This window comes from bacterium, assembly GCA_017744355.1.
GTDB lineage: Bacteria > Cyanobacteriota > Sericytochromatia > S15B-MN24 > UBA4093 > JAGIBK01.
Map to the genome: position 1 here is coordinate 1 of JAGIBK010000006.1, position 57,293 is coordinate 57,293.

Sequence of the window (57,293 nt, forward strand, 5' to 3'; positions counted from 1 at the left end):
CAACTACCGCGAGGCCTACGGCATCCACGCCAGCAACGGCATCCTCTTCAACCACGAGTCGCCCAACCGCGGCGAGACCTTCGTCACCCGCAAGATCACCCGGGCGGTGGCCCGCATCTCCTTGGGCCTCGAGAAGAAGCTGTACCTGGGCAACATGGACGCCCTGCGCGACTGGGGCCACGCCCGGGACTACGTCGAAGCCATGTACCTCATGCTCCAGCAGGACGAGGCCGACGACTACGTCATCGCCACCGGCGTCCAGTACTCGGTGCGCGAGTTCGTGGAGAAGGCCTTCGCCGAGGTCGGGATCGAGATCGCCTGGCAGGGCGAGGGCATCGACGAGAAGGGCTTCAACCGTGAGACCGGCGAGGTGCTGGTCGAGGTCGACCCCCGCTACTTCCGCCCCACCGAGGTCGAGACCCTCTTGGGGGATCCGACCAAGGCCAAGGAGAAGCTCGGCTGGAGCCCGAAGACCTCGCTTGCGGCCATGGTCGCCGAGATGGTCGCCGAGGACCTGAAGGCCGCCCAGCGCGAGGACCTGTGCGCCCGTGAGGGCTTCGAGGTGTTCGCCTCCCATGAATAAGGACGCCCGCATCTACGTGGCCGGCCACCGGGGGCTGGTCGGCTCGGCCCTGGTCCGCCGGCTCGAAGCCGAGGGGTACGACAACCTGCTCCTTCGCACCAGTCGCGAGCTGGACCTGCGGGATCCTGCCGCCACTCTGGCCTTCTTCGAACAAGAGCGGCCGGAGTACGTCTTCTTGGCCGCGGCCAAGGTCGGGGGGATCCACGCCAACGACACCTACCCCGCGGACTTTTTGGCGGATAACCTGGCCATCCAGTCGAGCGTCATCCAGGCGGCCCACGCCACGGGCGTGACCAAGCTGCTCTTCTTGGGCTCGAGCTGCATCTACCCCAAGCTAGCCCCACAGCCCATCAAGGAGGAGTACCTCCTGACCGGGCCGCTGGAGCCGACCAACGAGTGGTATGCGATCGCCAAGATCGCGGGCATCAAGCTGTGCCAGGCCATGAACAAGCAGCACGGCACCCGCTTCATCTCGGCCATGCCCACCAACCTCTACGGGCCCAACGACAACTTCGACCTTTTGACCTCGCACGTCCTGCCCGCGATGATCCGCAAGTTCCACGAGGCCAAGCAGAACGGGACGAACGTGACCCTCTGGGGCTCGGGCACGCCCATGCGCGAGTTCTTGCACGTGGATGACCTGGCGGATGCCTGCGTCTTCCTGATGAAGCACTACGAGGGGGACGCCCCCGTCAACGTGGGCACGGGCACCGACGTGACCATCAAGGAGCTGGCCGAGCTCATCGCCAAGGTGGTGGGCTTCGAGGGCGAGCTCGTCTGGGATAGCACCAAGCCCGACGGCACACCCCGCAAGCTCCTGGATGTGAGTTATCTGCGCTCCTTGGGATGGCAAGCCACCATCTCGCTGGAGGCCGGTTTGCAACTCACCTATGAGTGGTTCAAGGGAACCTACGCTCAAGGGGCTCTCAACCCTGCATGCGCTTCGGGAGGTCAGTCTTGAAAGTCGTCATTCTCGCGGGTGGCCTCGGCACGCGGCTGAGTGAAGAAACGGACGTGAAGCCGAAGCCGATGGTCACCATCGGCGGCAAGCCCATTATCTGGCACATCATGAAGCTCTATTCGAGCTTCGGCTTCAACGATTTCGTGATCTGCCTCGGGTACAAAGGCTACGTCATCAAAGAGTACTTCGCCAATTACTTCCTACACATGAGCGACGTGACGCTGGACCTGGTCAACAATCGCATGGAGATCCACCAGAACTCCGCCGAGCCGTGGCGCGTCACCCTGGTCGATACCGGCATCGACACGATGACCGGTGGGCGCGTCAAGCGAATTCAGCCTTATATTGGTGACGAGCCCTTCATGCTGACCTACGGCGACGGCGTCGCGAACGTGGACCTCCACGCGCTCGTCGCCTTCCATCAAGCCCAGGGCAAGCATTGCACCATCACGGCAGTCCAGCCCCCGGGCCGCTTTGGGGCGCTGGACCTGGACCCAACCGGCTGCGTGCAATCGTTCCAGGAAAAACCAGCGGGTGATGGCAGCTGGATCAACGGCGGCTTCTTCGTCATGCAACCGGAAGTGTTCGACTACATCGAGGACGACACGACGATCTTGGAGCGAGCCCCCCTCGAGGGCCTGACCCAGGCTGGGCAACTCGCCGCCTTCCGTCACCACGGCTTCTGGCAACCGATGGACACCCTCCGGGATAAGCAGCATCTCGAAAGTCTCTGGAACGAGGGCGGGGCCCCTTGGAAGCGCTGGGATGAGCGGCCGAGGGTCGCACAATGACGGGATTCGCCGATTCCTACCGCGGAAAGACCGTCTTCATCACCGGCCATACGGGCTTCAAGGGGAGCTGGCTCGCCCTCTGGTTGACCCGTCTGGGGGCCAAGGTGGTGGGCTACGCGCTCCCCCCCTCGGGCGAGCAAACCCTGTTCGAGGACCTGCGTCTGGCCGAACTCGTCACGCACATCGTGGGCGACGTGCGCGATCGCAACGTCCTGGCGCAGGCCATGCAGACCCATCGGCCGGACGTGGTCTTCCACCTCGCTGCCCAGTCGCTGGTCCGTCCTTCCTACGCCGAGCCAGTCGAAACCTTCGAGACCAACGTCATGGGCACGGTGAACCTCCTGGAGGCCGTGCGGCAGACCTCCTCGGTCCGCGCCTGTGTCGTCGTCACCAGCGACAAGTGCTACGAGAACCGCGAGTGGATCTACGCCTACCGCGAAAACGACGCCATGGGGGGCTTCGACCCCTACAGCGCCTCCAAGGGCTGCGCCGAGCTGGTCACGTCGTCCTATCGGCGCTCCTACTTCCCGCCGGAAAGCCACGCCGTCCATGGCGTCGGCCTGGCCTCGGTCCGGGCCGGCAACGTGATCGGCGGGGGCGACTGGGCCGTGGATCGCATCGTCCCCGACTGCATGCGGGCCCTGATGAACGAGCAGGCGATCCAGGTTCGAAACCCGTCGGCCATCCGCCCCTGGCAGCACGTCCTGGAGCCGCTCGCCGGCTACCTCTGGCTTGGAAGCCGCCTGCTTCAGAACGCCCCTACCTACTCGGAAGGCTGGAACTTCGGGCCCCATGGGACGAGCAACATCACCGTCCAGGCGATCGTCGAGGCCATCCTTCAGCGCTGGGGGAGCGGCTCCTGGGTTCGCCCGGTCGAATCCGAAGCGCCGCATGAGGCTCACTTCCTGAAGCTGGACATCACCAAGGCGGTCAACGCGCTTGGTTGGCAGCCAGTCTTCGACATCAACGCCACGATCGACGCCGTGGTCGATTGGTATGCCGCCTACCACCACGACGCGCATCTGGACGTGCGAGCCTTCACCCTCCGTCAAATCGAAGCCTATGAGCGCACCGCAGCCCAGCAAGGCCTAGCCTGGGCTCCAGCCCCCTGCGAGGTACCATGACCACTCCCGAACAACTCAAGCAAGAAATACTGGCCAAGACGGCGGAGTACTATCGCCTGGTCCATGGCTCGAAGCCCGACTTCGAGCCGGGGAAAAGCCCCGTCTCTTACGCCGGGCGCGTCTTCGACGAGCGCGAGATGACGAACTTGGTCGACTCCGCCCTCGAGTTCTGGCTGACCTACGGGCGCTACTCGCGCCTGTTCGAGCGAGGGCTGGCCAGGTACCTGGGCCTCAAGCACTGTCTACTGGTCAACTCGGGCTCCTCGGCGAACTTGCTGGCCTTCTCCACCCTGACCTCTCCGAAGCTCGGAGATCGGCGGATCCGGCCGGGCGACGAGGTCATTACGGTCGCGGCAGGCTTCCCCACCACCGTCTCCCCCGTCGTGCAGTACGGGGCGGTGCCGGTGTTCGTGGACGTCGAGCTGACCACGGCCAACATCGACGTAAGCATGCTCGAGGCGGCCGTGAGCCCCAAGACCAAGGCCGTCATGCTCGCTCACACGCTCGGCAATCCCTTCGACCTGGATGCGGTCGCCGCGTTCTGCGAGAAGCACGGGCTTTGGCTGATCGAGGACAATTGCGACGCCCTGGGCTCCACCTACACCTCGCACCGCGCCCCCGGCTCGCCGGTGACCAAGCTGACGGGCACCTTTGGCCACATCGCCACCAGCAGCTTCTATCCGCCCCACCACATGACCATGGGGGAAGGCGGGGCCGTCTACACCAACAACGACGAGCTGGCAGCCATCGCCGAGTCCATCCGCGACTGGGGCCGGGATTGCTACTGCCAATCGGGCAAGGACAACACCTGCGGCAAGCGCTTCGACCAAAGCTTCGGCGCTCTGCCCCACGGCTATGATCACAAGTACGTCTACTCTCACTTCGGCTACAACCTGAAGGTGAGCGACATGCAGGCCGCGGTGGGCTATGCCCAGCTCGACAAGCTCCCTGATTTCGGCGAGGCGCGGCGCCGCAACTTCAAGGCGCTCCATGCCGCCCTCTCGAAGTTCGAGGACGTGCTGCAACTGCCCCAAGCCACACCTCACAGCGACCCGAGCTGGTTCGGCTTCCTCATGCTCGTGAAGCCCGGCGCTCCCTTCACCCGGCGTGAGATCGTCTCCCACCTGGAGTCCAAGCGGATCCAGACGCGGATGCTCTTCGCCGGCAACCTCATCAAGCAGCCCTGCTTCGACGAGATGCGCCGCACGCAAACCGGCTACCGGGTGGTCGGAGAGCTTACGAACACGGATCTCATCATGGAGAACGCCTTCCTGGTCGGGGTCTATCCCGGCATGACCGACGACCACCTCGCCTACATCGCCCAGAGCATCGAGGACTTCATCCGGGTGGGGATCAAGGCATGACCCGTGTGCTCGTGACGGGCGCCACGGGCTACGTCGGCAGCCGCCTCGTCCAGCGCCTGGTCGCGTCGGAGGCGTATCAGGTCTCCGTCCTGGTACGCCCGACGTCCGACCTGACGCGCCTGGGCAAGGCGCGAGAAGCGGTGCAGATCCTGCCGACCGAAGGGGACGTTTCAAGCCTCACCCAGGCGATGAAAGAGGCTCGGCCCGAGGCGGTCGTGCATCTCGCGTCCCTGTATCTGAGCCAGCATACGCCCGCTGACGTGGGTCCCCTCGTGGATTCGAACGTGCGTTTCGGCGCTTGCTTGCTGGAGGCGATGGTCCAGGCGGGGGTGACCCGCCTCCTCAATACCGGCACGGCCTGGGAGACCATGGACGGCCCCCCGGACTATCGGCCCGCCTGCTTGTACGCCGCGACCAAACGCGCCTTCGACGCCCTCTTGTGCTTCTACGAAGACGCCTACGACCTGCGCAGCCTGACGCTCAAGCTCTACGACACCTACGGCCCTGACGACTGGCGCCCGAAGCTGTTTTCCCTGTTGAAGCGAAGCGTCGCCTCCGGCGAGTCGATCCCCTTTTCGCCGGGTGAGCAGCTCCTCGACCTCACGCACGTCGACGACCTGACGGACGCCTTCGAGCGCGGCATCCGCTCCCTTTGCTCGGCAGATGCCCCTCGCCATCGCGAGCTCCACGTCGGCTCCGGAAAAGGGCGATCGCTCAAGGAGATCGTGAGCCTGTTCGAATCGGTCGGCGGCGTCAAAGCCAACCTCCAGTGGGGGGCTCGCCCTTACCGCGACCGGGAAGTCATGCGCGCGGTCGCGGACCCGAGCGAGGCGCGGACCGTGCTTGGATGGGAAGCTCGAATCGACCTGCGCGAAGGGATTCGCGCCGCATTTTTTCAGGAGACGGACCGATGATTGAAGGCGTCAAGATCACCCCGCTGCGTCAGATCGTCGACGAGCGCGGCAAAATCATGCACATGCTGCGCGCGGACGCGGCGCACTTCGAGCAGTTCGGCGAGATCTACTTCTCCATGGTGCACCAAGGGGCCATCAAGGCCTGGCACATCCATCAGGAGATGACCCTCAACTACGCGGTACCGGTCGGCAAGATCAAGATGGTGCTCTACGACGATCGCGAAGACTCCCCCACCAGGGGCAAACTGATGGAGCTCTTCCTGGGCCCCGATCAGTACCAGCTGGTGACCGTCCCGCCGATGGTGTGGAACGGCTTCAAGGGGATCGCCCCGGACAGCCTCGTGGCGAACTGCGCCACGCATCCCCATCGGCCGGACGAGATCGATCGCCTGGATCCTTTCAGCCCGAAGATTCCCTACGACTGGGCCATCAAGCATGGATGACGCAGGCCGGGGAGAGGCCCGATGAGCCGCCGACGCATCGCCCAGGGCATTTCCGCCTCCTGGGTCCGGTTCGGGGTCTCGATCGCCGTCGGCCTCTTCCAGCTTCCGATCCTGTACGCGAACCTGAGCAAGCCGGCCCTCGGGCTGTACCTGCTCTTCTTCACCGTCTCGGCCTTCCTGTCCCTCGTGGACCTCGGCCTCGGGAGCGTCCTCGGGCGCGCCGTTTCGTACGTGAAAGGGAAAGCCGACGCCGCAGCCGGCGAGGACGGGCTCGCCGGATACCGATCCGCCAGCATCAGCGACATGGTCTGGTCGGGCTTCGCCGCGTACGGGATCAGCAGCCTGGTGATGTTCGGAGTGGGCCTGGGGATCGGCCCCGCCCTCATCGCGTCCGCGGGGCTGCCCGCCGGGCTTCAGGCCGAAGCTTGGCTCGCCTGGGTCCTCTTCTTGGCGGGTGTCTCCTGCAACCTCCTGAGCGCGGTCCCCTTCTCGTGCCTGAACGGCTTCGGGGACGTCGGCTGGGAGCAGGCCTCGCGCACGGTCCTCCAGGTCGTCAGGCTCGCGGGGATCGCCGCGATCGCGCCCCAGACCCACAGCATCGCAGCGCTCTGCGCGCTCGATCTCGCGCTCAACGTCGCCTCGATCGCGGGCAGCCTGCTGCTTCTCAAGCTGCGCCACCGACAGGCGCTCTCCGAGCCGGGCCGGGCGCGCGGATGGTTGATGAAGCGCATGGTCACCGAAGCCACCCCCGTCTTCGTCACCCGGCTCGGGGCGCTGATGATCCTCGAGACGACGCCGCTCGTGGTCGCGGCGACCAGAGGGGTCGCGAGCGTGCCGGACTTCATGGCCCTCAAGCAGCTCTCCTCTTTCGGGCTCGCGCTCCCCAACGCCATTCCCGTCGCGGTCGCCCCCTTTGCCACCGCCGCCTTCTCCGCCGGGGACCACCAGAAAGTCCGGGAGTACCACGGGTTCGCCACGCGGCTCTCGCTCGTCCTGGCGATGCTCTGGCTTGTCGGTTTCCTGGTCTGGGCGCCGAGCCTGACCGACTTCTGGCTGGGGAAAGGCCACTTCCTGGGCTACGCGGTGGCCGCCCCGCTGGCCATCGCGGCCCTGCTCGAGGCGCACCACAGCGCCCATGGCTACTTCGCCTGGAGCACCGGCAAATGGCCGTTCGCACCCTGGGCGATCGCCGGCGGGGTCCTCACCCTCGGCTTCTCCATAGCGGGCGGCCACGTCCTGGGCCTGGGCGGCATTGCGCTGGGCGGGCTGCTCGCGCAGCTCTTTACCAACAACTGGTACACGATCTACTACACCTTGCGCCGCCTGGATCTCCGCGTGAGCGACTACCTGCGCCACTCGCTGGCACCGGTCCTGCTGCAGGGGATCCTGCTCGCCTGTGTCGCCGCCGGCTCGGCCCACTGGCTCGGCGGAGCGTGGGCGTCCGGGTGGAGCCTGCGGGGTGTCGAGGGCGGCAAGCTCGTCTCGATGCTGCTCGGCGGGTTTACGACCACGCTGGTGTGCGGGCTCACCAGCTGGCACCTGATCCTGACGGCGAACGAGCGCCAGCTTCTACGCACCGCCTTGCTCCGAGGCCGTCCCACGGAGGCGCGCTCCTGATGCCCCCCACGCGGATCACGGTGGGCATCCCCACCTTCAACCGAGCAAACTATCTCTCCCAGGCGGTCGAGAGCGTCTTGGCCCAGGACTTCGAAGACTTCGAGCTGCTGGTCGTGGACAACGCCTCCACCGACCACACCCCCGAGGTGATGGAGGCCTTCGTGCGACGCGACGCCCGGGTGCGCTACGTCCGCAACGCGGCGAACCTTGGCATGGGTGGCAACTGGTGGCGCCTCGTAGATCTGGCGCACCATGCCTACCTCAAGATGCTGATGGACGACGACCTGCTGAAGCCCGGGTGCCTGTCGGCCTTCGACCGCGCCATCGATCAGGCCCCCACGGCAAGCCTGATCGCGAGCCTCTCGGATCTGGTCGACGACCGCGGGACCGTGATCAGCCGCCACTCGGCGCGCTACGCGCCGGACGCCCTGGTGCCCGGGGCCGTCATGCTGCGCTTCCTCTTGCGCTGGACCAACCAGATCGGCTGCCCGACCAACGTCATGTTCAAGCGCGACGCGCTCTTGCCCTACGCCGAGGCGGTCTGGCGCGACGCGCCAAACAGCTGGTCTCCCGATTTCGAGATGATGGGGCGGGTGCTGCGTCACGGCGACTTCCTGTGCATCAACCAGGTGCTCGCCTCCATCCGGCATCACCCGGGTAGCCTCACCGCCTCGATGGCAGAAGTGCAGATGCAGGAGGCCGAGTGGCGCGTCCTGCGGCAGCTGGCGCAGGACACGGGGGACGGCCCCGAAGCCGACGCCTGGGCCGAGCTGCATGCGGCCCGCACTGCCTTCGTCCGTGGTCTCGCCGTCTTCTACCGGGGGGATCTGCGCCTGGCGCGCACCTTCCTCGGACGCTGGGCCGGGTCCCCCATGGCGCTGCGGGCCAGCAAGATGGCGCTCGCCCACTCCAGGGGACGGGTGCTGATCCCGCCCGGCTTGCTGAAGCTCGCGCTTCGGGCCCGCAGGGCTCCTCGCGCCTCGAGCCCTCTCGCTCTGCCTCTCACCCTGCCGTTTCGCTACCAGGAGATGGAAAGGGACTGGCATCGCCTGATGCCGCTTCAGGGAGACGCCCATGGTTGATATCTCCGTCTGCATCCCCACCTATAACCGCTTCTCTCTTGTTCAGCGGGCTGCCGAAAGCGTGCTCCTGCAAGAAGGCGTGAGCTTCGACCTGCTGATCTCGGACAACTGCTCCAGCGACGGCAGCTGGGAGCAGCTCGAGCGCTGGGCCGCGGCGCGCCCGATGGTGCGCCTGCGCCGCAACCCCGAGAACCTGGGATGGGCCGGCAACCTCAACGCCTGCCTGAAAGAAGCGACCGGTCGATACGTCCTGATGCTGTGCGATGACGACGAGCTGCTGCCCGGCATGCTGCAGGCGGCCGTCGGTTTCCTCGACCGCCATCCCTCGGCCGGCCTGGTCCATACCGCCGGCTGGACCGTTGGGCTGGACGGGTCGGCCACGCTGACGCAGACAGGGGATCCCCCCCTGCTGACGGGTGGCGATCAGGCCTTGCGCAAGATCGCCTTGCAGAACAACCTGCTCTTCTCCTCGGTCGTCGTCCGGCGAGACGTCTACGAGGCCGTGGGCGACTTCACGGACACCTGCTCAGCCGATTGGGAGATGTGGGCCCGCATCGCGCGCAGCCACGATCTCGGCTACATCTCCGAGCCCCTGATGCGCTATTATCAACACCGCCTGTCCAAGGCTCCGCTCGATCGTTACGAGACGGATTGGACCCTGCTGGCAGAGAGGATCCTCTCGTATTTTCCGCCGACTCACGTGCCGGCGATGCGCCGGGCGATCTTCGACGAGGTGGGCAACGGGCTCTGGTCGCTGGGGCGCCAAGCCTTGCGTCAGAAGGAATTCAAGCGCGGGGGGGCCTTCATCGCCGCGGCCCTTCGCCACCAGCGCCCCACCGCCTGGTGCCGGCAGCTCGCCAAGACGGTGAGCGCAGGCTTCCGGTCGCGCGGCGCGTTGTCCGCGACGGATCCCCATGAAACCTTTGTCTGATTCGGGTGAGCAACCATGATCACGGTCGTCATCAACACGCTGAACGAAGCGCACAACATCGCAGCCTGCATTGAAAGCGTGCGGGGCTTCGCCGACGAGGTCGTCGTCTGCGACATGCACAGCGACGATCGCACGGTGGCGATCGCCGAGTCCCTCGGCGCTCGCGTGGTTTATCACGAGCGCACGGGCTTCGTCGAGCCCGCCAGGTACTTCGCCATCTCCCAGGCCAGCCACGAATGGGTCCTGGTCCTCGATGCGGATGAGCGCTTGACTCCCCCGCTCGCCAAGAAGCTGCGCGAGCTGGCCGAAGACCCGAAGGTCGACGTGGTGTCCTTCTGGTCCTTGTTCTGGTACTTCGGCGACTGGGTGCGACACGGGGTCTTCTTCAGCGGCAAGTGGTACAAGTTCTTCCGCAAGGCGGTGTACCTGGAGACTTACAACGAGGACGAGAACTTCGTCCACCACAATTTCCGCGCCGTCCAGCAATCACCCAACCAGGTCGCCCTGCCTTCGGCTTACCATATCGAGCACCTGGCCTACCCGACCATTGAGAAATACGTCACCAAGACCCTCGGACGGTATGCCTGCATCGAAGCCGAACTCATGCACGAGGCCGGTCAGCGCTTTCGGCTGAGCAAGATGCTGAGCAAACCACTGCTCACCTTCATCCGAAGCTATTTCCTCTCCAAGGGGTACCGCGACGGCGTTCGCGGCCTGATCCTATCGGTGCTGTACGCAGGCTTCCAGTTCCTGATCCAAGCGAACCTGTGGTTCCTGGAAGAGGCCCACCCCACGCGTTCCTCGGCGAGTCCGACCCACGAGCCCAGCCAATTGGGCTAGCCGCCTGCACGAAGAAAGGCAGAACACCGCACGTGCTCAGTTCAGAACTCAAAGGAAAGCTATCCCGGGCGCCGGGCGTCCTCTTCGTCATGGCTATCAAGCGGCTTTTCCGATTTTGGCAACGCCTGGGGATCCACGTCGTCCCGAATCACTTCTACGAGCCGGTTCCCGACACCCGGCAACTTGCCGAGCGCCTTTGGGAGGTCCCATCGGCTTGCGTCGGCCTGAACTGGAACGAAGCACAGCAGGTCGACCTCTTGCAGCGCCTCAGCGCAGCCTACCGCGCCGAGTACGCGCACTTTCCCTTCGACAAACCGAGCATCCCTCACGAGTACTACCTCAACAACCCTTCGTTCAAGACCGTGGACGGCGAGATGCTCTACAGCATGGTGCGCCACTTCAAACCCCGCCGCATCTTCGAAATCGGCTCGGGGAACAGCACCTACCTCTCCGCGAAGGCGCTGCTCAAGAACCAGCAAGAGACCGGCCAGTCCTGCGAGCTCACCGCCTTCGAGCCCTACCCGAACGAGGTGCTCAGGGCCGGATTCCCCGGTTTGAGCGCCTTGGTCCGCAAGCCGGTGCAAGAGATCCCCTGGCAGGAATTCTCGAAGCTGGGGGAGAACGACATCCTCTTCATCGACTCATCGCACGTCCTCAAGATCGGCAGCGACGTTCAGTACGAGGTGCTGGAGTTGCTGCCGCGCCTGAACCCGGGGGTCATCATCCACCTGCACGACATCTTCCTGCCCGCGGAGTACCCCCGCGAATGGGTCAAGCAGCGCCAGATTTTCTGGACCGAGCAGTACCTGCTCCAGGCGTTCCTGGCCTTCAACGATAGCTTCGAGGTGCTCTGGGGGGGCAGCTACATGCACTTGAACCACCGCGACAAGCTGCAAGCAGCCTTCCCGGCCTACGATCCCGCTCGGAACTGGCCCGGGAGCATCTGGCTCCGAAAGGTCAAGTAGCGTCGCAGCGTTGAACCGCCCCTTCATTGCTGAGGGGCAACCCCACCTGATAAAATCACCCCATCCCGCAAGTGAAAGGATTACCCCGTGAAGCACACCATCGAAGTCTCGAACGAGCAACTCATCATCATCCGCGACCTCCTCGGCGAGCGCCTCGAGGACATCGAGGAGGAGATCGCCTACTACACCGAGAACCCCGCGGCCCTCAAGGAGGACGCCGAGGGTGAGGAGCTGACCATCGAGGACTACGAAGAGTACCGCGACGAGGTCCAGACCCTGCTCGATTGCCTCCCCGAGACCGAGGCCTAAGATGCAGTCACCGCTCCTCCAGGAAAAGTCGAGCTTTCTCGGCGCCTTCGGGGCCATCCTCAAGGTGCTCGAGGTCAGCATCCAGACCCTCTGGGACGCCCGACGCGGCCGCCTCACCCCGGCGGTCGTCGATGCGCGCGCCCGGCACCTGGGGGAGCACGTGCTCGGCCTCGCTCGCGCCCGGATCACCGTCGAGGGGGCCGAGCGGCTCGATCCCGAGCAGGCCTACCTCTACATGTCCAATCACGAGAGCCTGATGGACATCCCGCTCATCTTCGCGACCGCCCCGCGCCCGCCGCGCATGGTCGCCAAGGCCGAGCTGTTCAAGGTCCCCATCTGGGGGCCCGCGCTCAAGGTCGCGGGCTTCATCCCCGTCGACCGCAAGAACCGCACCCAGGCGTTCGCGAGCCTCAAGGAGGGCGGCGCCCAGATGGGTGAGGGCACCAGCGTCTGGATCGCCCCCGAGGGTACCCGCAGCCGGGACGGCTCACTCCTGCCCTTCAAGAAGGGCGGCTTCATGCTCGCCTTCCAGACCAACGCCAAGATCGTCCCGGTCGGCATCGTCGGCGCCCGGAACATCGTCCGGCCCAAGAGCTTCAAGGCCTACCTCGATCAGGAGGTCGTCGTCCGATACGGCGAACCGATCGACGTCGCCAGCTACGGCGTCGATCGGCGCGACGAGTTGATGAGGGACGTACGCCAGGCGATCGAGGCGCTGCGCGCCCCGATGCCGGCCAAGGTCTAATTCCGCTTTACTTCTGGATCAGCGTGTTGGCGTCCAGCTCCGCCTTCTGGTAGCCCGCAGGCACCCCGAACAGGGTCGCGGGCTGCTGGCCCTTGCTCACGCTGCTGATCGCGATCCGGAAGCGCGGCTTGCCGTCCACCGCCCCTTCGATCTGCATGGGCAACTCGAGCGCATCCGAGAGCCAGACGGTGTAGTCGGTACCGCTGATGGTCTTCTGGTAGCGGGTGCAGCGCTCGTTCCCCTTGACCTCGGTGCCGGGCAGGCGCTTGGCGCCCTTGAGCTGGGCCTTCCAGGCGGCCATGTCGAGGAACTGCTCGACCGACGGCACCCCGGCCTGCCCGCCGATGGCGTCGGCGGCCATGACGAAGGCCATCTTCTGGGTGGGATCCAGCAGGGTGATCTGCGAAGAGCCTCGCTTCGCCAGCAGGATCGACTCGCCCATGGAGGGCTGCACCAGCTCGAGGCGCATCTTGCCGTCCTGGTAGTAGAGCTTCACGGGCGTCCGCTGCTCGGGGGCGTTGCCACCGGCGAAGGCGACGGCGGTGCCCTCGGCCTTGAAAGCACTCGGCGGAGCGGCAAGCGCAGGAGCAGTAGGCAGGGCAACCGCCAGGAGCAAAGGCAGCACAGCGCGTTTCACAAGACCTCCTATCTCATCAGGGAGCAGGTTTATTCTAACGCATCCGACAGAAGTCGGCTGGTCACCCAGAGTGGCCGGATAGCCACGTTTCGCGGGATGCCCCCCTACCAGTCCGGACGCTCGGCAGGCTGCCCCTTGGCTGCTTGATCGACCAGCTGCTTGAGCAGATCCGAGGCGGATGAGGGCTCAGGTGGCCGCTCTTCGCGCCGGACTTCGCTCTGGAAGCGCTGCTCCTCATGCTGGAGGGCATCCAAGGTCGCCTGGATCTCGGCCGGATTGGGCATCACGTCTCCCCCGCCCGCTTCCTTGGGCGGGGCCTGTTTCTGGCCGCTGGCGCCTCCCTGCTGCTTGTCCTCGGGCAAGGCCTTGAGACGGCGCGTCACGAGCTCGAGGTTATAGACGGCGTCCGCGTCCTTGGGGTTCGATTTGAGGACCGCCTGGTATTCGGCGATCGCCGCTTGCCAGCGCGCCTTGCGATCGCCCTTGGCCTCACCCAGGCGGTAAAGGGCGTTGCCCCTGTTGTAGCGCACCCAGGGGAGGGTCTTATCACCCTTGGGAAGAAGTTCAGCGGCCCGCCCGAACGCCTTGGCCGCGCCCTCGAAGTCCCCCGCCTGGTAATGGGCGCAGCCCAGGTCGTAGGCGAGTCGCGGATCGTCGGGCCGCTCCTTGGCGGCCTTGACGAGGGCCTCGCGCGCCTCCTTCCACTGACCCGCCGCGTAGGCGTCCGCGCCCTTGCGGGCTTCCGGGTTGCCCTGCCAGGGCCAGCTCCATGCGGTCTGAGAGAGGGCCAAGAGCGCAAGCGCGAGCGGCGCCGTCCGGCGCACGCGGCGCATGACGCGCTCCACGAGCAAACGTGCCTTGAAGGGCAAGAGGATGCGGTTCGAAAGCCCCGCCTCGAGCACCAGGAGCATGAGCGCGAGTGCCAGGGGGATCTGGTAGAGCAGGATCCCCTCGCTCCCTTCGCTCCCCGATCCCCACCGGGAATTGAGGTGCGCCAAGAGACGCTCGGGCGCGCCGGGCTGCGCCGCGTCCAGGAACAAGCCTCCTGTCACGCGGGCGGCCTCCTGGAGGGCCTTGAAATCGGCGCGCGAGATGACGGGCGAGCCATCGCTGCCCATCCGGAAGGCCTGCTCACCGAACATGTCGCGCCCGTCCGGGATCCGCCCCCCCGTCGACGTGCCCAGGCCCAGGACGTAAACGCTCACGCCGGCGGCCTGGGCCTCGGCCACCGCCTTGGAGAGCGTGCCGGCAAGAGGCTCCCCGTCGGTCACGAGCAAGGCGGCCCCCACCCGGCCCTGCAACTGCACCAGGGCGGCGCGCAAGGCAACTTCGAGGTTCGAGCCCTGCCGCAGCTCGGCCATGCCGGGCTGCAGGCGCGCCGTCAGGGTCTTGGCCGCCGAGAGATCGCTCGTCATGGGGCAGAAGACCAGTGCGTCGTCGGCGAAGGCGATGACCCCGGCCTTCCAGCCCGACAGGTTCACGAGCAAGCCGTCCAGGGCGTCGCGGGCTACGCCCATGCGATCGCTCGAAAGGTCCTGCACCCCCATGCTCTTGGAAACGTCGACCGCGATCGCAAGCGACGGCATCTCACCGGGCAAACGAACACCCCGATGCCCCCCGAGGCGCGGGCCCGCAAGGGCCACCACCAGGAGCGCGAAGGCGACAATCAGCATGGAGAGGCGCGCCATGGGCGAGGCGAGCGAGGCCCTCACCCGCATCTCGGCCATCAGGTCCGGATCGGCGTAGCGATCGCGCCGCAGGCGCAGCGCCCGCACCATCCCCGACATGGCAAAGGCCATGGGGAGCACCAGCACGAGGCCCCAGAGGCACCAGGGCGCATCCCAGCTAAGCATGGCGCTTCTCCCCTCTGAGCACCGAGCCGATGCCCGCCGAGATCAACACCTCGCATCCCACGAGGACGAGGGCCGCCAGGACCCAACCGAAGTAGCGCTCGCTCGGCACCCGATGCCGCTGGGCGGGCAGCTCGGACCTCTCGAGCTTCGCGATCGCCGCGTAGGCGGCTTCGAGCCCCCGGGCGTCGGTGGCGCGGAAGTAGCGCCCGCCCGTCATCTCGGCGATCCGGGCGAGGACCTGCTCGTCCATCTTCGGCAAGAACAGGCTCCCGTCCCGGTTGCGGACGTAGACCTTGCGCCCGAAGGCATCGGTGAGCGGAATCGGCGCCCCGCCGGGACGGCCCACCGCGATGGTGTAGATCTTGACCCCGCGCGCCTTGGCCATGGCCGCCGCGTCCAGGGGCTGCAGGTAGCCCGAGTTGTTCTCGCCGTCGGACATCAGGACGATGACCTTGCTCTTGCCCTCGTTCTCCGAGAGGCGGTACAAGCTGTTGCCGATCCCGTCCCCGATGGCGGTGCCATCCTGGCCGACGGAATCGAAGCCGATCCGATCGACCAGGTCACTGACGGCCTTGGTATCGGTGGTCAGGGGGCAGAGCGTGAGGCTGCGGCCGGCGAAGGCGACCAAGCCCAGGCGGTGCTCGGAGTTCTTCGAGACGAAGTCCTTGAGCACGCGCTTGGCGACCTCGAGGCGGTTGGCCGGCTGGAAGTCCTCGGCCCGCATGGAGCCCGAGATGTCGAGGGCGAGCATCATGTCGATGCCGTAGCGCTTCTCTTCGAACCAGCGGCCCGGGCCCTGGGGGCGGCACAGGGCGATGACCACCAGCGCGAGCGCGGCGAGGCGCAGGGCGGCAAGCACGATCGCAAGGCGCTGCTTGGGGCCCTTCTCGGTGTCGGCCAAGAGCCGGAAGGTCGAAAGGGGAATGCCCGCCGGCCGCTTGCGACGCAAGAGGGCGATCGCAAGCGGAATGAGCAAAGCGGCAAGCAGCCAGATCGGCTGTGAAAGCGTCATCATGGATGCTCGTTCCGGGGGGCCTCGCTCGAAGGCGGTTCACTCGCCGGGGGCTGACCCGCGAACTCGAGCACCAGATACGCCGAGGTCAGGTGCTGCAAGAGCTCGGTCGGCGCCAGGCGCACCTTGGCGAACTTGACCAGGTCGCAGGCCGCGAAGACCGCATCCAGGTGGTCCAGGACCGCCATGGGGATGCGCCGCTCCGCAAGCTCGGCCATCAGCTCCGAGCTGGTCAGGCGCCGGGTCGACAGGCCGTAGCGGTGCAGGACGAAGTCGCGCAGGATCTCGCTGAGCTGGTCGCAGAACTTGGCGGCCTCGCCCCGATCGGCGAGCTGGCTCGCCTTGAGGGCATCGAGCCGGCCGCGCGGGGTCTTGGGACCCTTCACGGGCGCGGAGGCCACCGCCTCTTGCTCCTCGCCGGGGGCGCGACGCGCCAGATAGAAGAAGACGAAAGCCATCACCAGCCCCACCGCCACGACGAGCAAGAGGGCCCAAGGAGCAGGACCGGGGGCGAGGTAGGGCTTGAGACCGCGAATGTCCTCGAGGGGGGCGGCAGCGAGCAGGGCTGCAGAAATCAAGGGAGCTCCAGGCTAGTTAAAGAGGCCCGAGGGCTGGTCCCCGCCCTGAGGCGCTCCGGGCGCGGCGCCCTGCTGTTGCTGCTGCTGCGAGAACTGCTGCGCGCGCTTGAGTAGCTCCGGCGAGACGCCTGCCGGCAAGCCGGATTCGGGCGCCTCGGGCACAGAGTCGCCCGACATGGGCCGCGGGAGCGAGACGGGAGTGGGAATCTGCGGGTTCTGAACCATCGCAACAAGACGGCTGATCTGGGGATCCTCGGGGCGCAGGGCCTGCGCCTGCTTGAACGCCTCCAGAGCACCGGCGGCCTGGCCCCGGTAGAGGCGCATGAGGCCCTCGGTGCGCAGGCGGTCGAAGCGCTTGTTGCGCTCGGCCCAGGCCGCGTAGGTGACGGCGGGGGCCACCTGGACGCTGCCGGTGCCGATGCTGCCGCTCGCGACCGCCGTCCCTTCGGGAGCGAGCGGCCGACGCCGCCGACGGCGGATGGCCAGGGCCGGATCCGGGGTCGGCTCGACCTTGGGGAAGAACGGCGCGAGGACCGGATCCAGCATGGCCATCACCGGCGCGGTCACCCCCGAGAGGGACTCGCCGACCACGGGCAGGTCGGCGCAGCCGTTTAGGCTCAAGATCGTGGCCGCTGCGATCGCGGCGCGCATCAAGCGGGAACGCATCGTCCCAGGGTCCTCCTTGGCGGTTGATCTATGAGAGATCTTACCCCTGGCGCCCTTCTCCCAAACGGTTACTTGCTCTTATCCGCGCGTAGGGGGCATTCGAGCCGATTCGCGAAGCCACCGGCGGGGTATGAGACAGTCATGAGCAAGCACATCCTAGTCATGTACGAGACCGCAGGCGGCGGCCACCTCGCCAACGCCCGCGCCATCGAAAACGCCTTCAAGACCCGCTACCCCGACGACAAGGTCACCCTGATGCACATCTCGGCGGCCACCAACAGCAAGCGGGTGGAGTACCTCTACAACTCCTACAACGACATGCTCAAGGCCGACCCGCGCATGGTCCACTACGGCTACCAGATCATGAACCGGGTCAACGCCGAGCAGCTCATCTTCCCCCTCTTGCCCAAAGCCAAGCGCAATCTGGAGGACTACCTCCGCGAGCAGAACCCGGACATCATCGTCTCGGTCTTCGGCGTGGTCAACTACGCGGCCATGTCCATCCTCGAGCGCCTGGGCTGGGCCGGCAAGAAGCCCTACGTCATCTTCGTCACGGACCTGACGCGCAACTTCCTGCGCTCGTGGGTTCACCCCGAGGCCGACATGATGATCGCCATGCTCGACGAGTCCCGCGAGCAGCTGGTCGAGTACGGCATGCCCGCCGACCGGATCCGGGTCCTGCACGGCATGCCGGTCAACCCCACCTTCATGACCCAGAAGAAGCCCCGCGAGGAAGCCCGCAAGGCCCTCGGGATGGCCCCCGACCGCTTCACGGTGCTCATCACCATGGGCGGGGTCGCCAACAAGAACACCATCCGCTTCTCCAAGGAGCTTGCCGAGTCGGGGCTGCCCCTGCAGCTGATCGTCGCCTGCGGCCGCAACGCGGCTCTCAAGCGCAAGATGGACCGCCTCGCCTCCCAGGCGCGGATTCCCATCAAGGTCCTGGGCTTCACCGACCAGATGCCGACCCTCATGGACGCGAGCGACGTGGCCATCTCCAAGCCGGGGCCCGGCACCATCGCCGAATTGGCCTACAAGGAGATCCCCATGCTGATCGACGGGATCTTCACCCCCATGCCGCAGGAAAAGGGAAACCTGGACTTCGTGGTCGAGAAGGGGATCGGCACGGTCATCACCCGCTCGCACTCGGTCTCGGCCCAGATCCGCGACCTGATGGAGAACCCCTTCAAGGTCGAGCGCCTCAAGGAGAACATGCGCCGGATCAACAACCCCGACGCGGTCTACGACCTGGTGGACCTGCTCGCCAACGCCCAAGTCGCCAACGGTCGTGCCCCGAGCCTGACCGAGCACTAACCAGGAGGCCTAAACGTGGACAAGTTGAACGCAGGAAACAGGCAGCTGGAGGCGAGCCGGGTCTACAAGATCCGGCCCGGGCAGGAGCTCCCCGCCAAAGCGGCGGCGGAGAAGAGCGGCGCCGATGACGTCTTCTTCCGGATGGGGGGCGACACCTTCGCCGCCACCGGGCGCGGGATGAACCTCAAGGGCCTGAAAGAGGGCGACACCATCGAGTACAAGGGTCAAAAAGGCGTCATCGTCTCGGTCGACGACCGGATGAACTCGGCGATGGATGGCCTCAAAGCGCCCTACGCGCAGGCCATGCTCGGCATCGGGGCCGCCACCGCAGGGGGCGGCGCGGTCCTCGGGGCGGCCGGGGTTGGCACGATCGCGGGCAGCGTCTTCGTGGGCGGCTTGATCGCCGTCGCCGCCGGGGTGGGCTTCGTGGGCTCAGCGGCCTACGGGGCGCTCAGGTCGGTCAAGGCCGACGCCCTCCAGCCCTACGCCGAATAGGAACAATCGCCAAACGGGGCGATCGCTCGGCAGCTTAAAGCGGGTCCGGAGCCGCCCCTTCTTCCCCTGAGTAAACAAAGTAGGCGGCCGATAATAATCGGCCGCCTACTTTCCTATGGTTTCTTAGTGAAGGTGGAGCTTACGAATGCGGTGGGCGCCGTAATCACCAATGATAAGGTTCCCAGTGCTATCGAACGCAATACCACTATTTCGGTTGAACTGAGCCGACATGGCAGGACCGTCCTGATACCCCTCAATGCCATTGCCTGCAACCGTCGAGACGACACCATCCGGCGTCACCTTACGAATGCGGTAGTCGCTAATATCGGACACATAAAGATTATTGGCGGCATCGACAGCCAGACCAGCAACTTGATTGAATTGAGCGGCAGCACCTACTCCGTCAGCATAACCCGGAACACCGTTGCCAGCGAAAAGAGTTACCTGTCCAGCCTGGTCGATCTTGTAGATGGCGGATCGGGTAGGACCATCAACCAGATACAGATTGCCGTTTCGATCCGAAGTAATCATTGAAGGACAAGCAAAAGCTTGCGAAGTGCTAAAAGTCGTCACCATCCCGTTAGGAGCCACCTTCTTGAGGAGAGAAGCCTCCATATCCGCGATAACGAGATTACCGTTCAGATCGAAGGTGATGTTGCTCGGATTAGAGAATCCAGAAGCAAAAATTTCGACTTGATCATCCGTTGTAATCTTTACGATACGCCTATTCCAAGCATCGGCGACAAAGACGTTCCCGCTCGCATCCACTGCGACTCCGCGCGGATGAAAATAGCTGCCGGGCAGCGTCGTAATGTTGCCGTTGGTGTCTAGCTTACGAACCTTGTAATTCATGTCGTCCGTAAAATAGAGATTACCGGCCGAATCAAACGCGAGGTTGCTAACATTCGCAATCATCGCACTCGCTGCAGGACCATCCGCATAACCGTCGGTGCCGTTCCCTGCGATCGAGGAAACAAAGGCCTTAAAGCCCTTGCCAATGGTGACGGGGCCGTTGTTCTGGAAGCCGCCGTCCGTGACGATAACGCCCGACGAGGTGGCCTCGCCGTTGAAGATAACGTCGATCAGCTTGACCTTCAGGCTGGCCATGACGGGACGGTCGTCATTCGCGACCACGACGTCGACGTAAGACTGACTGTCATTGGTGCTAATCAAGTCAGCGCCAGCGGTGCCCGCCGCTTTGTAGGCGTAGCAGCGAATGCGGTAGGTGGTATCGATCATGAGGTTGCCGAAGGTAACGGGGTCGTCAAGCTCGGAGTTGAGCAGATCGGCCGAGACCTGATTGCCCTGCCCGTCGATGACCGGAACCTCGACGCCATTCACCAAGGCAAAGACCTTGACGACAAGGTGCTGGATGCTGGCCTTGGTGTAGGGGCTAACGATCGATTGGAGCCGGTAGCCGCCAGCGTTCACCTGGGGCTGGAGGGTGAGAACGCCCTTGCCCTTGGCAACCATGGCGCTCTGGCTGGGGATGTTACCAGTCATGACCGGGGCGTAGCTGCAGGCCGACAGGGCGAGTGCGCCAGCCAAGAGGGCGATCTGCCCCATCCTGAATCGTTGCTTCGACATGTGTTTCGTTCTCTCCTGTGTGGGTGGGGACATCTTGTCGTGCCGGTCCGCTGGGTGCTCGATTCCCGTGAGGAAGAGCAGAAGCCGACCTTGGCGATCAAGACAGAAAGCAAACAACTTATTTCAAGCTGTTGAGCACTATATATAGTCCATTATTAAGATTAAAACAAGGTCCCGTTATTCTTAATAATGACAAATCCTGATGGAGAGACGATCGCGCCGCACGCCGCAGGATATCGATACTGGGCTTAGCTTGGACGCCTGGCGGCGGTCGCCTTGTTATCTGCCTGTAGCAGAATTCTTCCCCCCCAGGTGAGCCCCAAGATCCAGGCGACGAGAAAGCGCGCGATGTTGGCGCTTCAGGCGTCATGCCGAAAGCGCCCGTAATCATGCGATTACGGGCGCGATAGCGCTCGAGCGCTATTTCTAGCGAGCATTGTTGAGACCATCGGGGTTGGCGATCTGTGCCAGCCCCTTTCGTTAGGCGGGACCGAGCGTCGGCACTAGCAGCCGCCTGCTTCAAGAAATGCAGCTCACCCTGCAACGGAAGACAAAATCTGGTCGATGACCAATTTTTCCATCGCAGGGCGCATTCGCACTCCACGGGGAGTAGGAATGATGATTTGAGTCGAAAAATACCGGAGCGAAGTCCGGTATCTCGTATTGTCCTTCCTGAATAGCTACCTGGGCAGGGCGATCATCTCTTCGTAGATCGACTCCATCTGGCCGATACAGGCTTCGAGAGCGTGGTGCTGGACCAGCTCGACACTGCGCCGGCCGTACTGAGCACGCAGCTCCGCATCATCGACCAGGCAGATGATGCGCTCGGCTAGATCGTCCGAGTTGCCCGGCAGGTGCAGGAAGCCGTTGTCCGCGTGGTGGACGATCTCGGGGATCGCGAGCGCGTTGGCCCCGATGAGCGGCAAACCGCTCGCCGCCCCTTCGAGCAGCACCATCCCCTGGAGCTCCGACTCGGAGGGCAGCACCAGCATGTCGGCCGCTCGGTACACCAAGGGCAGGCTCTGGTCATCCACCAGCCCAGTGAAGGTCGCATGATCCGAGAGGCCGAGGCCCGCGACCATCCCCTTCACGTCGAGGGCGCCGGCCCCCATGAAGAGGAAATGGCACTGGGTCTGGGCGAGCACCTTGGGCATGGCCTCGAGCAGCACGTCAAGGCGTTTCTCAAGCGCAAGACGGCCCGCGTAGAGGACGACGGGGCGATCGTTCGGCAGCTTGAAGCGGACCCGGAGCCGCTCCTTCTCGCCGGGCGAGGGCGGCGTGAAGACGTTGAGGTCCACCCCGTTGGAGACGGGCACCGGCTGCTTCTCCAGACCACGCTCGGTCAGCATGTCGCAGGCCAGGTTGGTCGGCGCCGTGACGAAGTCCACCTGGTTGAGGAACGAGACGACCTCGGCCCAGTAGACGTTGTCGAAGATCTTGTAGGCGAGCCAGTCGCGGTCGACCTTGAAAGGGATCAGGTTGTCCGGAATGCCATGGTTGCTCGCCACCACCGGGATCCCGAGCCGACGCGCATTCTTGAGAGCCGAGGGGCCCATGATGGTCGGCGTGACGAGCTGCACCAGATCCGGCTGGATCCGGTGGATGGTGTGCTCGACCAGGTTATCGGGGAGGATGGTGATGCGCGGAGCGGACTCTTTGTTGGTGTTGGTCGCCAGGTGCAGGGCCGGGATGGCGCGGGCGCGGACCACCGTCGTCTGGCCGTCGCGCTCCACGTAGTTGCGCATGCCCTGGGTGCCCGGCGCGAGGATCGTCACGTCGTGGCCGCGCTCGGCGAGACCGTGGGCCAGGCGCCGGATGGTGATGGCGCTGCCGCCGAGCGTCGGGGGGTAATACTGATCCGCTACCAAGAGCAGCTTCATGGTCGTTCGGCCTCTTTCCGGGCCCCCGCCTACCGGCGACGCCCTCCATTGAGGATCATACTAGCGAGGCGCAAGTCGGCGCGTCAAGCCGCGCAGAGCGCCGAACGTCCATCATTCCTCGGTTTTCAGGATCCTTCCCGGGCCAGGGGGGCTTCAAGGCTTACTTCTTAGCGCCGGTCAGGACCCTGAGCAGCCCGCCGATGAGCCAGCTGGCCAAGGACACGAGCACCGCGGCGAGCATGGCGGTCGCGAAGGCCGGCACCTGCATGCCGTTGGCCACGAAGGCCTCGATCCGCACCCCCTTCACCACGAAGGGCACCAGCCACATCATCAGACCGTTGATAACCAAGAGGAAGAGCCCGAAGGTCATCAGGGTCAACGGGAAGGCGAAGAGCTGAAGGATGGGGCGCAGGATGGCGTTGAAGAGCCCCAGGACGGCGCTCGCGAGCACCGCGGAAACCGGATCGCTGACGTGAAAACCGGGCAGGTACAGGGCGATGGCGAGAAAGGCCAGGGCGGAAGCTAGCCATTGACGGATGAGGACCACGATTGCCTCCACAAGGACGCGGGCGGGATGGACGCGAGGCCGAAAGCCGCGAGCACCAGGCGCGCCACGTCGCTGGTGCGCGAAGGTGCGCCGAGCGGCGGCAGCCCCACCGTCAATAATGGGACCATGGAGTCCTCTTTCGCAAGGCTGCCGTGGTTGCCCTTGCCCATGGTGATGCCCGTGGTGAACTCGTAGCCGCGCTTTGCGGTCAACACCACGTCCGCTCCGCCCTCCAGGGCGTCCCCGAGTCGCGAAAGCGCATCCGGGTACTCCAAGCCGCCAAGCCCTCCGTCGCGATCGAGGCGCAGGCCGAGGACCCCGGGGTCGCCCGCGAGCCTCCAGGCGCGCCCGTGCGGATCCAGGCGATCGCCCCCCGCGCGCCAGCGCAGCACCCGCCCGCTTTCGGCGCTCATGGCGCAGCAGTCTTGGCCTTCGCGCCAGGCGATCTGATCCACGCTCGGCCAGCGCGCGACCTGCTCCAGCACGTCGGACAGCCGCGTGGGATCCCGCAGGTAGATGAGCGCCGAGCGATCATTGGGGGCGATCGCAAGGTCTGCCCCCCGCGCGTCCAGCCCCCCCACGGCCAAAGGAGCCACCGTGAAGCCCTTGAAGGCCTTGAAGACGTTGACGGCGTACCCCGGCCTGCCGCCGATGGGACTCTGGGCGTGGTCGCCGACCAGGATCCAGCGGGCCTCGGTCACCGCCTTCTCCCAGGAGCCGTAGGCGTCCATCAGCTTGGCGAGCTGCCGATCGATGATCGAGAGGCTGTAGGCGCACCCCATGGGGCCCGCGTGATGCGAGCGAAGGTCGTGCTCGTTCAGGTAGACGAGGCTGAAGTCGGGGTGTTGCTCCTTGATCATGGCGGCCCCATAATCCCCCGCCCGATCGTCGTTGATGCCGAAGCGGCCGAAGAGGCCCTGCTTGCCGAAGCCCGGCATGGGCACGAAATCCCCCAGGTAGCAGTGGCGCGGGCCGCTCACGGCGAGATCCGGCTCCAGCCCCGCAAGCCAGGAGATCAAGCGGGGCAGCGTCGCCCGATGCAGGCAGGTCCCGCGGGTGATCGGGAAGTTCACGTTGCCGCAGACGAGCCCCGCCGCTTCGAGGCGCTCGAAGACCGTGGGGGTCGACACGTTAAGGTGGGCGCCGTTCAGGTGGATGAAGATGTCGCGGAGCACGCGCGGCAGGGTCCCCCTGACAAGGCTCTGGTGCGAGGGCCAGTAGTGGACGTAGCGGTCCTCCTCGCGGTGGTACCACATGATCCCGCGGATGCCGTGGACGCTCGGCATGACCCCGGTCACCAGGGTGCTGAGCGCGCTCGGGGTGACGGTCGGGAAGGTCGAGACGCACTCCAGATCGAGCAGGCCCGCCGCCGCGAGGAAGGAAAAAGCGGGCAAGCGATCGCGCTCCTGCTGGAGCAGCCCTGGATGCCAGCCGTCGATCACGATCAGGTGCAGAGGGCGGTGGTCTTGCATGGAGGATGCCTCGCTGCTCGGCGCCGTGAGGGGCTCCGACGCCGCTTAATCCTACGTAACAATCCCCCCGCAAGTCAAGCGCAGAGCGGCTTAGCCGGTGTTGTCCGGAGCCCCTCATGGCCCTAGACTTGGCATGCGCCCCGACCGCCCTCGAAGCGAAGGGGGCAGCCCCGAGGGGAGGCTCAGCGCGCTCAGAGGAGGGGAAAGCATGGAAAAGGTGTACCTGGTCAGCAAGGTCCGCACCGCGCTCGCCACCGACGAGCGGGTGGGCACGACCGACCTGCGGGTCCAGTTCACGCCCGAGGGACGCGGGGTGGTCACCGGTGAGGTCAACTCGGACGCCCAACGCCAAGCCGTCAGCGCGGTGCTTGCGGCCCTGCCCGAGGCCCGCGACTTCCTCAACCGCACCCACGTGCGCATCGTGCGAGCGCCCGACGAGGCCGAGGTCATCCTGCCGGGAGGCCATACGCCATGATCCGGATCGCCGCCAGCGGAGACCTGCACTGCCGGGCCGATGCGATCGGGCTGTTCGCCCCTTGGTTCTCCAAGCTCAACCGCGAAGCCGACCTGCTGCTGTTGGCCGGGGACCTGACCAACTGGGGCGAGGCGGCCGAAGCCGAGGCCCTCGCCACCGAGCTTGCGAGTCTCTCGATCCCGGTGCTGTGCGTCATGGGCAACCACGACTACCACGCCGAGACCCCGCACCTGGTGCGCGAGATCCTGGAAGAGGCGGGCGCCATCGTCCTCGAGAAGGAATCGACCGTGGTGGAGGTCCGGGGGCAAACCCTCGGAGTGGTCGGGACCAAGGGATTCGCGGGCGGCTTCGGCCAGGCTTGCATCGCCCCCTTCGGCGAGCCCGAGATCAAGCAGTTCATGCGCGAGACCTACGCCTGCGCCGAGGCCATCGAGCAAGGCCTGACGAGCCTCGAGACCGACTACAAGGTGGTGCTCCTGCACTACTCCCCGATCCCCGAGACCCTCAAGGGCGAGAGCGTCGGAGTGTACCCCTTCCTCGGCTCGTCGATCCTCGGCGAGCCGATCGACGCCTGCGGGGCGGATCTGGTGCTGCACGGGCACGCCCACCGGGGCTCCGAGCACGGTCAGACCCCGGGGGGAGTCCCGGTGCGGAACTGCTCGATCCCGGTGCTCGGGCGGCCCTATGCGTTGTACGAGTTACAAAAGGTCCGCGAGCCCGCGCGCTACTAGGCCTCGACCTCCAGGTCCTTGAGCAGCGCCGTGACGACCCAGTCCGGCACCGCCTCGCGGCCGAGGTCCGCCTGGGCGTACAGCACGAAGGACAGCACCCGGCGGGCATGCTCGGGACGGACCCGGCTCATGAAGTACTCCCAGTCGAAATTAGCCACCGGCCGCGCGAGCATCGAGAGGGCGTCGTACCAGTCCCGGCGCTCCTCGCGGTGCGAGAGGATCTTGCGGAACAGCACGTCCTCGGGCCCCATCAGGGTGAAGGGCAAACCATCGATCTCGGCGTCGCGGGTGTGGGCGAAGGTCTCGGCGTCCAGCCGCACGTTACCCGTGGTCCAGACGATGAGGTCGATCAGCACCCCGTCCTTGAAGGCCTTGTAAAGCCAGCTCGCATCGGTGTCCCGGGTGTGGAAGCCTCGCTTGCCGAGCGCGTCCATGGCCACGAAGGGGATCTTGGACGGCAGGAAGAGGTCGATGTCCTTGGTGCAGCGGCGACGCCCGTAGGCCCACACCGCGACCCCGCCCCCGACCATGAACGGCACGCCGGCCGCTTTCAGGATCTCGCAGGCCTCGTGCCCGATGGACAGGAGGCGGTGGTCGTCTGGAATCGGAGGCGTCGCGGCGGGCGGACCACTCGCCAAGAGGCGGCGCGCCTCGGGCATGGCGTCGAACATGCGCGGCAGAATAGCACGCTTCACAAAAAGAAACAATGCCCGACTATCGCTGTTGTCGCGTTGACGCGGGGGGTCGGCCCCGGTTAGCATGACAGGGCCCCGCAAGGGGCTTGTGCCCTGCGCTACAGGGCCCTCTGCGGCAGAAAAAGGATCCCGGCGTTGCTCACCTCCCGTTTCGTGTCGGCGCTCGTCGCGCTGACCCTCGTTGGCGCCCTCGGCGCCCCTGCGCTCGCAGGCCCCCTCGAAACCCAGCTTTCGACCTTGCGCGATCGCCACACCAGGCTCGAAACCCGTCTTGCTCAGGCCAAGAGCCGCATGCTCGACGTCCCGGTCTCGCGCGCCGAGGTGGATTTGACCGTGGGCAAGATGGCCCTGGACACCGCCTCGCTGCTCATCGAGATGCGCGAGGACCCCAAGCGGGTGCAAGAGTGGCTCGACAAGGCCCGCGATCGCCTGGACGCCTCTTACCTGGGCACCTCGCCGTCGCGCGGGGTCGAGGCCCGCGGCCTGTTCATCGACATGTCGTCGCTGCCCAAGACCCAAGAGGGGATCCGCGAGCTGGTCGAGCGGCTGTCGCGCGCCAACTTCAACATGATCATCCCCGAAGTGTTCCGGCGCGGGTACACCCTCTACCCCAGCCGCTTCACCGACAAGGACCCCGAGTTCGCCAAGCTCGGCTTCGACCCCTTCCGGACCCTCGTCAGCGAGGCGCACCGGGCGGGCATCGAGGTCCACCCCTGGATCTGGACCTTCCGGGTCAAGAGCCCGGGCTTCGGCGACCCGGTGCTCTCGCGCCTGCCAGCACTCGCGGCCCGCGGCCCCAAGACCGCGGATCCTCGCTTCCTCTCGCCGGGCGATCCGCGCGCGCGCGAGTGGGTCTTCGGGCTGGTGGACGAGCTGACCGACCGCTACGACGTGGACGGGCTCTTGCTCGACTACATCCGCTACGACGAGGAGACCCCCGACGACTGGATCAGCCAGACCTCCTTCGGGCTCGACTATTACGCGCGGCACGGCGCCTTCCCGCCCTCGCCCCTCAAGCCCAACAGCCCCGCCTGGGTCGAGTACCAGCTCTGGCGCGAGCAGCAGGTCAACCTGACGGTCCAGACCCTCGCCCAGCGCCTCAAGCTCAAGAACCCCAACTTGCAGTTGTCGGTCTCGACCTTCCGCGGAGAGCGGTACGGCCGCCTCAACAAGATGCAGCACTGGCGCCACTGGTCCAACAACGGCTGGACCGACTTCGTCACGTCCATGCTGTACACGTCCAAGACCTCTGACCTGGGCACCTGGCTCAACTGGGAGACGGATAACGGCACCCGGACCAACTTGCTCTACGCCATCCTGGGCCCCCACCGCATGGACGACCCCATCCCCCAGACCCTCGAGCAGATCGAGTACCTGAACCAGCGCCAGTCGCCCGCGGTGCTCTTCTTCGCCTTGGCCCACCTCAAGCCCGGCATGCTCGAAGCGCTTGAAGCCGGCCCCTTCCGCAAGCCCGCCATGAACCCGGGCCGCAAGCTCATCCCCGCCGCGCGCCGGGTGCTCGCCGAACTGGACAACTCCTACCTGGGCCAGGTCCAGGCCGCCGCCGACCCCGGCACGGCCGCAAGCGTCGCGGTGGTGCGCGGCGAGCTCAAGAAGCTCCAGCGCTCCCTGCCGCTCACGGCGACGCCCTACTACCAGAACGCGGCCCTCCTCGATCGCCTGGAGGCGATCAAGGCGAGCGCACGCCAGATGACCCAAGAGCGGGTCCTGAGCGCGCCGGTCGGCGACGAGATCGCCCAGCGCCTCGACTACGCCGCGGTGCTGGTCAAGGCGAACGCGCAGCGCCTGGGAGCGACCCGCTTCGTGCCCACGAGCCCGCCCCCAGCGAGCCCCATGCAGCCCGAAGCACCCGAGCAGCGCGACTAGAGCGCCAAGAAGCGCGCGGCGTGGAAGGCCTTCGCCCGATACGAGCGCCAGGCCGTCTCGAAGCAGGGTTCGTCGAAGCCATCGAAGGGAACGCCGGGCGCCGCAACGTCCGCGGCCACACGATAGAAATGGGCCGCGATCGCCGCGTGCCCGAGCCGCTCCAGCTCGCGCCCCTTGTCGTAGAACGCGTCGAAGCAGTGAAGATCGCAGTGGGAAATGATCGCTCGATGTAGGCGGTAGAGCCCTCGCACGCTCTCGATGACCTCCGCGTCGAGGCCCGCCTCCGCAAGGAAACGGCGGGCGAGCTGTGCCACCTTGTAGACGGTGGCCTTGGGGCTCGAATGCCGCGTCTCGGGGTAGAGGGCGGCGAAGACCTCCTCGTTCTTGAGCCCCTGGGGCCACAGCGCGAGCAGCCCCAAAAAGTAGAGCCCCTTCCTGCGCGGGAAATGGACCTCGCGCGCCCCCACCCGCACCGAAGGCTCGCCGAAGAACCGCAATCGCAGGGCGACGTCCGGCTTGGCGGCTTGTGAGCTCGGGGGGATGAGGCTCCGGGCGACGGCGGGGTGAGCGGTGATGGATAGCAGGTGATCGAGCCGGGCCCGGAGCGCCCCCGCGAGATCGTCGCGCCCGGCCTGCCCCAAGAGGCGCGCAAGGGAAGCCAAGAAGAGGCTCAGCGTCTCGGGCGACGCGCTCGTGAGGGCCTCGGGCGCGATCGCCAGGGCCCCCGCAAGGGTCGCATCCCCCGCATGAACCCCCACCGCGTGGACGAAGAGAGGCTCGCAAGCCTCCGGGTGGCGTCGCGCGTGCAGCGCGAGCCGGTCCGCCCAGAGACGCGCCTCGGTGCGATCGTTCGTCGAGGCGACGAGGCTCAGCAAGCCGAGCGCCGCCCCGTGCGTCGCGATCGCGGTGCGATCCCCAAGAAAGGGCTTGCGCAGCGCCCCCTCCAGAATCGCGCGGGCCTCGGCGCCCTCTCCAGCTTGCCAGGCGGCAAGGGCCCCCGCGAGCCCGCCCTGCGTCAGCGCCTCCGCAACAGCCACCGGGGCGTGTGGCTCGCTGGGCCCCGTCTCCAGAGCAAGGGCGTGAGCCCGGATGAAGGCGCGTGATCGCTCGGCCATGGCCGCAAAGCGCGCCCGATGAGGCTCGAAGGCGGGGTCCGGCAAGTCGTCGAAGAGGGGGCCTCGCACCGTCCAATCCACCAGGCGGTGGAAGCAGAGGGCCGCCTCGCGATGGCCGGCCGCTTCGAGCAGCAGGGCTTGGCCATGCAAGCGCTCGCATTCCTGGAAGTCGATCACGCCGAAGGCCTCGCGGCGCAGCCGATAAGCGCCCCGCAGGCTCTCGATGGGATCGCTCAGCCCCGCGGCCTTGAGGGCGCGCCGCGCCTGGTAGACACAGAGGCGCAGGGCCTGGGCGGGGTCCGCCTCCTCGCTGTCCGCGAACAGGCGCAAGACGAGTTGCTCGCTGCTCAGGCCCTCGGGCTCGAGCGCAAGCCATGCGATGAGCGAGAGCGCCTTCTTGCGAGGAAAATCGACCACGCGATCGCCTGCCGCCAAGCGCGTCTCGCCGAAGGCGCAAAGCAACAGCCGATGCGTCACAGGCACGACCCCGAGCTCCGCGAGCAAAAGCGCCTCCTGGCGCCCAGCAGCTTCCCCCTCCTCGGTCGCAAGCCATGCTTCCAACTGGGCCCGGGCCCCGGGCTCGCCCGCCGCATCGCGGGCCGCGAGGCGGTAAAGGGAAAGGCGGGCGCGATCGCTCTCTGCCAAACCCGGCGCCTCGGGATCCGCCAGGAGCGAAAGCGCCTCCTCTGGGCGCTTCGCCCGGATCATGAGCGCGGCCCAGACCGGTTGCAGGTTCGCCTTGAAGCGATGCGGCGCAGGCACCGCCTGCAGCGCTTCGTACCACCGCCGTGCCTCGTCGAGGGCCCCTTGGCGCACCCCCACCTGCATCAGCCAGAAGCGCGCCAACGCGAGCCGATGCCCCAAGGCATCCCGCTCGGCATCCAATTCGAGCTGCCGGAAGGTCGATGCCGCCAGCTCCAGGTTGCCGAGACGCAAGGCCCGCACCCCGAACGCGGTCAGATAGTCGTGACGCGCGCTGGCGGAAAGCGGCGCCAAAGCCTCGAACGGCACCGCGAGCAGCTCGTCAAGCGAGGGCGGCTCCCCTTCATCCAGGAGCAGCGCGTTGAAGCGCAACACGAAGGCCAACAGCATGTGCGGGTAGAAGCCCTCGGCGCGGCCCAGGTCGATGAGCGCACGGGTGTGGCTGAGCGCCAGCGCGATCCGCCCGAGGTCCACGGCCGCAGCGCTCAGCGCGTAGTGCGCACGGAAACGGGTGAAGGCCAGGCGGCGATCCCCGGGCACCCCGGGGGCCTCGCAGAGCTCCTCGAAGGCCGCAATCGCCTGCTCTGCCTGTCCTTGCCGCCAGAGCAGCGTCCCTCGCCAGTAGCACCACTGCGCCCGCTCGCGCGGCGGCAGGGTGCCGGCCACCGGTTCCAGCACCTTCTTCAGGCGCGCCTGCTCGGCGGTATCCCCCAGGCGTACGGCGGCTGCAAAGGCGCGGACCTGGAGCGCAAGGCGCCGCGCGGGGTCCGGCTCCAGGTCCAAAGCCCGCCGGTACAGCTCCTCTGCGAGCGCGTCCTGGCGCGCCTCGAAGTGGAGATCCCCCTGCAAGACGAGAAAGAAGGGGCGCGACGCCAACAACGGAGCCGGCACCCGTTCGAGGGCGCTTGCTAGCAAGGGCTCGTCGGCCGTGTGGCAGAACTCGTCGGCAAGCGCGTCGAACTCGGCTTCAAGCTGCTCGACGGATCCAGTGGCGTGCATGAGACCATACTACAGGGCGCCTGGCGGGTATACAAAGGACGAGAAGGAGGGCCCCGTGCTTCGCTTGAACGATCTTCCCGGGCTGATGCCCGCGCGCGCCGTCGTCTTCGACAAGGACGGCGTACTCGTCGACTTCGCGCCCTTCTGGCGAGCCGTGGTGGAGGCGCGCGTCGACGCCCTCCTGGCGCTCGCATCCCTGCCCGAAACGGAGAAAGAGCCGCTCACGACCCTCTTCGGCATCCAGCAAGGCGTCATCGACCCGACCGGGCCGCTCGCCCTGGCCGCACAAACCGAGGCCCTGACCCTCGCCTCGGGCTTCCTCTACCAGCGCGGCTTCGATTGGCTCGAAGCCCGACGCCTCTCGGACCGGGCCTTCGAAACCGGAGAAGCAGCAGTCTCGCCTGCCGATCACGTCCAGGCGCCGGGCGCCGTCCGGCCTGCCCTGGAAGCTCTCGTTTCACGCGGGGCCAAGCTCGCCGTCGCCACCTCCGACACCACCGCCAACGCCCGGCGCGACCTGGAGCTACTCGGCATCTCCCACTGCTTCACGGCGGTCTACGGGGCCGACGCGGTCGCGCGCAACAAGCCCCACCCGGACATGCTGCTCGCAGCCTGCCAGGAGCTCGGGGTATCGCCCCAGGAGACCTGGATGGTGGGCGATGGGCTCAACGACATGCGCATGGCGCGCCATGCGCGGGCAGCCGGGGCGATCGCCGTGGCCTCGGGGGTGACCCCCGAAGCCTGGCTTGCTCCCGAAGCGGACTGCGTACTCGCCGGGGTCTGGGAGCTTGAAACCCGGCTTGCGCCCTGAGAGCCCCTACTTGGTCGTCTCGGCGTTCTTGACGATCAGCACCGAGCAGGGGGCATGGCTTGCGATCCGCGACGAGACGCTGCCCAAGAAGAAGCGAACGAGCCCCGTCCGGCCGTGGGAGCCGACCACCACCAGATCCACCTTGAGCTGCTCGGCCACGTCCAGGATCACCGAGGCCGGATCGCCCTCGGCCACCTTCGGCGCCACCGTGAAGCCCTGGGCCTCGAGAATCCGCGCGCCCTCCTCGGCGAAGCCCTTCGCCTCGTCGTGCATCTGGATGGCCAACTGGGCATAATCGACGTAGGGGGGCCCCATCATCCCGAAGGATCCACCCCCGGGACTCGGGTAAGCGGCGAGCAGCACCAGCTCGGTTCCCTCGCGGGGGATCAAGGTGCCGAGCCGCTTCAGGGCCTCGCGAGAGTAAGGGGAGCCGTCGGTGGTGGCGAGCACTTTCATGGGAAGCCTCCTGGTAGCATGGACACACGAGCGTCAGCATAGCATGACACCTGCCAGGATTCTTGAATGAGCCATCCACAGTAAACAGCAGCAGCGCCTGTTGCTGTTACAGAGGAGTCGAACCAATCATGAACGCCGATTCCGTCTTCATGCAGCGCGCCATCGAGCTGGCGCTCCAAGGGCGCGGCTGGACCAGCCCCCACCCCATGGCCGGCGCCGTCGTCACCCAGGGCGACCAGATCGTCGGCGAAGGCTTCCACCTCCAGGCGGGGCAGCCCCACGCCGAGCACTGCGCCCTCGACGCGGCGGGCGAGGCGAGCCGGGGGGGCACCCTCTACATGACCATCGAGCCCTGCCACCTCGCGGGCCGCCCCTCGTCCTGCCTCGAGCGGATCCTCGCGGCGGACCTCTCGCGCGTCGTGATCGCCCACGAGGACGGCAACCCCGCCACCGCAGGCCGCGCCATCCGCGCCCTCCAAGAAGCCGGGCTCCAGGTGGACGTCGGGATCGAGCGCGAGGCGGTCCGGCGCCTCAACGAGATCTTCTTCAAGTACAGCGCCACCCGGCGCCCCTTCGTCGCCCTGCGCAGCGCCATGAGCCTCGACGGCAAGATCGCCACCGCCGTCGGCGAGCGCGACTACATCGGCGGGCCCGAAGCCCATGCCCACCTCCAGCAACTGCGGGCCACTTACGACGCGGTGCTCGTCGGCGTCACCACCTTGATCCAGGACGATCCCGACCTCTACTGCACCCTGCCGCGTGCCCGCAGCCCCCTGCGGGTCGTCGTCGACTCGCTGGCGCGCACCCCCATGAGTTGCAAGATGCTCGGCAAGACGGGGACCGGCCGCCTGCGCCCCAACACTCTGGTCGCCGTCACCAAGTACGCCCCCGAGGATCGGATCCGGGCCCTCCAGGCGCTCGGCGCCGAGATCCTCGTCTGCCCCGAGACCATGGACGGCCTGGAGTCCCACGTGGACCTCAACAAGCTCATGCACATCCTTAGCCGGCGCGGCATCACGAGCGTCCTGGTCGAAGGAGGCGGCAACCTCAACGCCGCCGCCCTCGAGGCCGGCATCGTAGACAAGCTCTACTGCACCATCGCTCCCATGATCATCGGTGGGAAGTCGGCCCTGACCCCGGTCGAAGGGCTGGGGGTCTCCCTGGTCGAGGAGGCTTTGCCCCTCTATAGCATGACCAGTCGATCCGTCGGAGGTGACCTGCTCATCGAGGCTTACCTGCGCGAAGCCTGAGCCTCTTCAAAACGCCCTTTTCCAGGCCCCACGCTGCGCTCCCCGGATCGGGGGGCGCATATTTTTTCTGTGAAAAGGTTAAGATAAGGTTAATCTTTTACTTAAGAGCAGTTTAAGGGTTGCTTATGCCAATGTGAAGTGATACATTAAACCCAAGTTAATCTTGAATTAACTTCTTAACGTTCGTCGCGTACCGTCCATCCCCCCACTTAAGGAGAAGTCGATGACGCTCATTCGCAAGCCTGTTGCCCTCGCCTCGGTCCTCGCTGCCATGACCGCCCTGTCGCTCACCGGCTGCGGCCTGACCAACGGCGCCGCCATCGGCAACACTGGCTCGGACGCGGCGATCAAGGCCGAATCGGTCCCCAACCAGGTCCTCGTCAAGTTCAAGACCGGCGCTCAGTCGCTCGGCCTCACCCGTGACCTCGGTGCCAAGACCGTTCGCTCCAACAGCAAGATCGGCATGCAGCTGATCACCGTGAAGGGTGACGTCGCCACCGCCATCTCGAAGCTCAAGGCTTCCGGTATGGTCGAGTACGCTGAGCCCAACTACGTCGTCCGCGCTTCGGACTACACCGTCCAGGCCGATGTGAACGACCCCATGGCCAAGGACCAGTACACCCTCGACAAGGTGCAGGCCCGCCAGGCGTGGGACCTCTCGATGGGTTCGGAGAAGACCCTCCTCGCCATCGTCGACACCGGTGTTGACTACACCCACCCCGACCTCGCCGGCCGTACCCTCAAGGGCTACGACTTCGTGAACAACGACGCCGACGCGATGGACGACCAGGGCCACGGCACCCACTGCGCCGGTATCGCCGCTGCCTCGGCCAACAACAACGAGGGCATCGCCGGTATCGCCCCCAAGGTCAAGATCCTCGCGGTCAAGGTCCTCTCGAAGTCGGGTAGCGGTTCCTATGAGGGCGTCGCTCAGGGCATCGTCTACGCCGCCGACCAGGGCGCGCAGGTCATCTCGATGAGCCTCGGCGGTCCCACCTCGTCCAAGGCGGTCGAGGATGCGGTCAACTACGCGATGAGCAAGGGCAGCGTCGTCGTCGCCGCGATGGGCAACGATGGTCGCGAGACCAAGAGCTACCCTGCCGCGATCCCCGGCGTGATCGGCGTCGGTTCGACCGACAGCTCGGACAACAAGTCCAGCTTCTCGAACATGGGCAGCCACATCTCGATCTCGGCCCCCGGCAGCAACATCATGTCGACCCTCCCGATGGCCGCCAACCCCATCGGCAAGACCAAGTACGGCTCGCTCTCGGGCACCTCGATGGCTTGCCCCGCTGCCGCCGGTCTCGCCGCCCTGATCCGCGACAAGTACCCCTCGCTCGACCTCGCTGGCGTCCGCGCCAAGCTCGAGCAGAGCTCCGAGGACCTCGGCGCCGCCGGCTTCGACAAGAGCTTCGGCCACGGCCGCATCAACGCCTTCAAGGCCCTCTCGATCTAAGCTTCACGCTCGATCAAACGACATCCCCCGGCTCGATGAGCCGGGGGATGTCGTCTCAATAGCGGAGGAACCCATGGATATCCTTGCCTACAACCGTGACGCCTGGGACCGCCAGGTCGCCAATGGCAACCAGTGGACGCGCCCCGTCTCTTCCGAGGAAATCGCCCGCGCCCGGCGCGGGGATTGGCAGATCGTCCTGACCCCCCAGAAGCCCGTTCCCCGCGACTGGTTTCCGCCGCTCGAAGGGGCTCGCGTCCTCGCGCTGGCCTCGGGCGGGGGGCAGCAGGGCCCGCTCCTGGCGGCGGCCGGCGCGCAGGTCACCGTCTTCGACAACTCACCGGCCCAGCTCGCGCAGGACCGCATGGTGGCCGAGCGCGACGGGCTTGCGATCGCAACCGTCCAGGGGGATATGCGCGACCTCTCCTGCTTCGAGGACGCCTCCTTCGACTTCATCGTCCACCCGTGCTCCAACTGCTTCGCCCCGGAGATCCAGCCGGTCTGGAACGAGGCTTACCGGGTGCTGCGCCGCGGCGGGACGATGATCGCGGGGATCGTGAATCCCGTCGTGTTCGCGCTCGATCCCGAGCTCAGCGAGCAGGGCGTCGCCCAGTTCAAGTACCGGATTCCCTACTCAGATCTCGAAAGCCTCAGTGAGGAGGAGCGCCGTCGGTACACCGACCCGGGCGAACCGCTCGCCTTCGGCCATTCGCTCGACGATCAGATCGGCGGACAAATCCGCGCGGGCTTCGCGCTGACCGGCTTCTACGAAGACAGCTGGGATACGGAGCCCGAACCGATTCACCGGTTCATGGCCTGCTACATCGCCACGCGCGCCATTAAACTCTGAAGGCACCCGGCTTACTTAGCGGGCTCGGAAGAGGTCGGCAAAGGCCTCGCGCAGGCGCAGGCCCCAGCCGTCCGGCGCGATCGCAGGCAGCATGCGCCCATCGAGGCGCCGCACGGGCATGGCCCCCATGAGGGCGTTGGTCAGAAAGACCTCGCGCGCTTGAGATAAGTGCGCGGCGCGAAGGGGGGCCTCCTGCACCGTCGCGCCCTCATCGCGCAGACGCGCAATCGCCCAGGCGCGCCCAACCCCCGCGAGGGGGCCCGCGCTCAGGGGCGGCGTGACGACCGTGCCGTCTGGAAGCACCACGAAGACGTTGCCGGTCGTCGCCTCGACCACGCGCCCGCCGGCATCCAGCCAGAGCGCGTCGTGATGGCCTGCCGCCCGCGCGCGATCGCGCGCCAAGAGATGCGGCAAGTAACCGATGGTCTTGAGGCCCGCCAGCGGAAAGCTCCCGCCCGGATGGCCCGAGACGACGCACAGGTCATAGGGGGGTGCCGGCAGGGCGTAGGGCTGGGCGGTCGCAAGCAACGTACTGCCCTCGCCGAGCAAGGCGGCCCCTCGGGTCAAGGTCACGCGCACCCGCGCGTCGGCGAAGCCCTCGGCAGCGAGCAATGCTTCGAGGTCCCTAGCAATCGCGGCCCGCTCGCGCCGCACCGGTAGGCCGAGGCGCACGGCCCCCGAAAAGAGCCGGTCGAGATGGCGCTCCAAGAGGGGCATGTGGCCATCCAGCGCCCGGATCGTCTCGAAGAGGCCGTACCCGTAGAGCAAGCCCTCGTCGAGGGCCGAAAGGCGGGCATCCTGGCCGTCGAGCAGCTCTCCGTTCAGAACGACACGCATGCGATAGGTACCTCCAGCGAGCGGAAGAAGGCCGCCGCCTTGTCGAGCGTCTCCTGGTACTCCGCATCGGGATCCGAATCCGCCACGATGCCTCCGCCCACCTGGACGTACACCCGGTCGGGGTAGGCCACCGCCGTGCGAATCGCGATGTTCAGATCCAGATCCCCGTTGCGGCCCAGGTAACCGATGGCCCCGGTGTACACCCCGCGCCGGGTGGGCTCCAGCCCCTCCAGGATCTCCATGGCCCGGATCTTGGGAGCCCCCGTGATCGAGCCCCCGGGGAAGGTGGCGGCGAGCAAGGCGGCCACATCCCGGCCCGGAGCCAAGCGGCCCTCCACCGTCGAGACCATGTGCCAGACGGTCGGATGAGCCTCGAGCGTGAATCGGTCGCTGACCCGGACCGAGCCGAGGCGGCAAACCCTGCCCAGGTCGTTGCGCTCCAGGTCCACGATCATCAGGTGCTCGGCGCGGTCCTTGAGGCTGTGGCGCAACTCGTCGGCAAGGCGCGCGTCCTCGTCGGGGGTGCGGCCCCTCGGGCGCGTCCCCTTGATGGGGGCCGTCTCGACGCGATCGCCCCGCACCTCCAAGAAGCGTTCGGGCGAAACGCTCACAATGGCGGCCTCGCCGGCATTGAAGTACGCGGCGAAGGGCGCAGGGTTCTGCGCGCGCAGGCGCTCGAACCAGGCGTAGGCGTCGCCCTCGACGGGGATCTCGAAGCGCTGAGAGAGATTGGCCTGGTAGATGTCGCCGGCCGCGATGTGTTCGAGCACGCTCGCGAGCGCCTCGCGGTAGGCCTCGCGCGAGAAGGTCGAGCGCGGCTCCCCCAGGGCGCGGGCGCTCTCGCACGCGGGTTGCGCGGGCAAATCAGCGAGGAAGCGCTCCCAGTGCGCACGCTTGGCTGCGATCACTTCAAGCCCTTCGCCGGGTGCCGGCGAGACGCAGAGCAGCGCAGGGCCCTCGACGGGCACGGCCACGACCACGTCGTAAAAGCCCCAGCGCATCTCGGGCAGGCCCAGATCGTCGAGGGCGAGGCGCGGCAAGCGCTCGAGCTGCCAGCCCAGGTCGTAGCTCAGGTACCCCACGGCCCCACCCCAGAAGGGCGGCGCCTCCTCGACACCCGCCAGGCGCCACCGGTCGAGCTGCTCCTGCAAGGCTTCGAGGGGGTGTCCCTGCCAGGTCCGCTCGCTCGCGTCCTCGACGAGGGTGAGGCGATCGCCGCGACTGGTGAGGAGCGCGCGGGGCGAGAACCCGATGAAATGCCAGCCATCCGGCGCCTCCCCGCTATCGAGGATGAAGCCATGGGGCTGACGCGCCGCATAGGCGCGGATGCGGGCGAGATCGAGGCCAAGAGGCAGAGGCGCGACGATGGTGGACATGGGCTCCTGCCCGAGGACCGGGCGGGGTCGGCAGGGGAAAGCGTATGCTTCCTAGTGTATCACCACCGCTCGTGCAGGGGCTGGCTGGGCCGCTCCGCGCGCGGCGCAGCCGACGAGCGAGAGCATCAGGGCGAACAGGACGATCAGGCGGAGCATGACGCCTCCTCAAGGTAGTTCGAGCGACACAGTCGAGGTCACGCGCCGATCCGCGAGCAAGCTCGCGGTGGCGACCTGGGTGCGGGTCAGGGTTTGGTTGCCATGGGTCGCCGTGACCGTGACCGAGGTCGTGCTGATGGCTCCCAGAGGGGCCGGCACGTTCTCCCAGGTAAAGGTCCGATTGGACTTGGCCACCTCGGACGGCAAGGATGCCGTGGTGCCGTCGGGTGCCGCAAGATCCGCCGTGAGCCGTCCAAACTGCCATCCCTTGCCGACGCTCGTGACGACCCGGATCCGCCACTGCCCGACCGGCGTGGGCGAAAGGGTGAGCGGCGGGATTAAGACACGGCTCATCTGATTCGGGAAAACGGTGAAGGCAGAAGAGGTCGCGCTGCCGATGGCGATCGCCATCCCCGGATCCAAATAGGCGTCGAAACGGGCGAGATAGGCACCCGGCGGCAGGTGCAGTGCCTCGAAGGCGAAAGTCGCCCCACCGCTCGAAAGTCGCAGGGCCTCGGCCCCGAAGACCCGCGAATGGAGCGCCTGAGCGTTGCTCGAAGAAAACGTCACCTTGAGGGCCCCGATCTGATCGGCCCGGTACTGGACCCGGCGTCCGGGGTCGCCGTACAACTGCACGACCCCGAGCCCGGTGGGCGCCAGAGGCGCGGCGCAGCCCGCGAGCGCGGCGAGGCTCACCCCCGCCGCCAGGCTGCGCCAGCCTCTCACGCCTAGCGGATCACCACCCCCGGCGCGGGGGTGTCCACGATGGTGACGCTACCGCTCGCGCCGCCGACCGGCGTCGCCGCGAGGACCAGGTTGGGCATGCCGACGCTGGTGGCGGCGGGGCCCACGCTCACGCTGAAGGGCGTCGAGACACTCTCGCCGATGGCCGTCGCAAGGCCCGCGTCGAGGAAGGCCTCGACCTTGGCGGTATAGCTGAAGCTGGGATGAGCGCCGTCCTTGACCTTCAGGTTGTCGACGGTGAAGGAGAAGGCGTTGCCCGTCATATGACTGGCGAGCGCTGCCCCGGTGAAGCTCGCCTGGGCGATCTGGACGTTGTCGCCCACCTCGGTGACGGTCACGCGGATCGCCTGGATGTCGCCCGTGAGGAACTGGACGCTGCGCGCGTCCTGGGCAGCGAGCGAAAGCCGCGCGCTGCCGTATTGAATCTGGCTATCGAGCGAGGGAGCGCTGCATGCCGTGAGGCATACGAGCGCCGCCACTGCCCCCAAACGCTTTATCACCGGTCGTTCTCTCCTCTTGCGAAGGCCGGAGCCGGCGCCTTTACAACTTGACACCCGTCCGCATCGGCCGTGGTAAGATTAGGACGCGGTTCTAAACGCAAAATTAATCCCAGATGACGCAAATTTAAAAATCCGACCGGCGATTGCTTCAAGCTAAACGGCATGGCGCCGCGCGTCCGGACAAAGAAAGGCAGGAGATGAAAGCGAGCAGTAAGGGGCGCATCCTCATCGTGGAGGACGCCCCCGACATCGCGGCTCTCTTAAACGCGCGGCTCGAAGCGGAAGGCTTCGAGGTCCGGGTCGAAATGGAGGGGAACGCCGGGCTCTCGGCAGCTCGCCAGGTCCAGCCGGACCTCATCATTCTCGATCGCACCCTGCCCGGGCTGGACGGCATCGAGATCTGCCGGCGCGTGCGCCAGACCTCGGACGTGCCCATCCTGATGCTGACCGCGCACGGTGAGACCCCCGCGCGGATCGAGGGGCTCAACAGCGGCGCAAGCGATTACCTGCCCAAACCGTTCGATCTCGAAGAGCTCGTGGCGCGCGTCAATGCCCAGCTCCGCCATCGGCGGCCCACGGTGCGCACCCGCTTCGAGGTGGCCGACCTCAGCCTCGATCTCGACACGCGAGAGGTGATGCGCGGTGGCACGCCCATCACCCTGACCCCCAAGGAGTTCGACCTCCTCAGCTGCCTGATCCAGAACCCCTACAAGGTCGTGCACCGCGAGCGAATCATCGAGGCGGTGTGGGGCTTCGACTTCGAGGGCGAAGCGAACATCCTCGAGGTCTACGTCAGCCACCTGCGCCACAAGATCGAGCTCCCCGGCGCTCCGAAGCTGCTGCATACGGTGCGCGGGGTCGGCTACGTCCTCAAGGAGTAAGCGCAGGGCCGGGTAATCCTAGCGGCGCTGGGTCGGCTACATCCTCAAGAAATAAGCGCGGAGCCGGGTAAAGCTACCGGCTCTGCTTCCAGCGCACCAGGATCGCCTCGCGCTGGAAGAGGCGCACCGCGATCGCAAGGGCCGCAAGCCCTCCCGCCATCACGAAGCCGAAGGCGCCGAGCACCGCCGAGAGCCCGAAGGAAAGCCCCCCGCCCACCTGGGACACGAACAGGACGATCAAGGGAACGATGAGGGTCCCGCCGATCTGGTTGGCGGTGCGCACGTCGTTGACCCGCGACGAGAGGATGACGAGCAGCATGACCGTGAAGAAGGTCATGGCCGGCGCCAAGAGGATCATCCCCGAGAGCCAGAGGGGCGAGAGCAGAGTGGCCGCAAGGACCCGTGGGGTCGTGAGGGCGTAGCCCACCGCGAGGGTCACCAGCCAAGGCACCCAGACCAGCGCCACCCCGGGCAAGGCGGCCGCGAGGGCCTTGCCGAGGAGCAATTCGGCGGTGCTGATGGGGGTCGCGAGCAAGGGCTCGAGCGTCCCTTCCTCCTTCTCGCCGACGATGGAGTAGGCCGCAAGGGCGCTCGGGATCGTCACGGGGAAGATCAGCCACATGAGGAAGAAGGGCGACAGCGCCGCGTACTGCGCGAGTTCGACCGGGCTCGCGCCCGCGAGCGACTCGGGGCGCAGGCGCACGGGCGGCATCTGCGAAGCGGCCCCCTCCAGCCCCGCCGCGTAGAGCGCGAGCAACGCGAGAAGGGTCAAGAGCACCAGCGGCACCCCCATGGTGCCGATCAGGCCCGGCCGCCGCAGCACGTCCTTCAGCTCTTTCTCGAAGACCACCCAGGCGCTAGTCAAGACGCAAACTCCCCGTCAACGAAAGATAGACTTGCTCCAGCGAGGCCTTCTCCTCGCGGACGAAGAGGACCTCGCCGCCCGCCTCGACGACCGTCCGCACCAGCTGCGGGTTCTGGCGCACCGGGTCGGCGACCGAAACGACCAAGGCGCGATCGCGCCACTGCACCCCCTGCACGAAAGGCAGCTCGGCCACCCGGCGCAAGAGCGCGTCCTCGCGCCGCGCAAGCTCCAGGACGGTCTTCGCGCCGAAGCGGTTGCGGCGCAGGCTCTCGGGGGTATCCACCGCGATCAGCCGGCGCTTGAAAACTCCGACGCGATCGCACAGGCGCTCGGCCTCGTCCAAATGGTGGGTGCACAGGAAGACCGTCCGCCCCTGGGCCTTGAGGCCCACGACGAAGTCCAGCACCAGGCGCGCAGCCTCGGGGTCCAGGCCCGAGGTCGGCTCGTCCAGAAAAACCAGGTCCGGGTCGTGGATGAGGGCGCGGGCGATCGCGATCTTCTGGCGCATGCCCTTGGAGAAGCTGCCCACCGGCTCGTGGCGGCGCTCGTAGAGGCCGAGCACCTGCAGGTAGTGGCGAATGGCCTTCTCCGCCTCCTTGACCCCGTACAGGCGCGCGTAGAAGCGCAGGTTGGCCTCGGCGGAGAGCTTGCGGTACAGGCTCGGGGTCTCGGTCAAAAGGCCGATGCGGCGCCGGATGGCCTGCCCCTCGGTCCTGACGTCGTGGCCGGCCACGGTGGCCGTCCCGCCGGTCGGGGCGATGAGGCCCGCGAGCATGCGCATGACGGTCGTCTTGCCCGCGCCGTTGGGCCCGAGGAAGCCGAAGACCTCGCCCGGCGCCACGGACAGCGTCAGGTCCTCGACGGCGGTGAAGCTTCCGAACTGGCGCGAAAGGTGACGGGTCTCGATCATGCTTGACAGCGTAACGCGAGGCTCAGACGGTGGCAAGGGTTGAGAGGCAAGCCGGCAAGCGGGTATAAGCCAACTGGAGGCTCTCATGGACTGGCGTCAACTTGGGCCGAGCGCGGCGATCGCCTTGGCCGTGCTCGGAGCCTGCACCCCGACCACTCCCCCCACCGTCAGCGGCTTCGAGACCGCCCTGGTGCGGGGCACCGTCGTGCTGCCGACCCAGGGCAGCGACACCACCCCCCAGGCACCACTGGCCGAACAGCCGGGCACCGGCATCAAGCTTCGCCTGCTCTCACGCCACGGCCAGCCCCTCTCGGCCCTGCCCGAGGTCCTCACCGACAGCAGCGGGCGCTTCGCCTTCTACACCACCGTCCCGGACGGCACCTACCTGGCCGAGGCCGCCTCGGGCACCACGCGCCGCGTCCGCACCTTCATCCGGGTCAAGGGCGGCAAGTCGCTCACCACCCTGAGCGCGGCGAGCACCCTGCTCGCCCAGCGTCTCGGCCGCGAGGCCCTCACCCTTTCCCAGCTCGACCAGGGGCGCTTCGACGAGATCGCCGCCCAAGCCCGCGGCATGATGACGAAGAGCGACCTGCCCGATCTCGCCTCGGACGAGGCGATCGCCAAGGGGGTGGACACCTACCTCGAAGGCCACTTGGTCATCAAGCAGCGCCTCGAAGGCCTCATCACCGACATGAAGGCCCTCGAAGGAGCAAACCCCGGCCCCACCCCGACCGCCACGCCGGGCAAGGACGGCACCCCGACGCCCAACCCAGGCGCCACCTTCACCCCTGCCCCCATCTCCACCACGGTCCCGACGCCGGTCCCTGTCCCCGAGCCGACGCTCGGCTCGCCCGCCCAACCGGTCCAGCCGCCTCGGCCGCTGGACTCGGCCCCCTTCTGGCTCGCCCACGAGACCCCCGACATCCTGTGGGTGAGCTGCCCGGCCTCGGGGTCTATCATCCGGATGGCGGGTTCGACGACCGAGTTTCGCAAGCGCTACACGATACCCGCCTCCCTGCAGGGCAGCTTCTTGCCCGGCCAGCTTGCGATCGGTCACCCGAGCGGCATCCCTGCGACCGTCTGGGTCGCCAACCAGCAACACGACGGTCGCCACGTAGCCGTCTTCGACGTCAACGGCAACTTCCTCGGCGCCATCGAAGCGGGGCTGCGCCCTGCCGCCGTGGCGACGGACAACGACGGGCGCGCCTGGGTCGGCGTGGCGGGCGAGGGCAGCGGCCAGGTCAAGGTCTACGGCCCGACCGGCGGCCACCTCAAGACCCTGAACGTCTCGGGGAAACCCTTCCGGATCCTGAGCCACAACCAGACCACCTGGATCGCCACCCCGCGCCGCCTCTACCAGATCGATCACCAGTGGGCCGAGGCGCCGGGGGATGCGACCATGTACATCCGCACCCTGGATTTGCCCGGGCCGGGCGGGGCGCTCTACAACCGCAACCTTGTGGCCATGGACATCCTCAGCATCAGCACTCCCGAGGTCTGGGTCGCGCTCCAGAACTCCGGCGAGCGCAGAGCGGTGCTCGCCAAGGTCTCCCCGGATCGCATGGAGCTGAACTCCGCCTTCTCCTTCGAGACGGACAAGCCCATCCACTCACTGATCATCGACAACTTCCGCAACAAGTGGGCGGCCACCGAGGACGACCTGATCCGCATCGAGGGCGAGAACGCGCCGGTCACCTACCATGCCGGGCAGCGGGTCCTGGGGATCTTCCCCAATAAGCGGGGCTACACCTTCTGGGGCCTCTTCGACGGCCCTGCGCAGTTCACCAAGCTCTCGCCCTGAGCGGCGAGTCTTGAGCGCCTGCGGCTAAAGTATTTTTGTTAGACGCTCTTACTCGGTCACGGTGATCGACGCCGACGCCATCAGACGGCCCGCGTAGATCCGCACCTCCGCCGAGCCGGTGCCGCCGTTCGCGAGGAAAGAACCGCTCGCAGGATCGATCACCCCGATGGAATCGGTGCTCAGCTCCCAGTAGACCTGCGGCGCGACGAAGGGCACGCCCTCGGCGCTGGTCGCCTCTGCGGTGAAGGGCCATCCCGCCCCCAGCGAGACGGTCTTGGTCGCGGGTTCAATCCCGATCTCGGAGAGCACGGTGAAGTAGCCGAAAGCATCGCCCTCGACCCCAGCGGCGATGGGAACGATCGCTCCTGAGCCCGCGCCCTCGGGCACCCGCACCGAGAAGCGCCCCTCGTCGAGGCGCGACACCTGAGCCGAGACCACGCCACCGAAGCGGAAAGAAGGCAGGGGCTCGGCAGTGAGGCAGGAGATCTCGAGGTAGGATCCCGGCCCTCCGTGATCGCCAGCGATAGCAGTGATGCGCGGGACGTCGGTGGGAACCAAGGCGACCTTCACCCGTGCCACCTGGTTGGCGAGGACCTCGAACGGCTCTGTCGTCTGCCCCTGCGCCACCAGGCGATCAGGCTCCGCACCGGGCATCTCGCTCGCCGCGTAGGCCTTGACCGAAAGCGAGTAGCCCGCCCCCACGTCCACGCTCATGGTCGCCTCGCTCACCGGCGCGGCCCCTGGGGGACGATCGATCAGCACGGTTTGGGTCACGGGGCCCGTCAAATCGAAGCGAAGCCGCTGGGTGTTGGTCGGGATGGCCTGGGCGCGCAGCGGCCAGCGAATCACGATCGCAACCTCGCTTCGCGCGAGGCTCGAAGCCACGTCCCGAGCGGCCGACGTCGGCAGGACGTGCAGGGGCGGCAGGCCTCGAACCTGGCAGCCCACGAGCAGGGCGGCACAGCCCGCCGCGAGAAGCGCACGTCTCATTGCCGTCACTCCAGCTCGACGTCGACGAGACCCTTGGCCGTCACGGTGACGACGCAGCGCGCCGTCTTGGCGGCATCCTGCGCCGAGGTGGCGACGATCTCGGTGGTACCGACGCCTCGCGCCACCACGTAACCGGCGTTATCCACCTGGGCGATCGTCTGATTCACGCTCGTCCATGTCACGTCCTGGGTGGTCGAGTCGTCGCTCATGGTGACGGTGGCCGTCAGGCGCATCTGGTGAGGAAAACCGGGAAGACTCGATCCGTTCTGCGCCGGCAGGTAGAGGGATGCGGCGGTCTCGGAGAGGCTCACGCGGTTCACCGTCAGCACCCGCGGCACGACGAGCACCGACGCGGTCGCCGTGATCGAGCCCGAGCTCGCCGTCAGGATCACCTGCCCGCCGGGCGCGTTGGGCACGACGCCGATCAGGTTCGCAGCACCGATGGTGACCCGGCCGGCTGGCGACGCCTGCCAGGTGACGGCCGTCGGGAACTGCTGGCCCGTGTTCATGCGCGCGAGCACCGTGAGGGCCTTGCTCTTGGCGGAGGCGGAAGCCGTCGGGTCCGAGCTGAGCTGGAAGCTCTCCGGCACGATGATGAGCTTCGAAAGCACGGGAGGCACGTAGGGCGTCGGGGTGGGATCCGGAGCTTCGCCCGTGCCCTCGTCGCGGCCGCTCGTACCGCCGTTGCCGCCTCCGACGTTCCCGACGATGCCGGGACCGTCATCGGCGACGCAGGCCCCCAGCAACAGGGCCGCAAGCAGGATGCTCGCCCCCAGCGGGCCTCTAGTGGATGTCCACATTCAGGGTTCCCCAGATGGAGTAGTTGGGAATGCCGTAGATCTGCCCGTTGACCTTCACGGTGATCTGCCCGCTCTCGGCTTCGGGCGGCACCACCGCGTAGATCGACTGGTGATCGGCCGAGACCCCGGTCACGGTGGCGGTAGCCACGTTGTTGAAGAGGATCACGTTGCGGGCGGTGAGCGTCGCCGAGTCGAAGTCGCTGCTCGCCCCGGTCGTGTCGAACAGGATGCCGCGGATGGTCACGATGTTGTCGGGAGGCGTGATGCTCGCCGTCGCGGGCTCGATCGTAAGCACGCTACCCCCACCGGTGCTGCGCATGTAGATGCGCTCGCTGGGCGGCCCCGGGTCGTAGGCGATACCCGCGACCGGGTCGTTGTCCGCTTCGAGCAGCGAGGCCACGATCCCCTTGGCCACGTTGTAATCGCTGAGCGAGAGGCCCGTGATGCCGGCGAAGGGCTCTGCGAGCGAGCCGATCAGGTGCATGGGGTTGACCCGCCCGGGCCCCTTGAGGTTCGCGAGGGTCGAGAGGGCCGTCGTTCCCTCGTCGATGATGACCGGCGTGTTGGAGGCGGAGCTTGTGATCGAAAGCCAGCCCTGACTCGTGTAGGCGAGGATGGTCCGCACGCGTGCCGCGCTCTTGCCCGCGGCGTTGTCGCCAAGGCCCCGGATCGCCTCTAGGTAGTAGGTGCGGTTGACCGTGGGCTTGAACGTGCGGCCGAACGTGAGGGTAAACTTGCCGACGGCGTCCGTCAGCGTGCTGCCCCGAGTGATATTGGCCGTCGTGTCGATCAGGACGATGGTCGAAGCGCTCGCGATCTCCGAGATGGAGGCCTGGACGGAATAAGGCGAAAGCTTGTCGGCGGGGTTCAGGTAGGCGCGGCCCGTGATGGCGGGCGTATCGCCCAGCTCATCCGGCGCATGGCCCACGAAAGGCGCACAGGCAAGCATGGCGATGGCCGCTCCGGCGATGCCGAGCGACAGCAACCATCCTCGAATCAACGGATGCTCAGTGTTCATCCCTCGCCTCCCTGATTCCTCTTTACCCACGCCTCGTCCCCTCTATAACCCGGCCGAATGCTGAATGCCCAAGGCCTCGCGCGCCACATCACCAGCCGAGCGCGGATAATCGTGGACGCGCACGCGGTCGAAGGTGGCGTTGGGGACATAGGTCGCGTTGTTGGTGGCCCCGCTGAGAAAGAGGTTGCCCAGCTTCGTCCCCTCCACCCCGGCGTCTCCCATGTAGATGCCGCCGCTGTACGGGTTCGTCGCCACGGGACGACCATCGAAGTATAGGACCATCCCCTCGGGCCCCCCCCATGTCATGGCCACGTGGTGCCACGATCCGGCGGTCCAGAGAGTACCGGGAGCCGTCCAGGCCGCCGTGTACCAGGTGGCAGGGGTGCAGACCCCGAAGCCCAGGGTATGGCCTTCCTTGTAAAGGGCCAGGACGCGCTGATCGTCCCGCTGACTGATACCCATGATCGCGTTGGAAAAGGGCACGGTCGGACGGCCGTCGAAGCGCGTATCGGCCGAATCGTAGAAGGGCGACAACCAGAAGGAGATGCTCCCCTTCTGACGCGGCACGTAGCGGTCGTCGAGCGCGAAGCGATCGCTGGTCGGGTCCCCCGTGTAGGGATGAACCGTCGCCCCCTCTTCGACCTGGAACATGGTGAAGGCCACCTTGGCATTGGCCGTCAGCATCCGGACCGGATAGGCGTAGAGGCTCGAAAGGGGCCCGCTGGTGAACGTGAAGGAGACGCGCCGCCAGGTATCGTCGGCGTTCAGAATCGTGGTCCCCACGCCACGCCCCGCATACAGGCCCTCGGTGATCCCGTAGGTCAGCTCGAAGCTCGCCGGGTTCCCGGCGCTCGGCGCGCAGACCCAGGCGCTCAGGGTGTAAGTCGTGTGCGGCTTGACCGCGAGCTGAACCAACGGGTAGTTGGGGTTGATCGACGCATCGTGCGTAAAGAGGAAGGTCTGGCTCCCGGTCGGGTTCGGCGGCAGGCCGTGCGCCGTTGTGGTCGAAAGGGTCCCGCCGTTAGGGATGACGTATCCCGTCAGCCCATTTCGCGCATGGCCGTTCGGAATGAGGTTGATGCCCGAATCGAGCACCACCCCCTGGCCGCCGCGGTAGCCCGGGCCGTAGGTGATCCCGCTCGAGGCGCTCGCAGGCGTTGTCGTCGAATCGTAGAGCAGCTTTCCGGGTTCGGGCGCAAAGCCCGTCGGGGCAGCCCCCACTTCCAGCTGGGCCCCGTCGAGCCAGAGGGTCTCAGGGAAGACCGCCTGGCCCGAGAGCGAGCCGGGCCGCACGAAGACCTGCGCCTCGGCGGACGACGTGGCGGTGTAGGTCAGGTGGTAGCGCCGAAAATCGGTGGTCAACGAGATCGGCGTGGAGATCAAGAGGTCGCCGTTGGACTGCGCGACCATGAGGCTCATCTTCTCGTTTCCGGCCGCCCCCTTCGCGTAGACCGAGAAGGTGTAGGTCTCGCCGCCCCGGAAAGTGAAGACCGTCTTCGGGTTGATCCACCAGAGATTGGCTTGCCCGAGCCAGGTGTCTCCCGGGTTCTTGACCGTGTACTTCACGGACGTCCCCAGGTGCGCCGAGGTCGTCGGATCGAGGCTCACCGTCGACTGGCTGAGGCCGCCCCCGTCGAACAGGGCCCAGGAATTCTCCAGGCGATCCTCGAAGCTCGGGTTTGCGAGCAAATTGAGCGAGCCACTCGTGAACGAGATGCCGAACGTGCCGTCCGGCTTCGGCTTCACCACCTGCATGGGGTCGAGGTTCGAAGCGAGCGCCTCCTGCACCGTCTTCGCGACCTGGCGGAGCGCGATCTCCGAGTAGAAGGCATTGAGCGCGCTCACCTGGCTGCGCCGAGCGACGGGATCGTAGCTCACCTTGCCCAAGACGTCGGCGGCCACGAGCGACTTGTGCTGGTGCACGAGGACGACGGCCGTGGTCATGGGCGTGATGGCGATGCGCGTGCCGCTGACGCTCGTCCAGCCCCCGGCCGAGAGCGACACAAGGGTCCGCAAGGCGAGCGTCGCCGCGCCCGCTCCGCCGACAGGCTTACTCGCCTCCAAGACGTAGAGGGTATTCAGGGCGGGCGTGAAGCTCGAAAGCGCCATGACCGTGAAGTTGCCGGCGGCGTCCGTCAGGCCCGTGCCCTTGACCTGGGCGGTCGCCGGATCGATCAAGGAAACGGTGGCGCCCGCCGCGATATCCGAGGCGATCGCCTGGGTCTGGATGCCTGCTTCGGTCATGGCGAACGTGCCGGCGAACAAGGCGCGCTCGTGCGCCGAGGCCCGCGAGGCGGCAGGCGCCTGAGCGAGCGGCATCGGCATGCGACAGCCCGCGAGCGCGAGCGCCAGCAATGCCAGCCAGCAGAGGATCCGACTCGAGGTGACGCGTCCCATGGCTAATCCTGCTCGATCCGCTGAGCGTCCCGCAGGATCTCGGCGCTCGTCTTGGCGTAGTCGTAGACCTTCAGGCTCCCGAAGATGGCCTCGGCCGGATACAGCGTGCTGTAGTTGGTCGTCCCGACGCAGAGGGCGGGCGGCATCACCTGAATGGGTCCCGGCGAGGCAGCAGAGGCCGCAAGACGGCCGTCCAGGTAGAGGGCAAGGCCACCCGCGCCCCAGGTGAAGGCGACGTGATGATCCTGCCAGGGCTCCCAGCGCGAGATGTCCCCCCGCAGGACCTGGGCGCTCGTCGCGTGGGGCCAGTAGTTGACCTCGATGTTGCCGCCGTTCTTGAAGAGGGCGATCCCGTCGCCGATCGTACTCGGCTTGGTCCACGGCTCGAAGAGGTTGAAGCGGCCTGTCGTCGTTCCCGCCCAGGACGGGCGGATCCACATGGAGACGGTCCCCTTGGCCAGGTCCAGGCGCCCGTTCGGATCGAACTTGAGGGTGGTGCTCGCCGGGGCGAGGCGCTGGACGCGGCTGTTCCCGTTATCGGCGACCAGCAAGTAGCCGGCCGGATCGACCTCGACCCCCTGGATACCCAGGAACTGCCCCGGCAACGACCCAGGCCCGCCGGCCTCGCCGACCTTGGTGCCGTTCGGCGCGAACTTCACCAACCGGCCGTTCGCGAGCTCACCGACCCAGGCATTGCCCGCCTGATCGATCGCAAGCCCCTGGGGCTGGTCGATCACCCCGGTGCCGCCGTAGATGCCGAGCAGGTTCCCGTTCTCGTCGAACTTCTGGAGGCGGTTGTTGTTGCGATCCGCCACCCACACGTTGCCGTCCTGATCGATGGCGATCCCCGAGGGTCCGCTGAAGAAGCCCGGCTGGTTCGAAGCCTGCTTGGTGAGCGGCGCGGGGTTGCCCGTCCAGGTGCCGCCCCAGCCGATGCCCCGCGCGAAGGTGCCGTTGGACCAGAAGGCCGATACCCGGTGATTCTGCCACTCCGTCACCCAGATCCGGCCCTTGCGGTCGACCCGCAAGAAGTGGGCGTAGTCGAACCAGCCATTGGCCGTGCTGGCGCCGGTGGTGGGCGCATCGCCCTCGTACCAGACCCGGCCCTGACCGATGGCCATCAGGAAGCGGCCGTTGGGGTCGAACTTCTGCAGGCGATTGTTGCCACCATCCGCCACCCAGATGTTGCCGAGCGCGTCGGAATCGAGGCCGCCGAAGAGCCCGAATTGACCGTTCAGCGTGCCGGACGCGCCGAAGGTGAAGAGATAGCGGTCCTTCGCGTCGAACTTCAAGATGCGCGGCGTGCCGATGAAGTTGCAGACGTAGGCATTGCCCCAGCGATCCGTCGTGATGGTCCCCGGCACCTCGAAGTTGCCTTGCGAGCTGCCATAGCCCCCGATCTGACCGAGCGGCAGGCTCGAAGAGGCCGCCACGGCGAAGCCCGTGCCAAAGGGCGTCCGCAGCGGGCTGTGGTTGCCCGACAGGGGTGCTGCCGTCTTGAGGTCGAAGAGCAGTTTGCCACGCCCCGCGTCCAGGGCGACCTGGTACTGGCTGTCCGCAGTGGACCAGACGATGGCCCTCACCGGGTCGAGATTGGCCGCCAGCGCGTCGCCGACCAGCCCCTTCACCCGCTCGAAGTCGGGCGCGGGGATCCCGGTCGCCCCGGGGACGAAGGCCCCGCTCGTCGCCGAGAGGGCACCGAGCATGGCCGAGCCCGAGAGCCCTCTGAGGGCCTGGATGGCGCTCACGGCGGTGGTCCCGACGTTGACGAGCACCCCGCCTGCCTCGTCCGAGGTGCCCGCAATGGACCGCCAGCGGCTCCCGTCCCAGGTCACCAGGGTGCGCAGGCGCAGCAAGGCACCCTCGTTGGTCGCAGTGAAACGCTTGGCGACTTCCAGGCCATAGACCGCGTTGAGGGTCGGCGAGAAGGCGACGAAGGGATTGAGGCTGAAGCGCCCTGCGGCATCGGTCGTGCCGGTGGCGATGACGTTGCCGAGCGCGTCGCGCAGCGAGACGGCGGCATACGGCGACAGCTCCGCCTCGACGGCCTGGATCGCGCGCGGGGGGGCTGCCTGCCCCCAGAGCATGCGCGCCTGTTGCGCGTCCGTCGCCGAAGGGGGCGTCACGTCGGGCGCAAGCGAAGCGGGCTTGCACGCAGCCAGCGCCAGGACGCCAAGACAGAGCAAGGTCTTTCGCATCAGTAAATCACCCCCGCTTCCTGCACCTCGGGGGTCGAGGCAGGGTTCCCGCTCGAAAGGCTCAGGCGATACCTGAGCTGCCGGCTGGAATAGGCCGCAAGACTTGCCATGTTGGCGCCCACCGCGCTCGAAGGGGCGACGGACTGCCAGGCGCCCCAGGTCGTGCCGTCGTTGCTGGTCGAAATCTCCGCCGAGACCCCGGTGCCTGCGGGCAAAGCGCTCACATCCCAGTAGAGCGTGCGCCAGGTTACGACTCCCCCCGCATCCAGCACGGGCGAGATGTAGCGACCGGTCGCCTTGAAATTCGACGGCCCGGGCGAGCGGTAGCCCGCAAGCCGGATCCCGCCGAGCGGATCCTGTGGGTTCGCCCCGCGGAACTTCGAGACCAGCCCGGAGGTGCCGTCGCCCACGTAGAGGTCACCGCTCGCGTCGAAGGCCATGGTTCGCACGTTCTTGAGTTGCGAGGCCGTCGGGCCTGACAGGCGCGCGACGTACTGGCCGTTCGTGGTGAAGACCTGAAGGAAGTTGTGGATGGTGGGCGTGACGACGGTCTTCGCGTTGTTACCCGCCAAGAGGCGACCGAACGGATCCAGGCAGAGCGGGAAGACGTCGTTCGGGAACTGCCCGTCACTAAGCCCCGCGCTGCCCCACTTGGCGATGAAGGTGCCGTTCGACGCGAACTTCTGGATGCGGTAGTTGTCCAGGTCCGCGACGTACAGGTAGCCTTGCTTGTCGATGGCGAGCCCCCCGGCACGCCAGAAGGCACCGTTGGCACTACTGGTCGCCACCGCGGGCGCCGACCCCGTCCAGGTACCGCCGTAGCCGAGGCCCATGAGGAACTGGCCGTTCGGCGTGTACTTCATGACCCGGGCGTTCGTGTTGTCCGCGACCCATAGGTTCCCATCGCGATCGAAGACGATCTTGTGCGGGTCGGCAAAGCTGAGGTTCCCGCTGCCGGACGTCGCGGCGGGCGGAGCCTGATCCGGGTTCCAGACGGTGCCGCTCCCCCAGGCCCGCAAGAACTTGCCGTCACGGTCGAACTTCTGGATCCGGTAGTTGTAGACGTCGCTGACGTAGACGTTGCGCTGGGCGTCCACCGCGATGCTCAGCGGCTGGTTGAAGTAGCCGTTGCCGTTGGAGGTCACCGGCGCAGGAGCCGGCGTCCCAGCGATCCAGGTGGTGCCGTTGCCCCAAGCCCGCACGAACTGGAAGTTCCGGTCGAACTTCTGCACGCGGTGGTTGTAACGATCGACCACATAGCAGTTTCCGTCGGGATCGAAGGCCAGGTCCTCGATCACCCCGGTTCCGAACTGACCGTTGAGCGTCCCGCTTCCCCCGAAAGACTGGAGGTAAGTGAGCTGGGTCGGGGTGAAGGCCTCCGCGTCGTCCAGCTGGCCGGGCTCGAAGTCGGAAAGGGTCGTCTGGCTCCACTGGGCGCCGCCCACGCCCGCCTCGTTGCCCGCGGGCCCCTGGGTCAGATCGGCCGCTGCCGAGCCCGAAGCGATGCGCACCGACAAGCCCAGCGAGACGCCGTTGGCCCCGCTCTTGATGACCAGGGGCATCATCCCCCAGCTCGTCATGAGACCGGTGGCGTTCAACCCCGTATAGGCGCCCGCGTAGAGGGTGTAGCCCCCGCCGGGCGGCAGGGCACTCAGCGTCAAGGTCTGGGGGCCCGGGCCGTTCGCGATCGCCGTGCGATCGCTTCCGAGCAGCCCGGGATTGCGCAGGAGGACCTTGAGGGACTGGGTGTTGCCGACCAGGGCCTGGGTCTGCTGCGGCAACACCAGCCGGATGGTCAGACCGCCCTGATGCGCAGGATCGACGGCACCCGGCGCAGGCGACGAGGGCGGCTGCGCCGGCGCGCAGGCCGCAAGCCACATACCGAGGGTGACGCCCCCGCATGCACGCGTGATTCGTCCGAGTCGTATCGCCATTGGTCTTGTCGCTCCGAGATCCCTACTTTCCCTGTACCCGAACGAGCGAGGGAAAGCCTTGGAGCCGCGTTAAGAATTGCGGTCCAGGAGCGGGGACTCGCTACCTCAGTACAGGAAGTCGATCGGCTCGGCCACGGTGCGGAAGGCCTTCTCGGCCCAGGTCGAGTTGTCCTTGAGCCACTTCATGCTGATGGGCTGGGCCGCGTTCCAGTCGGGATTGGCGATGGTGCGGTTGAACTCCGCCACCTTCTCCTTGTCCGCCACGATGTTCACGATCTCGTGGTTGGTGTTGTAGGTGCGGTAGTCCGCGTTGGCCGAGCCGATCGAGAGGATCTCGCCGTCCACCGTCATGCCCTTGAAGTGGCTGAAACGCTCGACGGGCTTGCCCTTGTCCACTCCGCCCGCGCTGAGTCGGACCTCGATCCCCGCCTCCAGCAACTGCTTGGCGGTCAGCATGGCCATCTGGTAGTTGAGGTCCTTGCCGCCCTCGCCCGACGCAGGCACCAGGGCCTTGACCGAGAGCTTGGGGTTCTTCTGCTTGGCGTCGATCAGCGCGTCCACCAGCTCGTCGTCGGCGAAGTACGGGCTGATGATGAAGATCTCCTTCTGGGCGTTCGCGATCGCCTTGAGGTGGACCTCCTTGAGACCCTTGTTGCCCGTCAGGGGGTCGGTGACGAAGGTCTGGATGGCCGTGTCGCCGGTCTTGGAGGGGATGGGCTTGGGGTCGGTGGCGGGCACCTTGCCGCCGGTCAGGGCCCAGGCCTTGTAGAACTCCTTCTGGACGCGGGCGGCCTCGTCGCCCTCGACCGTCATGAGGAAGTCGTGGTGGCTGTTGGCCTTCGACTTGGGATCGCCCGCCTTCTTCTCGAAGGTGGGCTTGAAGTACTCGTCGCCCACGTTGCGGCCGCCGACCAGATACTTGGCCCCGTCGGCGATGTAGATCTTGCGGTGGGTGAGAGGCAGCATCCCCTCGGCCTTCCAGGAGACCAGCTTGGGGTTGAAGAGCTTGGCCTCGACGCCGTTGTCCTGCAGGAACTTGAGGATGTTCCGATCCTTGGTGCCGTAGTCGCTGTTGATGCCGGTCGAGTCGATCAAAACCTTGGCGTCGAAGGTGCGACCCTGCGCCTTGGCCTCCTTCACCTTCGCGACGAGGGCCTGGGCCAGCTTGCGGCCGGTCTCGTCGTCGTGCCAGATGAAGGTCTCGATGTGGAAGGAGGTCTTGGCGCCCTTGAGGGCGCTGAGGATGGCCTGGAAGGAATCCTCGGCCCCCACGTGGTAGGTCACCTCGTTGTGGCGGGTGGCGTTGCTCAACAAGAGCTTGTCGAGGGGCATCCGCGGGCCCTTGGGCGCCTCCTTGGGCGCCTCCTTGGCCTTGGGCTTATCGGTCCCCTTGAGCGAATCGATCAGGCTCTTGCCGTATGAGATGGCGCGATCCGTGATGTTCGACATGCCGAGTCCCCCAAGTGCGATGAATAGCCGTATAGGGAGTTATCGACCAAGCGAGCCGAAACTTGCGTGGTTGGCGCCGTTCCAGGCGATCAGCGGCTCTTGCCAGGCTTGGCGGGCCGCACCGCCGCAAGCAAGCCCTCGGCGGCCTTTGCCAGCTCCTGAGCGGGACGCTCGGCGATGCAGCGCGTGAGGACGTCGGTCGCCTCCAGCGTGTCGCCGCGGGTCCTGAGGGCCAGGGCAAGGTGATAAAGCAAGAGGGCGCGATCGCCCGCGAGGCGCTCGGCGGCCACCCGCAGCAGATCGATGGCGGCGTTGGGCTGGAAGGTGCGCTGCAAGACCCGCGCCAGCGAGATGTAGGCGTCGGCGTGGTCCGGCATCAGCTCGATGGCCGCCCGGTACACCTCGATCGCGTCGCGCATCCGCGCCGTGCGCTCGAAGATCTCCCCGAGCAAGAGGTACGACGGGCCCCACTGCTCCTGGGCGAGCACCGCCTGCACCTGGGCCTCGGCCTCGGCGAGGCGCCCCTGCACCAGCCACAGGCAGGCCAGGTTGTGGTGGGCGTGGGTGTAAGGGCGATCGGGCGTCAGCACGATCAGCTTCTCGTAGTGCTCCTCGGCGTCCTCGAGCATGCCCAGCTCGTGCAGCAAGGAGGCCAGGTTGAAGAGCACGTCCGGATCGGTCGGGGCGTGGCGGTGGGCGGCACGGAAGGAGACGAGTGCCTCCTCGGGACGATCAGCCGCGTAGCGGGCGCGCCCCAGCTCGAAGTGGGCCCGCGCCCAGTCCGGGTGCTGCTCCACCAAAAAGCCCAGCTGCTCGATGGCCTCCTGGAACTGCTCCATCTCCCGGTAGGTCATGGCGAGGGCCATGCACACGTCCCGGTCCTTGGGCTCGAGTACCCAGGCGCGCTGCAGCATCTTGATGGCCGCCGGGTGGTTCTTGGTCGCGAGGTAGGCCTCGCCCAGTCGGCGGTACGCCTCGATGTGCGACGAGTTGAGGTGGATGACCTTGAGGTAGCACTCGCTCGCCTGCTCGGGCTGGCCCAGGTGGTGCAGGCTCTCGCCCAGCTGGAACCAGGCGTCGGCGTTGGCGCTGTCCATGGCGATCGCCTGCTGGAAGCAGTGGTTCGCGTCCTTCCACTCGGCGTGCTCGGCGTGGTCGTAGCCCTGGGCCAGGTAGATCTCGGTGCGGTGCAGCTCCTCTTCCAGGTCCTTGGCGAAGGCCTCGGCCGAGAGGTACCGGTAGTCGGGATCCTTGCTCAGGCACTTCAGGAGCTTGTCGCCCAGGCTCTTGGGCAGGCGCGGGTTGAGCGAGAGGGCGTCCGTCGGCTCGGCGTAGAGCAGGCGGTGCGCCACGTCGGTCGGGGTCTCCCCCGCAAACGGCAGCTCGCCCGTGAAGGCCTTGAACAGGATGACCCCCGCGGCGAACACGTCCGAGCGGCCGTCCACCGAGGTCGCATCCAAGAGCTGCTCGGGCGACATGTAGTTGAGGGTGCCGAGCATCATCTTGGCCTGGGTGATACCCGGGGCAAAGGCCCGGCGCGCCATGCCGAAGTCCGTCAGCTTGAGCTGGCCCGCCGGCGAGATCAGGCAGTTGGCGGGCTTCACGTCCCGATGGACCACCCCCTGCTCGTGCAGGTGCTGGAGGGCGTTGCAGAGCTGGATTCCCCACTCCAGGACCTGGGGGATGGGGCTTCGACGCCGCTCTTCCATCACCGCGTGCCAGTTGCCGCCCGGCTGGTACTCCATGACCAGGTAGTGGCGATCGCCGTCCACCCCGGCGTCGTACGCCTTGATGATGTTCGGGTGGTTGAGCTGGAGGTGGATGTCCGCCTCGCGCTTGAAGCGCGCCACCTGCTCGTCGACCGAGAGGCCCGCGTCCTGCTCGATCAGCATCTCCTTGATGGCCAAGAGGCGCTTGGATCCAGGCGCCTGCGCAATGAGGATCCGGCCCGACGCGGAACGCGCGAGCTCGGCGATGACCTCATAATCGGCGATGCGATCGGACAGAGTACCGGCCCTCAAGCGACTCCCCCGTCGCCTCGTCCCAAAGGGGACGGGGGCGGGGGAAAGGGGGTGCGTTGGACGACGAGACTTAGCTCAGGCGGTTGAGGACGGCCTTCGAGACCGCCTTGAGGGTGGCGAACACGCCCGAGCCCTCGACCGCGACCGCCTCGAACGAGGGCACGCCCCGGTCGTTGAGGGAGCTCTCCAGATCCTCGAAGGAGTTCACGTTCGGCAGGTCACGCTTGTTGTACTGCAGCACGTAGGGCACCGAGTCGAGGGTCAGGCCGTACTCGGCGAGGT

General features: G+C 66.8%; 52 protein-coding genes (1 of these 52 running past the window's edge). 25 read left to right on the forward strand and 27 right to left on the reverse strand.

The annotated features are described in order from the left end of the window. The 14 genes from J7643_15065 to J7643_15130 all read left to right on the forward strand — a co-directional run. Window positions 1-583: GDP-mannose 4,6-dehydratase (locus J7643_15065; GenBank protein ID MBO9541906.1), on the forward strand; the 583-nt coding region annotated here is incomplete at its 5' end. Continuing rightward, entirely contained in the window at window positions 576-1,544 is a 969-nt protein-coding gene (locus J7643_15070) for a GDP-L-fucose synthase (protein MBO9541907.1), read from the forward strand. The genes J7643_15065 and J7643_15070, both read left to right, overlap by 8 nt. Next, on the forward strand, window positions 1,541-2,335 hold the full coding sequence (gene rfbF, locus J7643_15075) for a glucose-1-phosphate cytidylyltransferase (protein MBO9541908.1): 795 nt from the start codon (window positions 1,541-1,543) through the stop codon (window positions 2,333-2,335). The genes J7643_15070 and rfbF overlap by 4 nt, the downstream gene beginning before the upstream one ends. After that, window positions 2,332-3,459 (forward strand): CDP-glucose 4,6-dehydratase, encoded by a 1,128-nt coding sequence (gene rfbG, locus J7643_15080; protein MBO9541909.1) that lies wholly within the window; start codon window positions 2,332-2,334, stop codon window positions 3,457-3,459. Before rfbF ends, rfbG begins: the two co-directional genes overlap by 4 nt. Further along, window positions 3,456-4,823, forward strand: a complete 1,368-nt coding sequence (gene rfbH, locus J7643_15085) for a lipopolysaccharide biosynthesis protein RfbH (protein MBO9541910.1) — start codon at window positions 3,456-3,458, stop codon at window positions 4,821-4,823. The genes rfbG and rfbH overlap by 4 nt, the downstream gene beginning before the upstream one ends. Beyond that, window positions 4,820-5,737 (forward strand): NAD(P)-dependent oxidoreductase, encoded by a 918-nt coding sequence (locus tag J7643_15090; GenBank protein MBO9541911.1) that lies wholly within the window; start codon window positions 4,820-4,822, stop codon window positions 5,735-5,737. Before rfbH ends, J7643_15090 begins: the two co-directional genes overlap by 4 nt. Beyond that, entirely contained in the window at window positions 5,734-6,180 is a 447-nt protein-coding gene (locus J7643_15095; GenBank protein MBO9541912.1) for a dTDP-4-dehydrorhamnose 3,5-epimerase family protein, read from the forward strand. The genes J7643_15090 and J7643_15095 overlap by 4 nt, the downstream gene beginning before the upstream one ends. 21 nt (window positions 6,181-6,201) lie before the next feature. Continuing rightward, window positions 6,202-7,797, forward strand: coding sequence for a hypothetical protein (locus J7643_15100; GenBank protein MBO9541913.1), 1,596 nt, complete (start codon window positions 6,202-6,204; stop codon window positions 7,795-7,797). Beyond that, entirely contained in the window at window positions 7,797-8,879 is a 1,083-nt protein-coding gene (locus J7643_15105) for a glycosyltransferase family 2 protein (GenBank protein MBO9541914.1), read from the forward strand. Before J7643_15100 ends, J7643_15105 begins: the two co-directional genes overlap by 1 nt. Beyond that, the gene (locus tag J7643_15110) at window positions 8,872-9,810 is read left to right on the forward strand and encodes a glycosyltransferase family 2 protein (protein MBO9541915.1); all 939 of its coding nucleotides are present in this window, start codon (window positions 8,872-8,874) and stop codon (window positions 9,808-9,810) included. Before J7643_15105 ends, J7643_15110 begins: the two co-directional genes overlap by 8 nt. A gap of 15 nt (window positions 9,811-9,825) precedes the next feature. Then, complete coding sequence (locus tag J7643_15115) at window positions 9,826-10,650, forward strand: glycosyltransferase family 2 protein (GenBank protein MBO9541916.1); 825 nt, start codon at window positions 9,826-9,828, stop codon at window positions 10,648-10,650. 89 nt (window positions 10,651-10,739) lie between these two features. Beyond that, complete coding sequence (locus tag J7643_15120) at window positions 10,740-11,615, forward strand: class I SAM-dependent methyltransferase (GenBank protein ID MBO9541917.1); 876 nt, start codon at window positions 10,740-10,742, stop codon at window positions 11,613-11,615. Window positions 11,616-11,702: 87 nt separating this feature from the next. Next, window positions 11,703-11,924: a hypothetical protein gene (locus J7643_15125; protein MBO9541918.1), complete on the forward strand. Its 222-nt coding sequence runs from the start codon at window positions 11,703-11,705 to the stop codon at window positions 11,922-11,924. Between the two features lies 1 nt (window position 11,925). Next, complete coding sequence (locus J7643_15130) at window positions 11,926-12,669, forward strand: 1-acyl-sn-glycerol-3-phosphate acyltransferase (protein ID MBO9541919.1); 744 nt, start codon at window positions 11,926-11,928, stop codon at window positions 12,667-12,669. Between the two features lie 7 nt (window positions 12,670-12,676). On the opposite strand, the gene J7643_15135 is transcribed toward J7643_15130, so the two are convergent. The 5 genes from J7643_15135 to J7643_15155 all read right to left on the reverse strand — a co-directional run bounded on the left by J7643_15135 (window position 12,677) and on the right by J7643_15155 (window position 17,415). Continuing rightward, window positions 12,677-13,306 carry a hypothetical protein gene (locus tag J7643_15135; protein ID MBO9541920.1) on the reverse strand — a complete coding sequence of 210 codons (630 nt, stop codon included), beginning with the start codon at window positions 13,304-13,306 and terminating at the stop codon, window positions 12,677-12,679. Window positions 13,307-13,410: 104 nt separating this feature from the next. Next, on the reverse strand, window positions 13,411-15,159 hold the full coding sequence (locus J7643_15140) for a VWA domain-containing protein (protein ID MBO9541921.1): 1,749 nt from the start codon (window positions 15,157-15,159) through the stop codon (window positions 13,411-13,413). Next, window positions 15,152-16,174, reverse strand: a complete 1,023-nt coding sequence (locus tag J7643_15145) for a VWA domain-containing protein (protein ID MBO9541922.1) — start codon at window positions 16,172-16,174, stop codon at window positions 15,152-15,154. The genes J7643_15140 and J7643_15145 overlap by 8 nt, the downstream gene beginning before the upstream one ends. After that, window positions 16,171-16,749 (reverse strand): hypothetical protein, encoded by a 579-nt coding sequence (locus J7643_15150; protein ID MBO9541923.1) that lies wholly within the window; start codon window positions 16,747-16,749, stop codon window positions 16,171-16,173. The genes J7643_15145 and J7643_15150 overlap by 4 nt, the downstream gene beginning before the upstream one ends. 12 nt (window positions 16,750-16,761) lie before the next feature. Then, entirely contained in the window at window positions 16,762-17,415 is a 654-nt protein-coding gene (locus tag J7643_15155; GenBank protein MBO9541924.1) for a hypothetical protein, read from the reverse strand. Window positions 17,416-17,556: 141 nt separating this feature from the next. Between J7643_15155 and J7643_15160 the strand changes: the two genes are divergently transcribed. Together J7643_15160 and J7643_15165 are read left to right on the forward strand one after the other, a co-directional pair. Then, on the forward strand, window positions 17,557-18,729 hold the full coding sequence (locus J7643_15160; GenBank protein ID MBO9541925.1) for a hypothetical protein: 1,173 nt from the start codon (window positions 17,557-17,559) through the stop codon (window positions 18,727-18,729). Between the two features lie 15 nt (window positions 18,730-18,744). After that, the gene (locus tag J7643_15165) at window positions 18,745-19,224 is read left to right on the forward strand and encodes a hypothetical protein (protein ID MBO9541926.1); all 480 of its coding nucleotides are present in this window, start codon (window positions 18,745-18,747) and stop codon (window positions 19,222-19,224) included. A 123-nt stretch (window positions 19,225-19,347) separates the two neighbouring features. On the opposite strand, the gene J7643_15170 is transcribed toward J7643_15165, so the two are convergent. The 4 genes from J7643_15170 to J7643_15185 form a co-directional block, all read right to left on the reverse strand. Then, entirely contained in the window at window positions 19,348-20,811 is a 1,464-nt protein-coding gene (locus tag J7643_15170; protein MBO9541927.1) for a hypothetical protein, read from the reverse strand. A gap of 680 nt (window positions 20,812-21,491) precedes the next feature. After that, window positions 21,492-22,691: a glycosyltransferase gene (locus J7643_15175; protein ID MBO9541928.1), complete on the reverse strand. Its 1,200-nt coding sequence runs from the start codon at window positions 22,689-22,691 to the stop codon at window positions 21,492-21,494. Between the two features lie 160 nt (window positions 22,692-22,851). Beyond that, window positions 22,852-23,238 (reverse strand): phage holin family protein, encoded by a 387-nt coding sequence (locus tag J7643_15180; GenBank protein MBO9541929.1) that lies wholly within the window; start codon window positions 23,236-23,238, stop codon window positions 22,852-22,854. Then, a complete protein-coding gene (locus J7643_15185; protein ID MBO9541930.1) occupies window positions 23,214-24,710 on the reverse strand; it encodes an alkaline phosphatase family protein in 1,497 nt (498 codons plus the stop codon). The genes J7643_15180 and J7643_15185 overlap by 25 nt, the downstream gene beginning before the upstream one ends. Window positions 24,711-24,918: 208 nt before the next feature. Between J7643_15185 and J7643_15190 the strand changes: the two genes are divergently transcribed. Together J7643_15190 and J7643_15195 are read left to right on the forward strand one after the other, a co-directional pair. Then, window positions 24,919-25,185: a BON domain-containing protein gene (locus J7643_15190; protein ID MBO9541931.1), complete on the forward strand. Its 267-nt coding sequence runs from the start codon at window positions 24,919-24,921 to the stop codon at window positions 25,183-25,185. Further along, the gene (locus J7643_15195) at window positions 25,182-25,916 is read left to right on the forward strand and encodes a metallophosphoesterase (protein ID MBO9541932.1); all 735 of its coding nucleotides are present in this window, start codon (window positions 25,182-25,184) and stop codon (window positions 25,914-25,916) included. Before J7643_15190 ends, J7643_15195 begins: the two co-directional genes overlap by 4 nt. Here J7643_15195 and J7643_15200 read toward each other — a convergent pair. Further along, entirely contained in the window at window positions 25,913-26,611 is a 699-nt protein-coding gene (locus tag J7643_15200; protein ID MBO9541933.1) for a nucleotidyltransferase, read from the reverse strand. The genes J7643_15195 and J7643_15200 overlap by 4 nt on opposite strands. A 135-nt stretch (window positions 26,612-26,746) precedes the next feature. Here J7643_15200 and J7643_15205 point away from each other — a divergent pair, with 135 nt between their 5' ends. Continuing rightward, window positions 26,747-28,498, forward strand: a complete 1,752-nt coding sequence (locus tag J7643_15205) for a family 10 glycosylhydrolase (GenBank protein MBO9541934.1) — start codon at window positions 26,747-26,749, stop codon at window positions 28,496-28,498. On the opposite strand, the gene J7643_15210 is transcribed toward J7643_15205, so the two are convergent. Continuing rightward, complete coding sequence (locus tag J7643_15210) at window positions 28,495-31,314, reverse strand: helix-turn-helix domain-containing protein (protein MBO9541935.1); 2,820 nt, start codon at window positions 31,312-31,314, stop codon at window positions 28,495-28,497. The genes J7643_15205 and J7643_15210 overlap by 4 nt on opposite strands. Before the next feature lie 55 nt (window positions 31,315-31,369). Between J7643_15210 and J7643_15215 the strand changes: the two genes are divergently transcribed. Further along, window positions 31,370-32,125 (forward strand): HAD family hydrolase, encoded by a 756-nt coding sequence (locus J7643_15215; protein ID MBO9541936.1) that lies wholly within the window; start codon window positions 31,370-31,372, stop codon window positions 32,123-32,125. A gap of 6 nt (window positions 32,126-32,131) precedes the next feature. Here J7643_15215 and J7643_15220 read toward each other — a convergent pair whose 3' ends face one another. Next, window positions 32,132-32,581, reverse strand: a complete 450-nt coding sequence (locus J7643_15220; GenBank protein MBO9541937.1) for a universal stress protein — start codon at window positions 32,579-32,581, stop codon at window positions 32,132-32,134. A gap of 128 nt (window positions 32,582-32,709) precedes the next feature. Here J7643_15220 and ribD point away from each other — a divergent pair, with 128 nt between their 5' ends. From ribD to J7643_15235, 3 genes are all read left to right on the forward strand, one after another. Further along, entirely contained in the window at window positions 32,710-33,831 is a 1,122-nt protein-coding gene (gene ribD, locus J7643_15225) for a bifunctional diaminohydroxyphosphoribosylaminopyrimidine deaminase/5-amino-6-(5-phosphoribosylamino)uracil reductase RibD (GenBank protein MBO9541938.1), read from the forward strand. Between the two features lie 223 nt (window positions 33,832-34,054). Next, window positions 34,055-35,287: a peptidase S8 gene (locus tag J7643_15230; GenBank protein ID MBO9541939.1), complete on the forward strand. Its 1,233-nt coding sequence runs from the start codon at window positions 34,055-34,057 to the stop codon at window positions 35,285-35,287. A gap of 73 nt (window positions 35,288-35,360) precedes the next feature. Beyond that, window positions 35,361-36,134 (forward strand): class I SAM-dependent methyltransferase, encoded by a 774-nt coding sequence (locus J7643_15235; protein ID MBO9541940.1) that lies wholly within the window; start codon window positions 35,361-35,363, stop codon window positions 36,132-36,134. A 15-nt stretch (window positions 36,135-36,149) separates the two neighbouring features. On the opposite strand, the gene J7643_15240 is transcribed toward J7643_15235, so the two are convergent. The 4 genes from J7643_15240 to J7643_15255 all read right to left on the reverse strand — a co-directional run bounded on the left by J7643_15240 (window position 36,150) and on the right by J7643_15255 (window position 39,747). Continuing rightward, on the reverse strand, window positions 36,150-36,971 hold the full coding sequence (locus J7643_15240; protein ID MBO9541941.1) for an aminotransferase class IV family protein: 822 nt from the start codon (window positions 36,969-36,971) through the stop codon (window positions 36,150-36,152). Then, window positions 36,956-38,347 carry an aminodeoxychorismate synthase component I gene (gene pabB, locus J7643_15245; protein MBO9541942.1) on the reverse strand — a complete coding sequence of 464 codons (1,392 nt, stop codon included), beginning with the start codon at window positions 38,345-38,347 and terminating at the stop codon, window positions 36,956-36,958. The genes J7643_15240 and pabB overlap by 16 nt, the downstream gene beginning before the upstream one ends. Window positions 38,348-38,512: 165 nt before the next feature. Beyond that, window positions 38,513-39,229, reverse strand: a complete 717-nt coding sequence (locus J7643_15250) for a hypothetical protein (GenBank protein MBO9541943.1) — start codon at window positions 39,227-39,229, stop codon at window positions 38,513-38,515. A 2-nt stretch (window positions 39,230-39,231) separates the two neighbouring features. Next, the gene (locus tag J7643_15255; GenBank protein ID MBO9541944.1) at window positions 39,232-39,747 is read right to left on the reverse strand and encodes a hypothetical protein; all 516 of its coding nucleotides are present in this window, start codon (window positions 39,745-39,747) and stop codon (window positions 39,232-39,234) included. Window positions 39,748-39,944: 197 nt separating this feature from the next. On the opposite strand from J7643_15255, the gene J7643_15260 reads away from it, so the two are divergent. After that, window positions 39,945-40,628 carry a response regulator transcription factor gene (locus J7643_15260; GenBank protein ID MBO9541945.1) on the forward strand — a complete coding sequence of 228 codons (684 nt, stop codon included), beginning with the start codon at window positions 39,945-39,947 and terminating at the stop codon, window positions 40,626-40,628. A 73-nt stretch (window positions 40,629-40,701) separates the two neighbouring features. On the opposite strand, the gene J7643_15265 is transcribed toward J7643_15260, so the two are convergent. Further along, complete coding sequence (locus J7643_15265; protein ID MBO9541946.1) at window positions 40,702-41,493, reverse strand: ABC transporter permease subunit; 792 nt, start codon at window positions 41,491-41,493, stop codon at window positions 40,702-40,704. Beyond that, the gene (locus tag J7643_15270; GenBank protein MBO9541947.1) at window positions 41,486-42,403 is read right to left on the reverse strand and encodes an ABC transporter ATP-binding protein; all 918 of its coding nucleotides are present in this window, start codon (window positions 42,401-42,403) and stop codon (window positions 41,486-41,488) included. Before J7643_15270 ends, J7643_15265 begins: the two co-directional genes overlap by 8 nt. An 85-nt stretch (window positions 42,404-42,488) precedes the next feature. On the opposite strand from J7643_15270, the gene J7643_15275 reads away from it, so the two are divergent. Next, a complete protein-coding gene (locus J7643_15275; protein ID MBO9541948.1) occupies window positions 42,489-44,204 on the forward strand; it encodes a hypothetical protein in 1,716 nt (571 codons plus the stop codon). A gap of 48 nt (window positions 44,205-44,252) precedes the next feature. On the opposite strand, the gene J7643_15280 is transcribed toward J7643_15275, so the two are convergent. The 9 genes from J7643_15280 to J7643_15320 all read right to left on the reverse strand — a co-directional run. Continuing rightward, window positions 44,253-45,194, reverse strand: coding sequence for a hypothetical protein (locus J7643_15280; protein MBO9541949.1), 942 nt, complete (start codon window positions 45,192-45,194; stop codon window positions 44,253-44,255). Window positions 45,195-45,199: 5 nt separating this feature from the next. After that, the gene (locus J7643_15285) at window positions 45,200-45,994 is read right to left on the reverse strand and encodes an Ig-like domain-containing protein (GenBank protein MBO9541950.1); all 795 of its coding nucleotides are present in this window, start codon (window positions 45,992-45,994) and stop codon (window positions 45,200-45,202) included. Next, complete coding sequence (locus tag J7643_15290; GenBank protein ID MBO9541951.1) at window positions 45,978-47,012, reverse strand: hypothetical protein; 1,035 nt, start codon at window positions 47,010-47,012, stop codon at window positions 45,978-45,980. Before J7643_15290 ends, J7643_15285 begins: the two co-directional genes overlap by 17 nt. 42 nt (window positions 47,013-47,054) lie before the next feature. Continuing rightward, on the reverse strand, window positions 47,055-49,409 hold the full coding sequence (locus tag J7643_15295) for a carbohydrate binding domain-containing protein (protein ID MBO9541952.1): 2,355 nt from the start codon (window positions 49,407-49,409) through the stop codon (window positions 47,055-47,057). Between the two features lie 2 nt (window positions 49,410-49,411). Continuing rightward, the gene (locus tag J7643_15300) at window positions 49,412-51,607 is read right to left on the reverse strand and encodes a hypothetical protein (protein MBO9541953.1); all 2,196 of its coding nucleotides are present in this window, start codon (window positions 51,605-51,607) and stop codon (window positions 49,412-49,414) included. Then, complete coding sequence (locus J7643_15305) at window positions 51,607-53,541, reverse strand: hypothetical protein (GenBank protein ID MBO9541954.1); 1,935 nt, start codon at window positions 53,539-53,541, stop codon at window positions 51,607-51,609. The genes J7643_15300 and J7643_15305 overlap by 1 nt, the downstream gene beginning before the upstream one ends. 105 nt (window positions 53,542-53,646) lie before the next feature. Then, window positions 53,647-54,990 carry a phosphatidylserine/phosphatidylglycerophosphate/cardiolipin synthase family protein gene (locus J7643_15310; GenBank protein MBO9541955.1) on the reverse strand — a complete coding sequence of 448 codons (1,344 nt, stop codon included), beginning with the start codon at window positions 54,988-54,990 and terminating at the stop codon, window positions 53,647-53,649. Between the two features lie 89 nt (window positions 54,991-55,079). Beyond that, window positions 55,080-57,011, reverse strand: a complete 1,932-nt coding sequence (locus J7643_15315) for a tetratricopeptide repeat protein (protein MBO9541956.1) — start codon at window positions 57,009-57,011, stop codon at window positions 55,080-55,082. Window positions 57,012-57,081: 70 nt separating this feature from the next. Next, window positions 57,082-57,293, reverse strand: partial view of a GTPase domain-containing protein gene (locus J7643_15320; protein ID MBO9541957.1) — the 3' portion only. 367 nt of this gene lie beyond the right edge of the window; the window shows 212 of its 579 coding nt (coding positions 368-579); its start codon lies beyond the right edge, outside the window; its stop codon occupies window positions 57,082-57,084.

Excerpts from the sequence above, each read along its gene's own strand:
- J7643_15170 (MBO9541927.1), bottom strand. The coding sequence starts at position 20,811 with ATGTCGAAGCAACGATTCAGGATGGGGCAGATCGCCCTCTTGGCTGGC.
- J7643_15275 (MBO9541948.1), top strand. The coding sequence starts at position 42,489 with ATGGACTGGCGTCAACTTGGGCCGAGCGCGGCGATCGCCTTGGCCGTG.
- J7643_15140 (MBO9541921.1), bottom strand. The coding sequence starts at position 15,159 with ATGCTTAGCTGGGATGCGCCCTGGTGCCTCTGGGGCCTCGTGCTGGTG.
- J7643_15070 (MBO9541907.1), top strand. The coding sequence starts at position 576 with ATGAATAAGGACGCCCGCATCTACGTGGCCGGCCACCGGGGGCTGGTC.
- J7643_15280 (MBO9541949.1), bottom strand. The coding sequence starts at position 45,194 with ATGAGACGTGCGCTTCTCGCGGCGGGCTGTGCCGCCCTGCTCGTGGGC.
- J7643_15195 (MBO9541932.1), top strand. The coding sequence starts at position 25,182 with ATGATCCGGATCGCCGCCAGCGGAGACCTGCACTGCCGGGCCGATGCG.
- J7643_15260 (MBO9541945.1), top strand. The coding sequence starts at position 39,945 with ATGAAAGCGAGCAGTAAGGGGCGCATCCTCATCGTGGAGGACGCCCCC.
- pabB (MBO9541942.1), bottom strand. The coding sequence starts at position 38,347 with ATGTCCACCATCGTCGCGCCTCTGCCTCTTGGCCTCGATCTCGCCCGC.
- J7643_15295 (MBO9541952.1), bottom strand. The coding sequence starts at position 49,409 with ATGGGACGCGTCACCTCGAGTCGGATCCTCTGCTGGCTGGCATTGCTG.
- J7643_15210 (MBO9541935.1), bottom strand. The coding sequence starts at position 31,314 with ATGCACGCCACTGGATCCGTCGAGCAGCTTGAAGCCGAGTTCGACGCG.
- rfbG (MBO9541909.1), top strand. The coding sequence starts at position 2,332 with ATGACGGGATTCGCCGATTCCTACCGCGGAAAGACCGTCTTCATCACC.
- J7643_15160 (MBO9541925.1), top strand. The coding sequence starts at position 17,557 with ATGAGCAAGCACATCCTAGTCATGTACGAGACCGCAGGCGGCGGCCAC.
- J7643_15230 (MBO9541939.1), top strand. The coding sequence starts at position 34,055 with ATGACGCTCATTCGCAAGCCTGTTGCCCTCGCCTCGGTCCTCGCTGCC.
- J7643_15095 (MBO9541912.1), top strand. The coding sequence starts at position 5,734 with ATGATTGAAGGCGTCAAGATCACCCCGCTGCGTCAGATCGTCGACGAG.
- ribD (MBO9541938.1), top strand. The coding sequence starts at position 32,710 with ATGAACGCCGATTCCGTCTTCATGCAGCGCGCCATCGAGCTGGCGCTC.
- J7643_15110 (MBO9541915.1), top strand. The coding sequence starts at position 8,872 with ATGGTTGATATCTCCGTCTGCATCCCCACCTATAACCGCTTCTCTCTT.
- J7643_15220 (MBO9541937.1), bottom strand. The coding sequence starts at position 32,581 with ATGAAAGTGCTCGCCACCACCGACGGCTCCCCTTACTCTCGCGAGGCC.
- J7643_15300 (MBO9541953.1), bottom strand. The coding sequence starts at position 51,607 with ATGCGAAAGACCTTGCTCTGTCTTGGCGTCCTGGCGCTGGCTGCGTGC.
- J7643_15105 (MBO9541914.1), top strand. The coding sequence starts at position 7,797 with ATGCCCCCCACGCGGATCACGGTGGGCATCCCCACCTTCAACCGAGCA.
- J7643_15145 (MBO9541922.1), bottom strand. The coding sequence starts at position 16,174 with ATGATGACGCTTTCACAGCCGATCTGGCTGCTTGCCGCTTTGCTCATT.
- J7643_15090 (MBO9541911.1), top strand. The coding sequence starts at position 4,820 with ATGACCCGTGTGCTCGTGACGGGCGCCACGGGCTACGTCGGCAGCCGC.
- J7643_15285 (MBO9541950.1), bottom strand. The coding sequence starts at position 45,994 with ATGTGGACATCCACTAGAGGCCCGCTGGGGGCGAGCATCCTGCTTGCG.
- J7643_15120 (MBO9541917.1), top strand. The coding sequence starts at position 10,740 with ATGGCTATCAAGCGGCTTTTCCGATTTTGGCAACGCCTGGGGATCCAC.
- J7643_15235 (MBO9541940.1), top strand. The coding sequence starts at position 35,361 with ATGGATATCCTTGCCTACAACCGTGACGCCTGGGACCGCCAGGTCGCC.
- J7643_15310 (MBO9541955.1), bottom strand. The coding sequence starts at position 54,990 with ATGTCGAACATCACGGATCGCGCCATCTCATACGGCAAGAGCCTGATC.
- J7643_15290 (MBO9541951.1), bottom strand. The coding sequence starts at position 47,012 with ATGAACACTGAGCATCCGTTGATTCGAGGATGGTTGCTGTCGCTCGGC.
- J7643_15155 (MBO9541924.1), bottom strand. The coding sequence starts at position 17,415 with ATGCGTTCCCGCTTGATGCGCGCCGCGATCGCAGCGGCCACGATCTTG.
- J7643_15100 (MBO9541913.1), top strand. The coding sequence starts at position 6,202 with ATGAGCCGCCGACGCATCGCCCAGGGCATTTCCGCCTCCTGGGTCCGG.
- J7643_15175 (MBO9541928.1), bottom strand. The coding sequence starts at position 22,691 with ATGAAGCTGCTCTTGGTAGCGGATCAGTATTACCCCCCGACGCTCGGC.
- J7643_15115 (MBO9541916.1), top strand. The coding sequence starts at position 9,826 with ATGATCACGGTCGTCATCAACACGCTGAACGAAGCGCACAACATCGCA.
- J7643_15185 (MBO9541930.1), bottom strand. The coding sequence starts at position 24,710 with ATGCAAGACCACCGCCCTCTGCACCTGATCGTGATCGACGGCTGGCAT.
- J7643_15305 (MBO9541954.1), bottom strand. The coding sequence starts at position 53,541 with ATGGCGATACGACTCGGACGAATCACGCGTGCATGCGGGGGCGTCACC.
- J7643_15130 (MBO9541919.1), top strand. The coding sequence starts at position 11,926 with ATGCAGTCACCGCTCCTCCAGGAAAAGTCGAGCTTTCTCGGCGCCTTC.
- J7643_15270 (MBO9541947.1), bottom strand. The coding sequence starts at position 42,403 with ATGATCGAGACCCGTCACCTTTCGCGCCAGTTCGGAAGCTTCACCGCC.
- J7643_15190 (MBO9541931.1), top strand. The coding sequence starts at position 24,919 with ATGGAAAAGGTGTACCTGGTCAGCAAGGTCCGCACCGCGCTCGCCACC.
- J7643_15240 (MBO9541941.1), bottom strand. The coding sequence starts at position 36,971 with ATGCGTGTCGTTCTGAACGGAGAGCTGCTCGACGGCCAGGATGCCCGC.
- rfbH (MBO9541910.1), top strand. The coding sequence starts at position 3,456 with ATGACCACTCCCGAACAACTCAAGCAAGAAATACTGGCCAAGACGGCG.